The sequence below is a fragment of the Chromatiaceae bacterium genome (assembly GCA_024235395.1).
In the GTDB taxonomy this organism is placed as follows: Bacteria; Pseudomonadota; Gammaproteobacteria; order Chromatiales; family Chromatiaceae; genus Thiosocius.
In genome coordinates, this window is sequence record JACKMK010000004.1 from 691,286 (window position 1) to 748,956 (window position 57,671).

The 57,671-nt window shown below is 61.5% G+C and carries 48 protein-coding genes and 1 pseudogene (1 of these 49 cut by a window edge); 22 read left to right on the forward strand and 27 right to left on the reverse strand.

Features of this window, described 5'->3' with window-relative positions:
- Positions 1-55: 55 nt before the first annotated feature.
- Both H6955_21650 and H6955_21655 read right to left on the reverse strand, forming a co-directional pair.
- Positions 56-685 (reverse strand): DUF938 domain-containing protein, encoded by a 630-nt coding sequence (locus tag H6955_21650; GenBank protein ID MCP5316176.1) that lies wholly within the window; start codon positions 683-685, stop codon positions 56-58.
- Positions 682-1,170, reverse strand: a complete 489-nt coding sequence (locus tag H6955_21655) for a YchJ family protein (protein MCP5316177.1) — start codon at positions 1,168-1,170, stop codon at positions 682-684. The genes H6955_21650 and H6955_21655 overlap by 4 nt, the downstream gene beginning before the upstream one ends.
- Before the next feature lie 277 nt (positions 1,171-1,447).
- On the opposite strand from H6955_21655, the gene H6955_21660 reads away from it, so the two are divergent.
- Complete coding sequence (locus H6955_21660) at positions 1,448-1,597, forward strand: hypothetical protein (protein MCP5316178.1); 150 nt, start codon at positions 1,448-1,450, stop codon at positions 1,595-1,597.
- 27 nt (positions 1,598-1,624) lie between these two features.
- Here the strand turns inward: H6955_21660 and hrpA are convergent, their stop codons facing one another.
- Both hrpA and H6955_21670 read right to left on the reverse strand, forming a co-directional pair.
- The gene (hrpA, locus tag H6955_21665) at positions 1,625-5,518 is read right to left on the reverse strand and encodes an ATP-dependent RNA helicase HrpA (GenBank protein ID MCP5316179.1); all 3,894 of its coding nucleotides are present in this window, start codon (positions 5,516-5,518) and stop codon (positions 1,625-1,627) included.
- 64 nt (positions 5,519-5,582) lie between these two features.
- A complete protein-coding gene (locus H6955_21670) occupies positions 5,583-5,987 on the reverse strand; it encodes a sel1 repeat family protein (protein ID MCP5316180.1) in 405 nt (134 codons plus the stop codon).
- A 143-nt stretch (positions 5,988-6,130) separates the two neighbouring features.
- Here H6955_21670 and H6955_21675 point away from each other — a divergent pair, with 143 nt between their 5' ends.
- On the forward strand, positions 6,131-8,170 hold the full coding sequence (locus H6955_21675) for an EAL domain-containing protein (GenBank protein ID MCP5316181.1): 2,040 nt from the start codon (positions 6,131-6,133) through the stop codon (positions 8,168-8,170).
- A 33-nt stretch (positions 8,171-8,203) separates the two neighbouring features.
- Here H6955_21675 and H6955_21680 read toward each other — a convergent pair whose 3' ends face one another.
- From H6955_21680 to H6955_21700, 5 genes are all read right to left on the reverse strand, one after another.
- The gene (locus tag H6955_21680; protein ID MCP5316182.1) at positions 8,204-9,604 is read right to left on the reverse strand and encodes an NAD(P)(+) transhydrogenase (Re/Si-specific) subunit beta; all 1,401 of its coding nucleotides are present in this window, start codon (positions 9,602-9,604) and stop codon (positions 8,204-8,206) included.
- An 11-nt stretch (positions 9,605-9,615) separates the two neighbouring features.
- Entirely contained in the window at positions 9,616-9,903 is a 288-nt protein-coding gene (locus H6955_21685) for an NAD(P) transhydrogenase subunit alpha (protein ID MCP5316183.1), read from the reverse strand.
- Positions 9,904-9,954: 51 nt separating this feature from the next.
- Positions 9,955-11,052, reverse strand: a complete 1,098-nt coding sequence (locus H6955_21690; protein ID MCP5316184.1) for a Re/Si-specific NAD(P)(+) transhydrogenase subunit alpha — start codon at positions 11,050-11,052, stop codon at positions 9,955-9,957.
- A 406-nt stretch (positions 11,053-11,458) separates the two neighbouring features.
- Positions 11,459-12,262 (reverse strand): HAD-IIA family hydrolase, encoded by an 804-nt coding sequence (locus H6955_21695; GenBank protein ID MCP5316185.1) that lies wholly within the window; start codon positions 12,260-12,262, stop codon positions 11,459-11,461.
- A 10-nt stretch (positions 12,263-12,272) separates the two neighbouring features.
- The gene (locus H6955_21700; protein ID MCP5316186.1) at positions 12,273-13,226 is read right to left on the reverse strand and encodes a DUF808 domain-containing protein; all 954 of its coding nucleotides are present in this window, start codon (positions 13,224-13,226) and stop codon (positions 12,273-12,275) included.
- Between the two features lie 341 nt (positions 13,227-13,567).
- On the opposite strand from H6955_21700, the gene H6955_21705 reads away from it, so the two are divergent.
- The 4 genes from H6955_21705 (at position 13,568) to oadA (ending at position 18,487) form a co-directional block, all read left to right on the forward strand.
- Positions 13,568-13,750, forward strand: coding sequence for a hypothetical protein (locus H6955_21705; GenBank protein ID MCP5316187.1), 183 nt, complete (start codon positions 13,568-13,570; stop codon positions 13,748-13,750).
- Positions 13,751-14,129: 379 nt separating this feature from the next.
- Positions 14,130-15,107, forward strand: a complete 978-nt coding sequence (locus tag H6955_21710) for a calcium/sodium antiporter (protein ID MCP5316188.1) — start codon at positions 14,130-14,132, stop codon at positions 15,105-15,107.
- Positions 15,108-15,229: 122 nt separating this feature from the next.
- On the forward strand, positions 15,230-16,648 hold the full coding sequence (locus H6955_21715) for an acetyl-CoA carboxylase biotin carboxylase subunit (GenBank protein ID MCP5316189.1): 1,419 nt from the start codon (positions 15,230-15,232) through the stop codon (positions 16,646-16,648).
- A 15-nt stretch (positions 16,649-16,663) separates the two neighbouring features.
- A complete protein-coding gene (gene oadA, locus H6955_21720; protein MCP5316190.1) occupies positions 16,664-18,487 on the forward strand; it encodes a sodium-extruding oxaloacetate decarboxylase subunit alpha in 1,824 nt (607 codons plus the stop codon).
- Positions 18,488-18,589: 102 nt separating this feature from the next.
- Here the strand turns inward: oadA and phoU are convergent, their stop codons facing one another.
- From phoU to H6955_21745, 5 genes are all read right to left on the reverse strand, one after another.
- Positions 18,590-19,249, reverse strand: coding sequence for a phosphate signaling complex protein PhoU (phoU, locus tag H6955_21725; GenBank protein ID MCP5316191.1), 660 nt, complete (start codon positions 19,247-19,249; stop codon positions 18,590-18,592).
- A 131-nt stretch (positions 19,250-19,380) separates the two neighbouring features.
- The gene (locus tag H6955_21730) at positions 19,381-21,696 is read right to left on the reverse strand and encodes a hypothetical protein (protein ID MCP5316192.1); all 2,316 of its coding nucleotides are present in this window, start codon (positions 21,694-21,696) and stop codon (positions 19,381-19,383) included.
- A 96-nt stretch (positions 21,697-21,792) separates the two neighbouring features.
- Positions 21,793-22,518, reverse strand: a complete 726-nt coding sequence (locus tag H6955_21735) for a hypothetical protein (protein MCP5316193.1) — start codon at positions 22,516-22,518, stop codon at positions 21,793-21,795.
- Positions 22,519-22,637: 119 nt separating this feature from the next.
- Entirely contained in the window at positions 22,638-23,612 is a 975-nt protein-coding gene (locus H6955_21740) for a haloacid dehalogenase-like hydrolase (GenBank protein ID MCP5316194.1), read from the reverse strand.
- A 92-nt stretch (positions 23,613-23,704) separates the two neighbouring features.
- Positions 23,705-25,315: an arylsulfatase gene (locus tag H6955_21745; protein MCP5316195.1), complete on the reverse strand. Its 1,611-nt coding sequence runs from the start codon at positions 25,313-25,315 to the stop codon at positions 23,705-23,707.
- 515 nt (positions 25,316-25,830) lie between these two features.
- Here H6955_21745 and H6955_21750 point away from each other — a divergent pair.
- The 4 genes from H6955_21750 to H6955_21765 all read left to right on the forward strand — a co-directional run bounded on the left by H6955_21750 (position 25,831) and on the right by H6955_21765 (position 28,420).
- On the forward strand, positions 25,831-26,109 hold the full coding sequence (locus H6955_21750; protein MCP5316196.1) for a hypothetical protein: 279 nt from the start codon (positions 25,831-25,833) through the stop codon (positions 26,107-26,109).
- A gap of 922 nt (positions 26,110-27,031) precedes the next feature.
- Complete coding sequence (locus H6955_21755; GenBank protein ID MCP5316197.1) at positions 27,032-27,625, forward strand: winged helix-turn-helix transcriptional regulator; 594 nt, start codon at positions 27,032-27,034, stop codon at positions 27,623-27,625.
- 68 nt (positions 27,626-27,693) lie between these two features.
- Entirely contained in the window at positions 27,694-27,930 is a 237-nt protein-coding gene (locus H6955_21760; GenBank protein ID MCP5316198.1) for a thioredoxin, read from the forward strand.
- Between the two features lie 13 nt (positions 27,931-27,943).
- Complete coding sequence (locus H6955_21765; protein ID MCP5316199.1) at positions 27,944-28,420, forward strand: cytochrome P460 family protein; 477 nt, start codon at positions 27,944-27,946, stop codon at positions 28,418-28,420.
- Positions 28,421-28,927: 507 nt separating this feature from the next.
- Here the strand turns inward: H6955_21765 and H6955_21770 are convergent.
- Positions 28,928-29,554, reverse strand: coding sequence for a CBS domain-containing protein (locus tag H6955_21770; GenBank protein ID MCP5316200.1), 627 nt, complete (start codon positions 29,552-29,554; stop codon positions 28,928-28,930).
- Positions 29,544-30,158, reverse strand: coding sequence for an HPP family protein (locus H6955_21775; protein MCP5316201.1), 615 nt, complete (start codon positions 30,156-30,158; stop codon positions 29,544-29,546). The genes H6955_21770 and H6955_21775 overlap by 11 nt, the downstream gene beginning before the upstream one ends.
- A gap of 381 nt (positions 30,159-30,539) precedes the next feature.
- On the opposite strand from H6955_21775, the pseudogene H6955_21780 reads away from it, so the two are divergent.
- Positions 30,540-30,704: pseudogene (locus H6955_21780) on the forward strand (LysR family transcriptional regulator).
- A 195-nt stretch (positions 30,705-30,899) separates the two neighbouring features.
- Here H6955_21780 and H6955_21785 read toward each other — a convergent pair.
- On the reverse strand, positions 30,900-32,606 hold the full coding sequence (locus H6955_21785; GenBank protein MCP5316202.1) for a cation:proton antiporter: 1,707 nt from the start codon (positions 32,604-32,606) through the stop codon (positions 30,900-30,902).
- 578 nt (positions 32,607-33,184) lie between these two features.
- Here H6955_21785 and H6955_21790 point away from each other — a divergent pair.
- The 3 genes from H6955_21790 (at position 33,185) to H6955_21800 (ending at position 34,636) form a co-directional block, all read left to right on the forward strand.
- Entirely contained in the window at positions 33,185-33,709 is a 525-nt protein-coding gene (locus H6955_21790; protein ID MCP5316203.1) for a sigma-70 family RNA polymerase sigma factor, read from the forward strand.
- Positions 33,706-34,083: a response regulator gene (locus tag H6955_21795; protein ID MCP5316204.1), complete on the forward strand. Its 378-nt coding sequence runs from the start codon at positions 33,706-33,708 to the stop codon at positions 34,081-34,083. Before H6955_21790 ends, H6955_21795 begins: the two co-directional genes overlap by 4 nt.
- A 91-nt stretch (positions 34,084-34,174) precedes the next feature.
- Complete coding sequence (locus H6955_21800; GenBank protein MCP5316205.1) at positions 34,175-34,636, forward strand: N-acetyltransferase; 462 nt, start codon at positions 34,175-34,177, stop codon at positions 34,634-34,636.
- Positions 34,637-34,698: 62 nt separating this feature from the next.
- Here the strand turns inward: H6955_21800 and H6955_21805 are convergent, their stop codons facing one another.
- The 3 genes from H6955_21805 to H6955_21815 form a co-directional block, all read right to left on the reverse strand.
- Positions 34,699-35,991, reverse strand: coding sequence for a GAF domain-containing protein (locus tag H6955_21805; protein ID MCP5316206.1), 1,293 nt, complete (start codon positions 35,989-35,991; stop codon positions 34,699-34,701).
- A 192-nt stretch (positions 35,992-36,183) separates the two neighbouring features.
- Entirely contained in the window at positions 36,184-36,822 is a 639-nt protein-coding gene (locus tag H6955_21810; protein MCP5316207.1) for a cytochrome P460 family protein, read from the reverse strand.
- Between the two features lie 73 nt (positions 36,823-36,895).
- The gene (locus H6955_21815) at positions 36,896-37,441 is read right to left on the reverse strand and encodes a carboxymuconolactone decarboxylase family protein (protein MCP5316208.1); all 546 of its coding nucleotides are present in this window, start codon (positions 37,439-37,441) and stop codon (positions 36,896-36,898) included.
- 124 nt (positions 37,442-37,565) lie between these two features.
- Here H6955_21815 and H6955_21820 point away from each other — a divergent pair, with 124 nt between their 5' ends.
- Complete coding sequence (locus H6955_21820) at positions 37,566-38,387, forward strand: AraC family transcriptional regulator (protein ID MCP5316209.1); 822 nt, start codon at positions 37,566-37,568, stop codon at positions 38,385-38,387.
- A complete protein-coding gene (locus H6955_21825; protein ID MCP5316210.1) occupies positions 38,387-38,752 on the forward strand; it encodes a DUF488 family protein in 366 nt (121 codons plus the stop codon). Before H6955_21820 ends, H6955_21825 begins: the two co-directional genes overlap by 1 nt.
- 181 nt (positions 38,753-38,933) lie before the next feature.
- On the opposite strand, the gene H6955_21830 is transcribed toward H6955_21825, so the two are convergent.
- Positions 38,934-39,356 carry a hypothetical protein gene (locus H6955_21830; GenBank protein MCP5316211.1) on the reverse strand — a complete coding sequence of 141 codons (423 nt, stop codon included), beginning with the start codon at positions 39,354-39,356 and terminating at the stop codon, positions 38,934-38,936.
- A 625-nt stretch (positions 39,357-39,981) separates the two neighbouring features.
- Between H6955_21830 and H6955_21835 the strand changes: the two genes are divergently transcribed.
- The gene (locus H6955_21835; protein ID MCP5316212.1) at positions 39,982-45,558 is read left to right on the forward strand and encodes an AAA family ATPase; all 5,577 of its coding nucleotides are present in this window, start codon (positions 39,982-39,984) and stop codon (positions 45,556-45,558) included.
- Positions 45,559-45,591: 33 nt separating this feature from the next.
- Here H6955_21835 and H6955_21840 read toward each other — a convergent pair whose 3' ends face one another.
- Positions 45,592-45,885: a hypothetical protein gene (locus H6955_21840; protein MCP5316213.1), complete on the reverse strand. Its 294-nt coding sequence runs from the start codon at positions 45,883-45,885 to the stop codon at positions 45,592-45,594.
- A 452-nt stretch (positions 45,886-46,337) separates the two neighbouring features.
- Here H6955_21840 and H6955_21845 point away from each other — a divergent pair, with 452 nt between their 5' ends.
- Complete coding sequence (locus H6955_21845; protein MCP5316214.1) at positions 46,338-46,571, forward strand: hypothetical protein; 234 nt, start codon at positions 46,338-46,340, stop codon at positions 46,569-46,571.
- Between the two features lie 35 nt (positions 46,572-46,606).
- Here the strand turns inward: H6955_21845 and H6955_21850 are convergent, their stop codons facing one another.
- The 4 genes from H6955_21850 to H6955_21865 form a co-directional block, all read right to left on the reverse strand.
- Positions 46,607-48,121 carry an FMN-binding glutamate synthase family protein gene (locus H6955_21850; GenBank protein ID MCP5316215.1) on the reverse strand — a complete coding sequence of 505 codons (1,515 nt, stop codon included), beginning with the start codon at positions 48,119-48,121 and terminating at the stop codon, positions 46,607-46,609.
- A gap of 3 nt (positions 48,122-48,124) precedes the next feature.
- Entirely contained in the window at positions 48,125-49,588 is a 1,464-nt protein-coding gene (locus H6955_21855) for an aldehyde dehydrogenase family protein (protein MCP5316216.1), read from the reverse strand.
- Entirely contained in the window at positions 49,576-51,210 is a 1,635-nt protein-coding gene (locus H6955_21860; protein MCP5316217.1) for an acetolactate synthase large subunit, read from the reverse strand. The genes H6955_21855 and H6955_21860 overlap by 13 nt, the downstream gene beginning before the upstream one ends.
- A gap of 199 nt (positions 51,211-51,409) precedes the next feature.
- Complete coding sequence (locus H6955_21865) at positions 51,410-52,069, reverse strand: hypothetical protein (GenBank protein MCP5316218.1); 660 nt, start codon at positions 52,067-52,069, stop codon at positions 51,410-51,412.
- Between H6955_21865 and H6955_21870 the strand changes: the two genes are divergently transcribed.
- The 4 genes from H6955_21870 (at position 52,038) to H6955_21885 (ending at position 56,928) form a co-directional block, all read left to right on the forward strand.
- Positions 52,038-52,961 carry a helix-turn-helix transcriptional regulator gene (locus tag H6955_21870; protein MCP5316219.1) on the forward strand — a complete coding sequence of 308 codons (924 nt, stop codon included), beginning with the start codon at positions 52,038-52,040 and terminating at the stop codon, positions 52,959-52,961. The two genes, H6955_21865 and H6955_21870, sit on opposite strands and share 32 nt — an antisense overlap.
- A 1,025-nt stretch (positions 52,962-53,986) precedes the next feature.
- Positions 53,987-55,267 (forward strand): site-specific integrase, encoded by a 1,281-nt coding sequence (locus H6955_21875; protein MCP5316220.1) that lies wholly within the window; start codon positions 53,987-53,989, stop codon positions 55,265-55,267.
- Between the two features lie 114 nt (positions 55,268-55,381).
- Entirely contained in the window at positions 55,382-55,558 is a 177-nt protein-coding gene (locus H6955_21880) for a transcriptional regulator (protein ID MCP5316221.1), read from the forward strand.
- Between the two features lie 125 nt (positions 55,559-55,683).
- Entirely contained in the window at positions 55,684-56,928 is a 1,245-nt protein-coding gene (locus H6955_21885) for a Fic family protein (protein ID MCP5316222.1), read from the forward strand.
- A 140-nt stretch (positions 56,929-57,068) separates the two neighbouring features.
- Here the strand turns inward: H6955_21885 and H6955_21890 are convergent, their stop codons facing one another.
- On the reverse strand, positions 57,069-57,671 hold the 3' portion of the coding sequence (locus tag H6955_21890) for a hypothetical protein (GenBank protein MCP5316223.1). 324 nt of this gene lie beyond the right edge of the window; only the last 603 of its 927 coding nucleotides appear in the window; its start codon lies beyond the right edge, outside the window; the stop codon is at positions 57,069-57,071.

The following is a 57,671-nucleotide window of genomic DNA, read 5'->3' on the forward strand; positions in this document are numbered from 1 at the left end:
GACGCCGCCGTGATGATGTCCGTGTGGAGGTTAACGGCGATTCCGGCGGTCGACTTTAACCGGGCGCTGCAAACTGCGAACCCTTTCGCCAAACCAGGATCCGGTTGTTGACCGGCATCTCGACGTCTTCTTCGAGCACCAGGCCCTGCGCGGTCGCGAGCTCCGTCAGCCAGGTCAGATCGCGCACGCCCATCGCAGGGTCGCGATCCTTCAGCCATGCATCGAAACGCGCGTTGCTGGGCGCATTGTGCCGTCCATCGTACGAGAACGGGCCGTAGAGCAGGAACAGGCCTGCGTCCGCCAGTACCCGCCCCACCCCGCGAAACATCGCCTCGACCGCCCCGGTCGGCATGATATGCGCGGTATTGGCGCTGAACACCGCGTCGAAGGGTCCGCCGGGCCACCGGTCCTCGAGTACGTCCAGACGGATCGGGCGACGGATGTTGTCAGACGGCTCGGCGTCCAGCCAGGCGTTGATACCGTCGAGGTTTTCCGCCCGGTCGCTGGTGTGCCACGTGAGGTGGGGCAGCTCGGGCGCGAAGTACACCGCGTGCTGCCCGGTACCGCTGCCGATCTCGAGCAGTGTCGAACAGCGCGTCAGGCGCCCGCGCAGCACGGCCGCAATCGGTTCCCGGTTTTCTACGCAGGACTCGGCGAACGGCCGGTTCACGGCGTCGCGGGTCATGCCCCGCAGCACTTCTTGTATTTCTTGCCACTGCCGCAAGGACAGGGATCGTTGCGTCCGACCCTGGGCGCCTCGTGGCGCAGTGTCTGCGGCTTCGGCAGCTGCCCGTCGACGTAGTACCAGCGCCCACGGTGACGTGCGAAACGGCTGCGCTCGTGATGCTTCTGCACCTTGCCACCCTCGTCGAAGGTGGCGATAAACTCGACCCAGGCCTCGTCCTCATCCGGCTGCACCGGCGGTGCATCGACGATCTCGAGCGCGAGCCATTGCGCACCCTCGGACCAGCGCCGTGTCGCATCCCGATCCCAGTCGTGACGGTGGTCCGGGTGCAGTGTCTCGCCCAGGTAGTCGATCGCGTTCTCCACATAGGCGCTGTAGCGCGAACGCATCAGGGCTTCGGCCGTCGGCGGAATCGCCTCGCCGGAGATGTACGGCGCACAACACGCCTCGTAGGGGCGGCCCGAGCCGCAGTGACAGCCAGACATGGATACTCTTGCTTCGTCGAACCGTGGGAACGCGGCGGATTCTACCGCGAATCGGCTGCGCTCACGCAGATTGTCGCGTTCAGAACCACCACGCGAGCAGGAGCGTCACCGCGAGCACGGTACCGGTCTCGAGGGCCAGTGCGAGCAGCGGGACCCTGTGCGGTGGTGACTGTAGTTCGGACCTTGCCGTCTGATACTCCATCTGAGGCTGCCTTCTGCTAAAATGCGTTGCACACTTTGTATATACAAATAATACACACCGGACAGGCCCTGTTCAATGCCGAAAGAAAAGGTGATCAATTTCCGCATCGATAGCCAGCTGAAGAAAGAGGCCAAGAAACTGGCCGAGTCTGACGGCCGCAGCCTTTCGAACTGGATCACCCTGCTGATCGAACGTGAGATCAAGCGCGCCCGCCGGGCGCCATAGCGGACAGGTCCTGGGACACCGCTCCGCTCAAAGGCCCAATGCCTGCCAGCGTCGGATGATCCGCTTGACCGAAACCGGGTAAGGCGTCTTCAACGCCTGGGCAAACAGGGACACCCGCAACTCCTCCAGCATCCAGCGGATCTCCTCGAGCCGTGGATCGACCTGCCGTTGCCGTTCGGCGGCGTGCTGGCGGGCCAGCCAGTCGGCCTGCAGCGCGGCCATTTCCTGCATGCGCTCGGCATCGCGGGCCGCAGCGACGGCAAGCTTGTCGAGGCGAAGTTCCAAGGCGTTGAGGTAACGCGGCAGATCGACCAGCCGGTTCGCGTCGGTCCCGTGCAGGAACCCGCGGAACACCAGTCGGTCCAGTTGCGCCTGCATGTCGGTGACCGCGTCGCGCCAGTGGGTCTGGGTGGTCGCCGCAAGCCGGGCGCGCAGTCGGTGCGCAGCCTCCAGGATCTGCGCCGCCAGATCGCCAGTCTGACGCACCAGTCCCACCAGCTGCGGCCTGACCGCGTCGCGCAGCCGAGCGAATCCGTCCGGATCCCGCACCGACCACACGTCGTCAGGCATGCCCCGGTCGAATGCCAGCTCCAGGATCTCGTCGAGCACGTCGATCGCGTCGGCCGGCTCGCCGGTCGGCGCCGGCGCCGGCGCCACGTTCGCGTACTGCAGGCGCATCGCCTGCAGACCACGCACGTCTTTCTTCAGACCGCGCACGATCTTCGCTTCGCGCAGCATCAGCAACCGGCGGACGCCGGCACGGTGCGCTCGCTGGGCGGCTGGCAGGCTGTCGAGGATCTCGACCGTGACGTGGTCGCGACGGTCGATGACTGCCGGGAACCCGCGAATCCGCATGCCGCCGGCACGCTGGGTAACCTCCGCGGGCAGCACGTCGCAGGTCCAGTCGACCAGTCGCTGCTCGGCAAGTGTCGCCGGACCGGGCCCGCTGGGTGGCAGCGCACGCGCCTGACCGGCGAACTCGAGCTGCAACTCCGCCAGGTACCGCGAGACCGCGACCTCGCTCCTGCCCTCCGCGTCCATGACCCGGATGCGCAGTTTGAGGTAGTCGGGCAGCTGTTCGGGTTGCCACGCGTCTTCGGGGATATGGATACCGGTCAGCTGCTTCAGTGTCGCGCCCAGGGTCTGGATCAGCGGCGCGTCCGACGCCGGCAACACCGCCAGGCATCGTTCGGCGAAATCCGGAATCGGTACCAGTTGCCGGCGCAGCGCCTTGGGCAGCGACTTCAGCAGCGCGGTGACCTTCTCGCGCAAGAGGCCCGGCACTATCCGGTCGACCATCCCCGGCGTCAGCTGGCCGAGCACCGTGACCGGCACCTTGAGGGTCACGCCGTCGCCGGCCTCCCCGGGCTCAAAATGGTAGTGCAGCGGCAGACGCGTGCCCTGGAGGTCGACATGGTCCGGGTACTGCGCGACCCAGTCGAGCTCCATGTCCGCACGCTGCAGGTCCTGCCTGCGCATATGCAGCACCTTCGCCCGGTCGGACGGCAGGCCGCGCAGCCACGTCTCGAGTTGAGCGACGCTGTAGATGCCATCGGGTACGCGATTCGCGTAGAAACCGTAGATCACCTCCTCGTCGACCAGGATGTCGCGCCGCCGCGATTTCGCCTCGATATCGTGCAGTTCGGCGATCATCTCGCGGTTGTGACGCCAGAACGGGGCGCGCGTGTTCATGTCGCCTTCGGTAAGACCATGCCGCAGAAACAGGTCGCGCGACTGCTGTGGATCGATCGGGCCGTAGTTGACCTTGCGCCGCGGAACGATCGGCAGACCGTACAAGGTCACCTTCTCGTCAGCCGCGACCTGTCCGGCACGGCCCTGCCAGCGCGGCGACGAATAGCTGTGGTTGACCAAGTGCTTCGCCAGCGGCTCGACCCATCCCGGTTCGATCGCCGCGACGATGCGCGCGTACAACCGCGTCGTCTCCACGAGTTCGGAGCCCATCACCCACTTCGGTTGCCTGGCGAACAGTCCGGACCCGGGAAAGACATGGAAGTGACGGTTGCGCGCACCCAGGTAATCGCGCGCATCGCCCTGGGTACGCATGCCGATGTTGCTCAGCAATCCACTCAACAGGGCGCGGTGCAGGGTCGCGTAGTCGGCGTCCTGTTCATTGTCGCGATAACCGAGTTCGTGGAGCTGGACGCGCAGCTGTACCTGCACGTCGTGCCACTCGCGTACCCGCGTCGGGGAGAGAAAATGCAAGCGGCACAGGCGTTCGAACTTGCGTCGAGTCAGATGCCGACGGTTTTCTTCGAGGAATGCCCACAGCTTCAGGTAGGCGATGAAGTCCGAGCGCTCGTCGTTGAACTGCGCATGCGCCTCGTCCGCCTCCTGGCGTTTTTCGGCGGGCCGTTCACGCGGATCCATCACCGACAGCGCAGCGGCGATGATCACGACCTCGCGCAGACAACCTGTCTCCGCGGCAGCGATCAGCATGCGGCCTATCCGCGGATCCACCGGCAGGCGCGCCAGTTTCTGGCCCAGCCGGGTGACGCGCTGCCGGGTATCGACCGCGGCCAGCTCCTCGAGCAGCTTGTAGCCGTCACGGACCAGTCGGTTGTCCGGAGGATCGACGAACGGAAAGGAACCGACGTCACCGAAACCCAGGGTAGCCATCTGCAGGATGACGGCCGCGAGGTTGGTGCGCTGGATCTCGGGCTCTGTGAATGCGGTGCGCGCCTCGAAGTCGTCTTCGTCGTACAGACGGATGCAGATGCCTTCGGCAACCCGGCCGCAACGCCCCTTGCGCTGCTCGGCACTGGCCTGCGAGATGCGTTCCACCGGCAGGCGCTGGATCTTGCTGCGCGCGCTGTAGCGGCTGATACGCGCGAAACCCGCATCGATGACGTATCGGATACCAGGCACCGTCAAGGAGGTCTCGGCGACATTGGTCGCGAGCACGATGTGCCGCCGCCCGCTCGGTGCAAACACACGCGCCTGTTCCGCCGGGCTCAGGCGCGCGTACAGCGGGATCACCTCGCTGTGCAGCATCTTGTGTTTGCGCAGCGACTCGCTGGTCTCGCGGATCTCACGCTCTCCCGAAAGGAACACCAGGATGTCGCCACGACCCTCGAGACTCAGTTCGTCGATCGCGTCGACGATTGCCTGCTGCATCGCCTCGTCACGTTCGCCGGCCCCTGGCTCCACGGGTGGCCGGTAGCGCACCTCGACCGGAAAGGCCCGTCCGGACACCTCGATGACCGGTGCGTCACCGAAGTGGCGGGAGAAGCGGCCGGGGTCGATGGTTGCCGACGTGATGATCAGCTTGAGATCGCTGCGCCGATGCAGCAGCTTGTACAGATAACCGAGCAGGAAATCGATGTTGAGACTGCGCTCGTGGGCTTCGTCGATGATCAGGGTGTCGTATTCGAGCAGATCCCGGTCGTGGCGTATCTCCGCCAGCAGGATGCCATCGGTCATCAGCTTGATCTGCGTCTCGTCGGCGACATGGTCCCGAAAGCGCACCTTGTAACCGACGCTCTGTCCGATCTCCTGCCCCAGCTCGTCGGCGATCCGGCTCGCCAGGCTGCGCGCCGCAATGCGTCGCGGCTGCGTGTGCCCAATGCGGCCAAAAACGCCTCGCCCCAGGTCCAGGCAGATCTTCGGCAGTTGCGTGGACTTGCCCGAACCGGTCGCACCGCACAGAACGACGACCGGATGATCGCGGATCAAGGCGCGAATCTCGTCCAGCCGCGCGGTGATCGGCAGTGCCTCCGGGAAACCCACGGTCGGTCGTTGTTCCGTACGCCGCCCCGCAATCGCCACCGAGCGTTGCACTGCCTCGTCGAATGCCAGCTGGTCCGCGGCGGCGGCATCCTCCCCCAATCGGCCACGCAGACGCCGCAACCGAGGACGGTCGCGCAGCAGGCACTTATCGAAGTTGTCGTTCGACTCGGGCAAGGCAGGACACCGAAGCAAAGGCCGCGATTATAGCGTCGCGTCGCCGCGGCATGCCGCGACCGTTTCAGTGCAACAGCCGCTCGACCACGCCCAGTTCGCCCGGACAGTGTTGCGCCGCAGACATGGCGTACCAGCGCCCCGCCTCGCCGGGATCGGCCGTTACACCGATCCCGAGCTCGTACATCAATCCCAGTTCGTACTGCGCCTCGGCATCACCGAGTTCAGCGGCCCGTCGATAACGCGCGGCAGCCCGCGGCGCGTCGCGGTCAACACCCAGACCACGGCGGTAGACATGGCCCAGAACCAGGTTGGCCTGAGCGTCGCCCCGGTCGGCCAGGTCGACCCACAAGGCGATGGCTTCGGCACGATCGCCACGCTGCCAGGCCGACAGTGCACCGGCCGACCGATCGGCACTCGTCGCGGGCGGCACGAGCACGCAGATGACACACAGTAAGCAATAAAATCTCATCTTAGGACGTTACTTCCGAACACCCTTACAAGACGCTGTCGTCTCTAAAGAATTGTATGCGACAGCCACTATAAAAGCAGCGAAGGGACTCTCGCGACGTCACCGATCACGACGAGCATCACCCTACGAGGCACCCGTCCAACGTGCGCGAACCGACCCTTCATTCGACCGCCAACCCACTGGTCAGACGCTACGACGTCCGCGCGATCACGACGCTCGGTTTCGCTTTGATCATCGGTATCCTGCTGATCTCGATCATCGGCGGCTACCACACCACCAGCCATCACAACGACGAGATCTCGAGACTGGTCCGCGATGCGGGGATGAAGACGGTCCTCGCCTACACCATGCGCGAGGCGATTCGCGAACGTATCGATAGCCTGCGCGCCATGGCGACGCTCGCAGACCCGTTCGATCGCGACGACGAGAAGATGCGCTTCTTCGCGCATGCCGGCAAGTACATACGCGCACGCCAGTCCCTGATCAATACGCTGACGACAGACGGGGAACGACGCATATTCCAGATGCTGGATGCCACCGCCGGTCGCGTCGGTCCACCGAACACGCGCGCACTGCGATCACTGTTTGACGACTCGGTCGGCAAGACGGAACGCAACGCTGCGGTACAGGCATCGATAGATGGACACCTGGCCCTTCTCGGGCGCCTGGACGAGATGGTCAGGACCATCCACCAGACCGCCCAGGTCCGGATCCAGGAGGCCGGCAGCGACCTGCACGAGGCACTGCTGATGACCATGATGGCCGGCATGGCCGCGTTCGCCGTTGCCGTAGGGATCGCCACCTTCGTGATCGTCAACGCGGGGCAGCGCAACCGCCAATTGTCGCACCACGCGGCACACGACGTATTGACCGGCTTGCTCAACCGCCAGGCGTTCGAGGCGTCGCTCGGGCTGACGCTGGAGCAGACCAAATACTCGCCGGCCAAGCATGCACTGATGTTCATGGATCTCGATCGCTTCAAGGTGGTCAACGACACCTGCGGCCATCGCGCCGGCGACGCCTTGTTGAAGGACCTGTCGTCGACCCTGGAGGGTTCGTTGCGCCATTCCGACGTGCTGGCACGCATCGGTGGCGACGAGTTCGGCGTGCTGCTGCGCTACACCGCGGCAGACGATGCGGCGGCGGTTGCCGAGAAACTGCGCCACACGGTCGAGGATTTCAGGTTCGAATGGGAGCACCAGACGTTCGAGGTCGGCGCATCGATTGGCCTGGTACCCTTCGGGACCGATTCGATCTCGCTCGAGGAACTCCTCAGCACCGCGGACGCCTGCTGCTATTCCGCCAAAGAGGAAGGACGCAACCGGGTACACCAGGCGAATGCCAACGCCGAGAGCGTGCAGCGCCGCTCTGGCGAGATGCGCTGGATCAGCCGGATTTCGGATGCGATCCGCAATGACCTGTTCGTCCTGTATGGACAAATGATCCTGCCGATCAACAATGCGCTTGACGACGGTCGCCTCACCCTGGAGGTGCTGCTGCGAATGAAGGACGACGATGGCCTCGGGCTGATTCCACCGGGCCAGTTCCTACCCGCCGCAGAACGTTACGGCATCGTGCCGGACATCGATCGCTGGGTGGTCCGCAACAGCCTGCTGTGGTTGGCCAGCTTCGGCAAGACCGCAGAAAACATTCGCCTGAACATCAACATCTGCGGCCCAGCCGCGTCGGATCCGCAATTCCATCGCTTCGTCCGCTCGCTGATCACCGAGACGGGTGTGCCGCCGCAGTCGCTGTGCTTCGAGATCACCGAGTCGACCGCGATCCGCAGCCTGGCCAATGCGGCGGCATTGGTCGATGCGCTCGGCGATCTGGGCTGCCGTTTCGCGCTCGATGATTTCGGCAGCGGACTGTCGTCATTCAACCAGCTCCGCCACCTCAAGGTCGACTACCTGAAGATCGACGGCAGCTTCATTCACAACATCGATCGCGATCCGATCAACCGCGCCATGGTCGAATCGATCAACAGCATCGGCAAGAAACTCGGCAAACGTACGGTCGCCGAGTTCGTCGAGAATCACCGCATCCGGCGCATCCTCGAAGAGATCGACGTCGATTTCGCACAGGGATTCGGTCTGCACCGCCCGGAACCGCTGAGCGACATCCAGACGCAAATTCAGAAGGCGCGCGACCCACACGAGATCTCGCACTCGATCGTCGCCTGAGCCTCGGCTCGCGCTTCTCTGCGCGAGCGTCGATCAGTGCGCGCTGCCCTTCAACACGGCGACCATTCCCTCGATAGTGTCTTTCGCATCGCCGAAGATCAGCGCCGTGTTGTCCTGGTAGAACAGCAGATTGTCGACCCCCGAATAGCCGGGGTTCATCGAGCGTTTGAGGAAATACACCTGCTTCGACTTGCCCGCCTCGAGAATCGGCATACCGTAGATCGGGCTCGAAGGGTCCTCTTTGGCTGCCGGATTGACCACGTCGTTCGCGCCCACCACCAGGGTGACATCGGTGGACGGAAAGTCCGGGTTGATCTCGTCCATCTCGAGCACGTGGTCGTAGGGAATGTCGGCTTCCGCGAGCAACACGTTCATGTGACCCGGCATACGTCCTGCAACCGGATGGACTCCGAAGCGCACCTCCACACCACGCGCTTCGAGCAATCCCATCAGTTCCTTCAGCGAGTGTTGCGCCTGGGCCACCGCCATGCCGTACCCCGGCACCACGATCACCCGGTTCGCATCCTCCATCCAGTACACCGCGTCTTCCACCGACGCCGAACGTACGCCCTTTTCCATCGCGGCGGCACCGGCACTCGGGGCACCTGCGCTTTCGCTTCCGAAACCGCCGAACACGACATTGATGATCGAACGGTTCATCGCCTTGCACATGATGTAGGAGAGGATCGCCCCGGAGAACCCTACCAATGCGCCGACGATGATCAGCAGATTGTTGTGCAACGTGAAACCGGTGGCCGCCGCCGCCCACCCCGAGTAGCTGTTCAGCATCGAGATGATCACCGGCATGTCGGCGCCACCGATCGGGATGATCAGCGTCACACCCAGCACCAGGGCCAGCAGCGTCATGATGGCCAGCGACGACACGTCACCCGACGACGCGAAATGCACACCGAACGCGATCGCGGCCAGGGCGATTGCCGCGTTGAGCTGATGCTGCAGCGTGAACTTGACCGGTTTGCCGGAGATCAGTCCCTGCAGTTTTCCGAATGCGATGACCGAACCGGTGAACGTGATCGCACCGATGATCACGCCGGCTGACAACTCGCCCATCAACAACGCATTCAGTTGCCCGAGATCGCGCTTGTTGAAATAGGTGCCGATCGCGACCAACACTGCGGCGAGGCCCACGAAACTGTGCAACGCCGCAACCAGTTGCGGCATCGCCGTCATCTGTATGCGCATCGCCAGCACGGTACCGATCGGCGCGCCGACCAGCACCCCGGCGATGATGAACCCGTACGACTGCACGTCGCTGCCGAGCAGCGTCGCAACGATCGCAAGCGCCATGCCGGCCATGCCGTAGAAATTGCCACGACGCGCGGTCGCGGGATGGGTCAGTCCCTTGAGCGCCAGGATGAACAGAATGGCCGAGACGAGATAGGCGATGGCCTGGGCATTTGCGGAGATCTGCATACCTCAGGACCTCATTTGTTCTTTTTGCGAAACATGGCAAGCATCCGGTTGGTGACCAGGAAACCGCCAAACACATTGATCGAGGCGAGCAGCACCGCGAAGAAGCCGGTGATCTCGGCCAGGGTACCGGCCGATTCAAGACCGGTCACCAGCAAGGCTCCGACGATCACGATCCCTGAGATTGCATTGGTCAGCGCGACCAGGGGGGTGTGCAACGACGGCGTGACACCCCAGATCACCCAATAGCCGATGAAGCACGCCAGAACGAATACATAGAGTGCCACCAGTGTGTCTGGCATCGTATTTTCCTCAAATCAAAAATCGAATACCCGTGGCCCCGGCCGGCCGCCTCAGGTCGACGGGCGCAGTTGGGATGCGCGTGTTATCTCGTCGGCGTCCAGGTCCTTCAACACGACCCCGTCCGCCGAGCGCTCGAGCATGATGTCGAGCAGGTTCGCAATATTGCGTGCGTAGAACGCGCTCGCATCGGACGGCATCATCGCCGGATAGTTGGTGTGGCCGACCAATACCACGCGATGCTTGACCACGACCTTGTCGGCTTCGGTCAGCGGGCAGTTGCCTCCGGTCGATGCGGCCAGATCCACGATCACCGAACCCGGGCGCATGCGCTTGACGACGTCCTCCGTGACCAGCACCGGCGCCGGTCGGCACGGGATCAACGCGGTCGTGATGATGACATGCGCCTTCGCCAGTTCATCGGCGAGCAGTGCCTGCTGGCGGGCCTTGGCCTCATCGGAGAGTTCCTTGGCATAGCCCCCCTCGCCCGAGCCCTCCTCACCGATATCCAGGTCGATCGGTTTGGCTCCGAGCGACTGGATCTGCTCGCGCGTCTCCGGACGCACGTCATAGGCGTGTACGTCGGCCCCCAGGCGCCGTGCGGTCGCGATCGCCTGCAGGCCGGCCACCCCGGCGCCGAGCACCACGACACGGGCGGGCTTCGCGGAGCCGGCCGACGTCATCATCAGCGGCATGAAGCGACCGAAATGGCTGGCCGCTTCGATCACCGCCCGATAACCGGCGATATTGCTCTGCGACGACAGGGCGTCCATGGACTGCGCGCGCGATATCCGCGGAATCCGCTCCATCGCCAGCATCGTCACCCCACGGGTCTGTAGCGCGGCGATCACCGGGTCGTCGCCACAGGATTCGGCCAGGCCGATCAACACCGCACCTTCGCGCAGTTGCTCCACCTCGGCCGGCGTGGGCTTGCGCACCTTGGCGACAATGTCACATCCGAGCGCGCCGGCCGCGTCGGTGAACTGTCCGCCGACCGCCTCGTAAGCCGCATCCTCGAAGTCCGCCGCCTCACCGGCTCCGTGCTCCAGCCACACAGCCAGGCCGTTCTTGGTGAGCTTGGCAACCACGTCCGGCGTGGCCGCAACGCGCCGCTCACCATCGACTATTTCTTTCGGAATACCGATTTTCATAGTTATTTTGAAAAACTCGACTGTAGGGGCATGAATCAGCGGGCGATTATCGGCCGAACCGGACGGGACGGTCAAAATCAATGGTCATCATCCGGCAACGGCCGCCCAGGACGACACCCGCCGACGTCCAAGACCCGTTCGACACGGGCACCGAACGTCAGATCCTTTTACATTCCTGATATAAGACTACCTGAACTTTCAGTTACAACATATTGTAAATATTTGCTTATTTTTTATTGGCCCGCAATGTGCTTGATCAGAAAGCAAAAAAGCCGAGCGCAAGGGAACGCGACAGACAACAACAAAAACGACGCTGGCGCCTTTGAGGACGCCCATTCGAAGCCGGTTTTCACCGGCTTTGGTTTTTTTTACCGTCTTCTGGGCGCTGCACGACACCCGGCGCCTGTCAGAACCCCAGGCTGCGCCATTCTTCCGCCAGCTCCGTCAGCGAGTCTGTATCCCAATCCGGCCGGATCCCGGCGGGCAGGCCGGCGCCAGGCCCGAACCGCCCGCTGCGCACCAGCGCCGTTGCCATGCCCAGCGCCTGCGCACCGGCGATATCGGTATCGGGCCGGTCCCCGACCATCACGCAGTCGCCCGCCGCAAGCGCGAGTCGGTCGACCGCCATGCGGTACAACAGCGGATGCGGCTTGCCGACAACCACCGGCTCTACGCCGGTCGCCACCGCGAACGGCGCGACCAGGGCCCCACCGCCCGGTAGTACCTGGTGCCTGCCGTCGCGGTCGGCGTCGACGTTGTGATCGGGATTGGTGCTCACCAGGCGGGCACCGCGTTTGAGAATCAGGTTGATGCCGGTGGTCAGCGTGTGAAAGTCCAGGCCGGGGCCCTCGCCGACGACGACGAAATCCGCCGCTTCGGCGTCGTACGAACCGACGGCCCGCAGCGCCTCATCCAGGCCGGGGGCACCGACCGGGTAATAGCGAAAGCCCGGCTTCTCCAACGACAACCACGCGGCAGTCGCCAGGGCGCTGGTCAGGATCCGTTCCGGGCGCGGTCGCGGCAGCCCCAGCGCGGCGAAATGGTCGCTGATCTGCTGCGGCGTCCGAATCGGGTTGTTGGTGACGAAACAATGCGGCAACGCGGCGATGGCGTGCAGGAAACGCGCAGCCCCCGGCAACACGCGGTCACCGTGAAACAGCACGCCGTCCATATCGAGCAACACCGCCTTGAAACGCCTCGCCGTTGCCATCGGCCTGGGTTCAACCTGCGCCGAACGACCGCCAGACCCAGCGACCGGCGGAGACGGTCGCCAACACCAACCCGCCCGCGACGATCCCGATCACGGCATTCAGCAACATTGGCGTGACACCGGCAAGGACGGCGCCGAGCGCCGGGATCGCCTGCACACCATCGGTGGCGCCGTGGATCAGTTCATGCAGCCATGGCAGGCCGTGTACCAGTATCCCACCGCCGACCAGGAACATCGCCGCGGTGCCGGCAACCGACAGCAGCTTCATCAACCGGGGCGCCGCCGCGAGAATGCGCCGCCCGGACCAGCGCGCGAGGCGCGCGCCGCCCCCCTCCCCCGCAAAGCGACTCAACCACAAGCCGGCATCATCGAGCTTGACGATGCCGGCCACCAGGCCGTAGACGCCAGCCGTCATCAACAACGCAATGCCGATCAACACCGCAACCTGCGTCGCAAAACCGGCATCGGCGACAGTCCCCAGCGTGATCACGATGATCTCCGCCGAAAGGATGAAATCGGTGCGGATCGCACCGCGGATCTTGTCGCGCTCGATGTCCCGCATGTCGACCCTGGGATCGCCGAGGGCCTCCGTCAGCTGCGATTCGGTCTGCGCATCTTCTGCCCGTGAATGCAGGAGCCGATGCGCCAGCTTCTCGAACCCCTCGAAACACAAGAAGGCCCCGCCGAGCATCAACAAGGGAGTGATCGCCCAGGGAATCACCGCGCTGATCGCCAACGCCGCTGGCACCAGGATCGCTTTGTTGCGCAGCGAACCGGCGGCGACCGCCCAGACCACCGGCAGCTCACGATCCGCTCGGACGCCCGCCACCTGCTGTGCATTCAATGCCAGGTCATCGCCCAGTACGCCGGCGGTCTTTTTCGCCGCGACCTTGGTCATCAACGAGATATCGTCGAGCACCGTCGCGATGTCGTCGATCAATGCCAACAGGCTGGATGCCGCCATGCTCAGTTCCTGTGTCGTTTGTCTGCGGCAGATGATAACGCGCGACGTCGCCCGGGACGGGCTATACCGGCCGTCCACTCCAGAGGCGTCGTTCACTCGACAGCCCGCTATCGGTCTCTTGCACCCGGCGGCCGCGGGCCGGCCTGGATCGCGCACGAACACGCAGCGCTTCTGCGGTCAGGCGAATGCATTGCCTAACCTCGCTAAGCCCCGGCCGGTACCCGCCGATAACCATAGTGAGAGACGAGAAAGCCCACGCTTGCAAGAAGCGCAACGGCGATCGGGATGCTCCGTCGTGGCGACCAGCAGACAGCGACGCCGCGCTTCGTGGAGGGCAAACCATGAAGGCGTTGATCGAAAAAGTGATCGAACTTCTCGAAAGGACGCAGTTGGTCGAGTTCGACTATCGCGACAGCGGCGGCCTGCACCACGGTCATTGCTACGTCCGCTATCTGATCGGAGGCAAACCGCAGATCAAGCGCATGATGCGCAGCTTCGGCTATACCAACGTCCGTATCGCGTGAGCGAGTGCCGAGCATTCGGTGGTGGCCTGCCGTTTGCCACCACCATGCGCGCGCCCTATCATGCCGCTCTCTTTCCGGAGGCATAGTCGCTCAGCCCGACTGGGGGATCGACAACGGACTTCCGGCAGATTCCCGCGGCGACCCCGTCCCGATCTCGGGTTTGACAAGACCCGGGATGGACCGCGCCGGTCCGGGGGCGGAATCACGCGGCCGTGGTTTTGCCAGAACCATCCCGGAGATACCGCATGTTGTGTGTCGAATTACCAAGGCATCTGCGCGCTGGTACGCCTGGCGCGAGAGGTCACCGCGCCCGGCGCCGCGCGATTCCGACGGTTGGCCATGTCCATTGCCTGCCACAGGCAGATGGCGGACCTTGCCGATGATCTGGGCCTCAGTCGCGATCCTGGGCGGCTTCGCCCTGCTGGTCTGGAGCGCAGACCGCTTTGTCGAGGGTGCCGCCGCGACCGCACGCCACGCCGGGATGTCCCCGCTGTTGGTCGGTATGCTGATCGTCGGATTCGGCACCTCTGCGCCGGAGATGGTCGTGTCTGCAGTGGCGTCTCTCGATGGCAATCCGGAACTGGCGCTGGGCAACGCGCTCGGATCCAACATCGTCAACATCGGCCTGATACTCGGTGTCACTGCGTTGGTGGCACCGATCGCCGTGCATTCCAATATCGTCCGTCGCGAGTTGCCGCTGCTGCTGATGATCAGCGCACTGACTGGCAGCCTGCTTTGGGATCACGAGCTGAGCCGCATCGAGTCCGCACTGCTGTTGGCCGGTCTCGTCGGGCTGATCGGCTGGACCCTGGTCGAGGGCCTGAGGCATCGCACCGACGTGCTCGCCAAGGAGATGGACCAGGAGCTTCCGGAGCACCCGATGCCCCTGGGGCGCGCACTGATGTGGCTCGCAGTCGGACTGGTATTGCTGATCGTCAGTTCGCGTCTCCTGGTTTGGGGCGCGGTGGAGATCGCCCATGCGCTGGGTGTCAGCGACCTCGTGATCGGGCTGACGATCGTCGCACTCGGGACCTCGCTGCCGGAACTCGCGGCGTCGGTGATTGCCGCGCGTAAGGGTGAGCACGACATCGCGCTCGGCAACGTGATCGGCTCCAACATGTTCAATCTGCTGGCGGTGATCGGCATCGCCGGGGTGATAGCCCCGCTGCACGACATCACGCCGGACGCCGTGTCTCGCGACTGGCTGACCATGCTGGCGTTCACCGTCGCATTGTTCGTGATGGCCTACGGTTTTCGTGGGAATGGTCGGATCAACCGCCTCGAGGGACTGGTTCTGCTGATCGCGTTCGCGGCGTACAACAGTTACCTGGTGATCACCGCCAGCGCCGGCGGGTGACCGGAGCTCCCCCACCGGGGGCGCACTTGCCGGACCGGGATGCGATGTTGCTTTGCAGCAAACTGTACTCGGGGTAAATTTACCGGGTTCGGCCTGAGTGGCCGGTCGCCGGAGAAGGCCCCGTGTTTCGAAAGTTACTGATCGCCAACCGCGGCGAGATCGCTGTGCGCATCATCCGCGCATGCGCCGAGATGGGGATTCGCTCGGCAGCGATCTATTCCGATGCCGACCGCTACTCGCTGCACGTCAAGAAGGCCGACGAGGCCTACAGCCTTGGCGGTGACCCGCTGGCCGGCTACCTCAACGTGCACCGCATCGCGAACCTCGCAGTCGCTACCGGCTGTGATGCGATCCATCCGGGCTACGGTTTCCTATCCGAGAACCCGGAGTTGGCAGAGGCCTGCGCACGGCGCGGCATCACCTTCGTCGGACCGAGCGCCGAGGTGATCCAACGCATGGGCGACAAGACCGAGGCACGCCGCGCGATGCAGGCTGCCGGCCTACCGGTCACCCCCGGTTCGGCGGGTAATCTGGCCAGCCTGGACGAGGCGATCGAACTGGCGCAGCAGATCGGCTACCCGATCATGCTGAAAGCGACATCTGGCGGCGGCGGCCGCGGGATTCGACGCTGCGACACGCCGGACGAGCTGCGGAAGAACTGGGAACGTGTCATCTCGGAGGCGACCAAGGCGTTCGGTCGGGCCGACGTCTTCCTCGAGCGATGCATCGTCAACCCGCGCCATATCGAGGTACAGGTACTGGCCGACAGTCATGGCCACGCGATCCACCTGTACGAACGCGACTGCTCCATCCAGCGGCGCAATCAGAAACTCGTCGAGATCGCGCCATCGCCGCAGCTCGATGAGGCCGAACGCCAGTATATCGGTGGCCTGGCGGTGATCGCGGCCAAGGCGGTCGGTTACACGAACGCCGGCACGGTCGAATTCCTGCAAGATGCCGACGGGCGCTTCTACTTCATGGAGATGAACACACGCGTCCAGGTCGAGCATACGATTACCGAGACCATCACCGGGGTGGATATCGTCGAAGAACAGATCCGCATCGCGGCGGGGCTGCCGTTACGCTTCAAACAACACGAGATCGCGCGGCGTGGCTTCGCGATGCAGTTCCGCATCAACGCCGAGGACCCGAAGAACAACTTCCTGCCCAGCTTTGGCCGCATCAGCCGCTACTATGCACCGGGTGGTCCGGGCGTGCGCACCGACACCGCGATCTATACCGGCTACACGGTGCCGCCGTATTACGACTCGATGCTCGCCAAGGTGATCGTCTGGGCATTGAGTTGGGACGATGTGATCGCGCGCGGCGAGCGCGCGCTACGCGACATGGGTGTCGACGGCATTCGCACCACGATTCCGTACTATCTGGAGATCCTCGGCAATGCCGACTTCCGCAGCGGATCCTTCAACACCGGTTTTGTCGACGCCCACCCACAGTTGACCAGCTATTCCTGCAAACGCCGCAAGGGTGAACTCGCAGGTGCCATCGCCGCAGCCATCGCGGCCCACGCCGGCCTTTGATCACGAGGTATTTTCATGTCGAAAGTCCATGTCACCGACGTCATCCTGCGTGATGCCCATCAGTCGTTGCTCGCAACGCGCATGCGGCTGGACGACATGTTGCCGATCTGTCCGAAGCTCGATGCGATCGGCTACTGGTCGTTGGAATGCTGGGGCGGCGCCACCTTCGACGCCTGCGTGCGTTTCCTCAAAGAGGACCCCTGGGAACGCCTGCGCAAGCTGCGCGAGGCACTGCCGAATACCCGACTGCAGATGTTGCTGCGCGGCCAGAACCTGCTCGGCTACCGTCATTACTCCGACGACGTCGTGCGTGCCTTCGTGGAGAGGGCGGCGTCCAATGGCATGGACGTGTTTCGCATCTTCGATGCGATGAACGATGTGCGCAATCTCAAGGTCTCGATCGAGGCCACCAAGGCGGCCGACAGGCACGCCCAGGGGACGATCTGCTACACCGTGAGTCCGGTACACGACACGCGCGGTTTCGTGGCCATGGCCAAGGAACTCGCCGCGATGGGCTGTGACTCGCTGGCGATCAAGGACATGGCGGGCCTGCTCACGCCGATGGCCACCAGCGATCTCGTCAAGGCACTCAGCGACGCGGTCGATCTGCCCCTGCACCTGCACAGTCACGCCACATCGGGGCAGGCGGAGATGTGTCATCTGAAAGCTATCGAGGCGGGTTGCACGCACATCGATACCGCGATCTCGTCGATGGCGGGCGGCACCAGCCATGCGCCGACCGAGAGCATGGTCGCGGCACTGCGCGGCACCGAATACGACACCGGTCTGGACCTGGAGAAAATCCAGGAGGTCGGCATGTATTTCTATGCGGTGCGCAAGAAATACCACCAGTTCGAGAGCGACTACACCGGCGTCGATACCCGGGTGCAGGTGAACCAGGTACCCGGCGGCATGATCTCCAACCTCGCCAACCAGCTGAAGGAACAGAACGCGCTGGACCGCATGAACGAGGTTTTGGTCGAGATACCGGCGGTGCGCAAGGACCTCGGTTACCCGCCGCTGGTCACCCCGACCTCGCAGATCGTCGGCACCCAGGCGGTACTGAACGTGCTCACCGGCAAGCGCTACCAGAGCATCACCAACGAAGTGAAGCGCTACCTGCAGGGTGGCTACGGGCGCGCACCGGCGACCGTCAACCCGACCCTGCAGCAACAGGCGGTGGGCAACGAGGAGATCATCGAGGTGCGTCCCGCCGACCTGCTCAGCCCCGAGTTGGACAAGCTGCGCAACGAGATCGGCCAGCTCGCCGGCAGCGAGGAAGACGTGCTGACCTACGCGATGTTTCCCGAGGTCGGCAGGCTGTATCTCGAACAGCGCGCCGCCGGAACCCTGGTACCGGAACAGCTGGAACCGGCACAAGGCAACGCGACGCCGAGCACGGCACCCACCGAGTTCAATATCGCACTGCACGGCGAGACCTATCACATCAAGGTGACCGGGGCGGGACACAAGGAACAGTCTGAGCGACATTTCTATTTCACCGTCGACGGCGTGCCCGAAGAGGTCGTGGTCGAGACGCTCGACCAGGTGGTGCTGGAAGGTGGCGCGAAAGGCGCCGTCAAACAGGGGATTGCCGGCAAGCGGCCGCGGGCCACCGAGGAGGGTCACGTGACCACGTCGATGCCGGGCAATATCGTGGACGTGCTGGTCAAGGAGGGAGACAGCGTGACCGCCGGCCAGCCGGTGCTGATCACCGAGGCGATGAAGATGGAGACCGAGGTGCAGGCGCCGATCGCCGGCACCGTCACCGGCGTGTACGTGCAGAAAGGCGACTCGGTCAATCCGAACGAGGCGCTGATCGAGATCAGCGCCGCATGACGCTTCGTGCCCGGCACACGGCCGGGTTCACGGGCGCGTCATGCGCCCCGCCGGGCTGCCGGGTGATGCCGATCTCGCCTGCACGGCGCGGCCGATCCAGGGCTACCCGAGTTCCGGTGTCTCGGCGGTCACCATGAACACCACCCGCTCGGCGATATTGGTGACCCGATCGCCGATGCGCTCCAGATGGTAGGCGATCCACAACAGGTGCGTCGCACGCATCGTCGGGTCGGCAGAGGTCATCAGCTGCATCAGCAGGTTTGACGCCGCCTGCTCGTCCAGGTCGTCCACCTCGCGATCGTCGTCCGCGGCGGCCCGCGCCAGCTCGGCATCCCGGTTCTCGTAGGCCTCCATCACGCGTGTCAGCATGTTTCCGCAGATATCATGCATCGCCTCCAGACGATCGATGGGTCCGGAAAAATCGCCCGGATCCATCCCCAGCACGATCTTCGCGATGTCTTTGGCATGGTCCGCGATACGTTCGAGTTCCGTCGAGATCTGCAGACTGGCGACGATGTCGCGCAGATCGGCGGCGACCGGCTGGTGCAATGCCAGGGCCTGCAGGCATTCGCCCTCGATGACCTGCAGCATCTGGTTGATCTGGGTGTCCTGCTCCACGACCGTCTGCGCAAGACCGGCTTCCTGGCTCATCAGGCTGTCCATCGCCGACGCCTGCGCCTGCTCGGCGAGTCGAAACATGTGCAGCACATTGTTGTGGATCTGCACTTCCTGCCGGTCGAGTATTCTGAGTACTTTGTTCATCGTGGCCTGGGGTCCTTCGTTAGATCGCCGTTGGTTCGTTCTCGGTTGTTTGGCCGATTTTCGCCGATTTGGGGCCCGCTTGGCGACAGGTCGCGGACACGCCCCGTCGCGGCGCAGCCCCACCGGATCGATCAACGCTGCGTCTGATCCGCGCGGATGGTTTCGATCAACTCCACGACGCTGCGATTGCCGGGCAGCAACTGGCGCAGCCGTTCTGCATAGCCGAGCGCCTGCTCGTTCAGGCCCTGCCGATGGAGACCCACGGCGAGGGCCTGCAGGCTGTCCCGATCGTTCGGGTGCCGCCGTGCGACCGCTTCCCACACCTTCAGCGCCTGCGGAGCCGCCCCGGTCGAATCCAGCGCGACACCGTAGACGTACCCGAAACGGGGGGCCTCCGGCGCGAATTCGTAAGCCGTTTTCAGGCTTTCCATCGCGGCCTCGGTCCGCCCGGTACGGATCATCAACAGTCCCAGCGCGTGGTGCAGGCTCGCCGCATTCGGGCGTGCCGCGATACCCGCACGCAGGACACGTTCGGCATCCGCTTCACGATCCAGCGTGCGCAGCAGATCCGCCTGGTTCACGTAGGCAGGCAGATACCCGGGATCCCGCCTCAAGGCCTCTCCGAACGCCCGCTCGGACTCGTCGATCATCCCCTGACGCGCATGGAAACCGGCCAGGTTCACCCAGTGTTCGGCGCGGTCGGCATTGAGACGTTCCGCTGCGAGGTATTCATCGAACACCCGCTGCAGACGCGGTCGGTCGGCGGCCTCGAGTTCCGCCACCCGAACGTCCGACAATGCGACCGCGACAGCGATGCGCACGCCGCGCACCGGGTCCGCGAGCAGCGGGACCAGCAGCTTCCAGCGCGTGTCCCGATCAAGCCGCGCCAAGGCTTCCACCGCCGCACGCCGTTCGAGTGCGTCCTCGGCGTAGAGCCCATTGACGACCGCCTGGATGGATCCGGGACCCAGGTGAGCCCCCAATGCACCCAAAGCCGTGGCCCGCGCAATCGCCGGTGCTGCCGGGTCCACCGCCAACGCGGCGAGCCGTTCGGGCGCATCGGCCTGATCCGCGCGCGCGGCCGCGAATGCCGCGGCATAGGTCTGAAAGCCCTCGCGACGGTCAGCACCGTACCATTGCCGGATCTGTTGCGCCGCCCAGGCGGCACTGCGTCCCTTGTGGCAGCCACTGCAGACATCCGGCACGCCGAGGGAGGCTGCCAGGTCGGGACGCGGAATACGGAAGCTGTGATCACGACGGGGATCGACCACCATGTAGGTGCGTGCCGGCATGTGGCAGTCGACGCAGGCACTGCCGTCACCACCTGCAGGGTGGAAGTGATGCCGGCTCGAGTCGTAGGCCTCGGCCTTGTGGCATGCCGTGCACAGCGCATTGCCAGCACGGCGGATCTTCAGGCTGTGAGGTTCGTGACAGTCGCTGCAGGTCACGCCTGCCGCATGCATCCGGCTCTGTCGGAAAGAACCGTAGACATAGACCTCGTCGAGCATCTGCCCGTCGGGAAAATACAAGCCGTCCTCCAGCAGCGCCACGCGATGGCTGTCGGATAACGGCGCACCGTGTCGATAGTCCTCGGACAGCTGCGATCGGCGTGCATGACAGCGGCCACACAGCTCGAGCTGGGACGCGCCTTTCGCCGCCGAGGTGCGCACCGCGGTATCGCTGCCCTCCGCTGCGCTCCATGTCGCGCCCGGTGCGAGCTGTACCACCAGCCCGTGATCGGCCGGATACGCCGCTGACTCTCCCCTGCCGGCCGCCTCCGCCAACTCCACGTGGCGGGAAGCCGGGCCGTGACAGGCCTCGCACCCGACGTCGATCTCGCTCCAGGTCGTCGCGTAACGGTCTTGCGCGGAGTCATAACCCTTGCGCAGGTTCGTCGAATGACACTCGGCGCATGCAAAATTCCAGTTGTGTGCGGACGACAGCCAGTGAAGTTCGTCGCCTGGCGGGACATCTTCGTCGGGATACAGGCTGAACCAGCGCTGTCCGCCGGCCTCCGCGGGGCGGCTGTCCCAGGCGACCGTGAGCGCCTGGTAACGTCCGTCGGGAAAGCCGACCAGGTATTGCTGCAAAGGCGCTACGCCGAACGTGAAGCCGACCTCGTAGACGTGCTGGGCGCCGTCCGCGCCCTGGGTCTCGACCATGAATCGCGGGCCGTCGCGGAAGAAACGACTGCGCACACCGCGGTGCTCGAAGACGCGACCGCCGAAGTCCCCGAGCACGGTTGCATCCGTGGCCGCTTGCATGGCCAGGTCGTGATGGGAGCCGAGCCAGGACCGGTACTGTTCCGCGTGGCAGGTCTTACAGGCGGACGAGCCGACGTAGCCCGGTCCTGAATCCGGCGTCGGCTCGGCCAACGCGGCGGCCGGCGCCACGATCATCGAGACGGTGAGAAGCGGACCGACGATCCAGCCGAAGAGAGAGCTCATGCACCAATCCCCCGAGCAGCGATCGCCTCCCGGTCACGGAGATACATCTGGCCGCCTATGCTGCGAACTGCGACGACCGCGCACATGGCGGGCCGTTCAGAAATGCCACCGGGCACTCAACAGCGGGCCACTGAAATGGACGTTGTCGATCGCACTGCCGGACTTGAAGTCCCACTCGAGGTGCCGGTAGCTCAGCGCGACGTCGCCCCAGTCGAATGCGCGTCCGACACCGAGCTGCGCCTGCCAGGTCAGCCTCGACTCGCCGCTGCCGACATCGACATGATAGAGGCCGTACCAGCGCTCGCCGAGGCGCACCTCTCCTCCCAGCCCCAGGATGCCGTCCCAGACACTGAGCGAATCGTGGATGCTGCGCTCTATCGCCAGTGCCTCGAGGGGGCCCGGCTGCAGCTGTGCCGCGAAATCGAGCGCGAGGTTGAAATAGCGGACCCCGGCGCGCAGATCGACCCGGGCCGTCTCGCTGCTCATCAGATCGTATCCGGCCCAGAGCGTGAGCACCGTCCCCTTGGTTGCGACGTCCGCGTCGACCCTGGCGGGAATACCCGGCCCGACCGGGAGTTTCACGCTGCCGCTGTCGCTCGCGCTCACGTCCATGTAGACGACATCCGCGAATAGTGACCACCTCGATCGCCTGGCCTCCAGCGACCCCATGAAGGCCATGTCGAGGTTGCTGATCAGCGTGTCGAAACCGACATCGACGTGATTGTCGGCCGCGGTGTCGCCCTCGATCCCTGCGCCCCAGAGATAGACCGTGGCGGTATACCCCCAGTCGTCGTCTGCGGCCGCCGCAGCGAACCCGGCCATAAGCAGGCCAATACCGATCCACCATCGGCAGGACCGGACAGCGATAGAGGCAGGCGGCGCCGATGTCGGGAAATGTCGCCCTGTGCCGCTTGTGCTGCAGCGGCACCCTGACCTGCTGCTCACTGCGCGAACACCTTGTTCCAGTCGTTCTTCATGTCGATGACCGTCCAGCCCTTCTGCGACGCCTCGTCCAGTGCCTTGTCCAGCTTGCCGACATGCGACTTCCGGTCGTACGCCCATTCGCGCTCGCCGTCGGTGTGATGCAACAGCAGGCCGAAGCGCGCGCCCTCGCCGGCCGTGGTCCACTGCAGCATCTGCAGGTCACCGTCGGAATTGCCGGACGCAAACAGCGGAACACGGCCGATGAACTTGTGGATTCCCACGGGCTTGCCGGCCTTGTCATCGATGAAATCGATCTCGGGCAGGCGGCGCAGCACGGGCCCGGACTCGGTCATCTCGAATTCCACCTTGATGCTGCTGCCGATCACCTGTTCCGGTGGCACGCCGTAGACGCGCTCCGCCCAGGGCCGCATGAACTCGATGCCACCCCCCGAAACGATGAATGTCTTGAAGCCGTTTGCCCGCAAGTACCCGAGTAGCTCGAGCATCGGCTGGTAGACCATCTCGGTGTACAGCTTGCCGGTCTTGGGATGTCGTGCCGTCGTAATCCAATCCTCGACGATGCGCGCGAACTCGGCCGTGGTCATGCCACCATGCGAGGCCATCACCAGCTGCAGCAGACCCTTTTCGCCGGAAGCCGCCAAGGCCTCCATATCGTCTTCCAGCACCGCTTTGAACGGCTGCTCGGTCTTCCACTCAGGGTGCTCGGGCGCCAACGCCTTGACCCGGTCGATCGCAAACAGCAGTTGGAAATACGCCGGCTTTTCCGCCCACAGATTGCCGTCGTTGTCGAATACCGCAATCCGCTCCGCCACCGGCACGTACTGTGCGCCACCGTCGGTCGTTACCGCCTGCACGAAGTCGACGATGGCCTGCTTGGTCTTGCCGTCGTTCCACGAGGCCAGCGGATCGGCGAACACCGGTTGCGCGACCAGCATGGCCGCACACAGCAACTTCCAGAACCAAGTCTTCATGGTTGTCCCTCTTCAGAAAAAGGCCGCTCTTTACAGAGCGGCCATCTGCTTTCTCGATTGGCGGAGCGAACTCCGCCCCAGGCTTGTCGAGGTTATCTGCCGGAGCCCATGTCCTTCAGTTTCTCCTCGATCTTGGTGAGGTTGAAGGATCCGGGCGACTGGCTCGGCGGAAATTCCTTCATCGTCATCAGGAACTTCGCGGCCAGACCCTGTATCGGCACGATCACGAACGGCCGGTCGAGGAACCAGTCATTGTAGGTGTTGGAGTTGTGCTGCGCCTTTTCGAACGGATCGCGACGCAGGTTGAACAACAGCGGAACGCGCAGCTCGGTGAACGGCTCGCGCCATACGCCGAACGCCTGGCCGCGGTTCTCCAGGAACACGACCTTCCAGTCGTCGTAGCGGGCGGCGACCACCTGGCCGTCGTCGTTCACGTACCAGAATTCGTGACGCGGTGACTGATCGGTCTTGCCGCTCAGGTAATCGAGCTGGTCGTAGCCGTCGATATGATTGCGGTAGTGCCGGCCGTTGATATCAACGCCTTTCAGCAGCTTCTGTTTGACATCGGGCGCACCGGCGGCCGCTGCAAAAGTCGGCAGCCAGTCTTCGTGGGCGACGATCCCATTTAGCGTCTTGCCAGCCGGAAAGTGCCCCGGCCAACGGATAAACGCGGGAACGCGGTAGGCGCCTTCCCAGTTCGAGTTCTTTTCACTGCGGAACGGCGTCGTGCCGGCATCAGGCCAGGTGTTGTAGTGCGGACCGTTGTCGGTCGAATAGAACACGATGGTGTTGTCCGCCACGCCCAGATCTTCCAGCGTCTTGAGCAGCTTGCCGACATGCATGTCGTGTTCGACCATGCCGTCGGAGTACTGGTCCTGCCCGGAAAGGCCACGGTGCTCTTCTTTCACGTGGGTACGGAAGTGCATGCGCGTACCGTTCCACCACACGAACCACGGTTTGCCCGCCTGGTGCTGCTCCTTGATGAACTCGACCGCGCGGTCGGAGGTCTCGTCGTCGACCGTCTCCATGCGCTTCTTGGTCAGCGGACCGGTGTCCTCACACCGCTGTTTGCCCACCTTGCCGAAACGCGGATCCTCGGTCGAGTCGTCCTTGTCGGTCGCGTAGCAATGCAGCACACCACGTGGCCCGAAGGTCTCGAGGAAGGTCTTGCCGTTGGCCAGCTTCTGGTCACGCGGATAGTCCACGTTTTCGGGTTCTTCCTCGGCATTGAGGTGATAGAGGTTGCCGAAGAACTCGTCGAAGCCGTGGATCGTCGGCAGATGCTCGTTGCGGTCACCCTGGTGGTTCTTGCCGAACTGGCCGGTCGCATAGCCCTGGCCCTTGAGCACCGTCGCCATGGTCACATCGGTCTTCTGCCAGCCCTCGGCGGCACCCGGCAGACCGACCTTGGTCATGCCCGAACGGACCGGTACGGAGCCGCTGATGAAGGCCGCGCGCCCGGCGGTGCAGCTCTGCTGCGCGTAGTAGTCGGTGAAGGCCACACCCTCGCTGGCGATGCGATCGATGTTGGGCGTCTGGTAGCCCATCATGCCGCGGTTGTTGTGGCTGATGTTCCAGGTTCCGATATCGTCTCCCCAGATCACCAAAATATTGGGTTTGTCCGCAGCGCTGACGCCCGCCGCGGTCAGCCATGCGGCCGCTGCGAACAACGCACGAATCGTGTTAGTCCCTTTCCGTTTCATCAGTTGTCTTCTCCTCCCGATGGTCGCCCGCGCGCGCCAGGCTGATAGTAAGGATTGTTAGCAAACCGGTGCTTTAGACCACATCCAGCACGCTGAGTCCAGAACAGGGGACATTCAGAGGATGAGGATCGCCCCGGCTTTCTGCGTCTCAACAATATAGACGTATTTCCCTGCGTCGAAACTGCCGGGTACGGCGATGGTTCGGAGCATTGCGTGGTCACATTTCCCAACCGCGGACTGGCCACTTTCTTTTTTCCGGATTTGGACTGAGTCCGGTTCGAGCAGGCCTGGGGTGCGGATCCTGGCCCGCGCCAGACTCCGGTGCTTGTCTCACCCCCCTCGCCAGCGCGCATTCTACACAACACGATCGGGAAATCGACCGGTCCACGCGCGGATGGTCGGGCAAGGATGCGTGCAGACAGGGCACCCACGATGCCCGACCACGCTGGCCTGCAGTCCCTCAGGGCGCTAGCATCGTTTCATGCGGCAACCCGTGTCGCATAAGGGAGCAAGCAATGACCGAACATTCAAAAGACGACGGCGTCGTTTTCGCATTGCTCGAGCGGTTCGAAAAATTTCGCCTGCCCCGCGCACTCGACATCAAGAAGCGGGTCGACAGCGGCGACAGGCTGAACGATGCCGACATTGCGTTCCTGCAACGCGTGATGCACGACGCGGACGAGGTGAAACGCTACGCCGAAAAACGCCCCGACCTGCAGGCACTGTATGCCCGTGCGGTGAACCTGTATCAGGAGATCACCAAGAAGGCGCTGGAAAACGAGCAGCGATCCTGACGCTGCGCCGGCCGGTCGCGGTGCCGAAGACCATCGCGCTTGAACGGACATCAGTGATGTGACGGCAACTGCAGATATGCGGACTGCCGGAGTCATCAAGACGGTCAGTCGACGTCGGCGACGTTCCCCGGCGAATGACGATGACAGGGCCGATCATCCGCGGTCCGCGCTATTTCGCGACAAAATGCGACGAAGCCCACCCAGCGCATCGATGCGCGTGACGGACGTCGCAATGTGCCGGTCGCTGCATTGGTGCACGAACGCGCCGTCCCTCGTATGCGCAGATTTTGGCGCTATTCGCCTGCTCACGCAGCGAGCGTTTTCGTTGTCCCACTTCAAACAAATCTGGTAGCACATCAGCCCGGATCGATCCCAGCCGATACGGTCACTGAGACTCCCCTCGCTGTGGTATTTCGCCCGCCTGCCCGGCGGGCGTTTCTTTGCCTGGATTGCAGACCACAGATCGCCAAAGGTGCCGTCGCCTTGTCTTGCGCGCCAACGCGATCCAGCCGCCGCACGCAGGGAACCGACCTTGTCGAGAAACCCCGTCCGCCGCATACCCGATACCCGAAATCCGCATCGCAAACCGTCAGGCGTAGCAGTCCTGCGCAAGGACATCCGAATCCGGCACAGACCCAAGATTGAACAGCGCCCTGAACCGGTGCAGAGACACCCTTGGGTTTGCGACGGTGCATCTCCATGCCGCGGCAAGGAGGCGCTGGCGAGGGTGACGGTCCAACCGGTAGTTCCAGCGCCCACCTCCGCAATCCCCGATGCGGCTATCCGACGTGTCACGCAACGTTTGCGGTCACCGGCGGTATCCGGTTGAGCCCAATGATTGAACCCACAGGTTTGGACGCCCGGCCGCACCACCTGTACGGGATTCTTGACAAACCGGGATCATTAGTTAGGATTCCTACCTATGAAGTTCGACAGTATCACGGAACCGCTCGAACGACGGCTCGCAGATGGCCTCGCCCGGCTCGCTGCGGTCGCCCGGCAGCTCGACTGGCAAGCTGCAGCGGCGGCTGGACTGTCACCGACCCAGGCCGACATCCTTCGATTCGTCGCCAACCGTCCTGAAGGTGCGCGCCTGACCGCAGCAGCCGCGCATGCCGGGGTGCGCAAGGCCACGGCAAGCGACGCGGTGGCCACTCTGGAAGCCAAGTCGTTGTTGCGCAAGGAAGCAGACGCCCTGGATGGTCGTGCAGTTGCGCTGCGGGTGACCGCCAAAGGTGCCCGAATCGCGCGAGACTGGCCTCCCAGCTTCGCACCTGTGGTCATGGGTCTTTCGGAGAGTGAGCAGGAGACGCTGTTGGCATTGGTGATCAAGATGATCCGCCAGCTGCAACTCCGCGAACTGATAGCACCTCAGCGTACCTGCGTGACGTGTCGCCATTTCCGCGAAAACATCGCGCCGGGTACGGACACGCCACATTACTGTGCCTTCGTTGGGGCGCCGATGGCCGAACGCCATTTGCGCGTCGACTGTCCGGAGCACGAATCCGCCGCCTGACAGCGGCCTAACCTCCCCGTGCACGGTGCTCGGGGAAATCCACGGCATATTTAGTTAGGAGTCCTTACATGAAAACACGAGCCACTTTCTATCACGCCGGTTGCCCCGTATGTGTCGCCGCCGAACGGCAGATCGCCGACGCGATCGATCCGACCCGCTTCGATATCGAGGTCGTCCACCTGGGCGAAACGCAGTCGCGCATCGGCGAAGCGGAATCCGCGGGTGTCAAGTCGGTACCCGCATTGGTGATCAGTGGACAACCTTTCCACATCAACTTCGGCGCGTCGATCGCCGAACTCAAATAAGGAGAGAGTCCCAATGAGAGCAACCATTCTGGCCGCGTTGTGCGTGACCGCCACCACGACGGCTTTCGCGGCCGAGCCACAAGTCCCTTACCCGGACGGATACCGCGACTGGCACCACGTCAAGAGCATGGTGATTGAAGAGGGCCATCCGCTTCATTCAGCATTTGGTGGCATTCACCATATCTATGCCAACGACAAGGCACTCAAGGGATACCGTAGCGCAAACTTCCCCGATGGAGCCGTGATCGTCTTCGATCTGCTGGATGCCTCAACCGCCGACAATGCGATCAGCGAGGGGCAACGCAAGGTGCTTGGTGTCATGCACAAGGACGCAAAAAGGTTTGCGTCGACCGGTGGCTGGGGCTTCGAAGGCTTCGGCGCAGGTGATCCGACCGATCGGGTCGTGGGCAAAGACGCGGCTTCTGCGTGTTTCGCCTGCCACCAGCCGCAGCAAGGGCGGGACTACACGTTCAGCCAGCTTCGGGATTGACGCAGGCCACGCAGCAGTACGGATGGGCGCCGGCGTCGCGTAACTCGCAGTGACTGGCAGAACCACTGCAACCAAACGCCACGGCGCCCATCCGTCTGGAGGCGCAGCGCCAGCGAGCCGGAGTCGCCTGCGCTTTCCAGGCGCCTGGCCCGGGATCTGTATTGCGTGCCGTCCCTCGACTGAAACGCAGTCCATGAACGCTTCACACCTTCAGGCGCTCCCGCGCTGGGCCTGCACGCGGTTATCGCACAATTCAGGACCACGACGACATCGGCGGCACATTGGTGCGAGAGCACCTGATTGGTTTTACCGTGGGGGTCGACGTCGGGCCGGAAGACGGTGGCGCCACGCCTATGACCATGCGGGCATATCAAAGGCGCGCCGACACAGCTCGTGACCGGCCACCAAGAGCGACGACGCAGGCCAATCTCTGTCTACCTCCCAGGCCCTCGAACGGGCACCGAGATAGCGCGCATCGTCGGCGAACAAAGGCAGATCAAGCCAGATCTATTCGGTTCTTTCGGACTGCAGATACCTGTCGAAAAAGATTCGAACCAGGTCTGACCGGGTGACCATGCCCGCGGCACGTCGCTCGGCATTGCAGATGACGACGCGTTTGACGCGATGCTGCTTCATCAACTGGATGACATCGTCGACATAGTGATCCGCGGACGCACAGACGACGTCACGCACCATGTGGTTCGCCACGGGGTCTTCCGGGCCTTCCAGTTCGCCATGGTGGGCAAGATGGCCGAACATCGCCTCCAGTGTCTGCCAGAGACTGTGCGTCGGGTGATGGGCCGGCACGCCAAGTCCGCGCAAGAAATCGGCCTCTGTGACAATCCCAACCAGTCGTTCGTCATCGTCCACGACCGGCAGGCCGCTGATGCGTTGGGTGACCATCAAATGAGCCGCGTCGGACATCGTGGTCTGCTCGTGGACGACCTGTACCGGGTGGCTCATGATGCGCGATACCTTCAACGATTCAGTCATCCGCTGGCCGGCGAAATACTGCGCCCTTTCCGCCAGCGTCATCAGATCGTTGACCCCGATGTCCATGAACGTATTCATGCTTTGCAGGGCCCGTTCGTAGTCCTCTCGGACGGCCTTGTGCGCCGTGGTCTTATCGGCCATCGGTGCTCTCCATCAACGTCGCACCCTCGGCGGCAGTCCGAGTGGTTGCGTTCACATGTTCCCCCGCTGACCAGGCGGCCGGATAGCGCCGCCAGGCAAACGGGGCATTGAACAACAGCGCCACGAGCAGGATCGTTGTCGCATTCAACATCACCGGGGTGAACACGAACTGATAACCCAGCTGGTGCACCACATCGCCACCGAGCACTGCGCCGAGGGCGGTCGCCCCACCGGGCGGGTGGATGCAACGAAGGTAGTGCATCGCACCAATCGCCAACGCGACAGCGACCGCCGCCGCCAGCACGGGGAACGGGATCAGCTTGACGCAGGTGACACCCACGATCGCGGACACCAAGTGTCCACCAAATACCGACCACGGCTGAGAAAGTGGGCCATGCGGCACGGCGAACAGCAGGACGGCCGACGACCCCATCGACGCGATGATACTCACACTCCCCACCAGCCCGAGTTGCGACTGGCTGATCAGGGCAACGCCGAGGATGCCTGCAAGCCCCCCGGCAGTAGACAGCCACTTTTCTGTATGCGTGGCACGCTCATGTCCGATTCCTGCCCAACGACGCAGGGCCAGTAAACTCGACTTCATCGACTTGCCTCTCTGTTGTTCACCCCAAGCCCGGACTCATCGGCACGCAGATCCGCCCACCCTGCCTGTCCGGTCCGCCATGCGTTTCTGGCGGCGCCGCTCATCGAATTCCCGCGACAGGTCGGATACGGAAACCCCGCTCTGCCGGGCGTGTGGAACTCAACCCAGCCACCCGCCCCAGGGAACGCAATCGCCAACCGCGTTGCCACTCGCGGGCGCTTGACCCATTCGGTGAGGTAGTGATGGATCCATCGCTTGCCCCAAGCCATCGCACCGTATGCATCGTATTGGTGCAACATAGTTATTGACAAACGATATTTATCGCATCTTTATATCGTGAATTGCGATAATTAGACCGAAGGCGCACCAATATGGACATCCTTGGACATCGGTCAGGCCCGCACCTTTCTTGCGATCGCGCCGCACGGTAGCCTCCTCGAGGCAGCGCAGTGGCTGCATCTCACCGAGTCCACCGTCAGCAGGCGCATCAAGAACCTCGATTCGGAGTTGGGCGCCCCGCTGTTCATTCGCAACCGCGCCGCGCTTGCGAACAGCGGCAGAAAACGCGTCGTCGCCCGGTTCTCGGTAACAAGAACGCGATGGGTCAGGACCTCGCCAAACGAGGTGTTTGCTGCCTTCCGAATGGAAGAAGCGTCAACAGACCCACCGGTGAAGGCTCGTACACGACATGGTGATGGCGTTGCCGGCGATCCAGCAACGATGGGCACGGCCCGGCCGAACCTAGCCCCGGCGTATGTCCATCAGTTCATAGTTGCGGACACGCGCGGTATCCAGCAACGCATCGATCTCCTGCCGGGGCACCGCCATACCGGACAGGGTCAGGCGCGCCAGCGCGAGGCTGACCTCCAGGGTCTCCGGCAGGGCCTGCGTGGCACCTGCCTCGATCAGCCGGGCGCAATCCGCCAGGTCGTGGCCTCGAGCAATAATGGTCAGATTTGGATAGGCGGTGCGCATGTGCGTGACGGCGCGCAGCGCCGAGGCTGTGTGGTCCACCGTCAGTACCACGATCGACGCATTCTCCAGATGGGCGGTCTGCTGCAGCTGCGGATCGCCGATGTCACCGTAGTAGACGTGAAATCCCTGTCTGCGCCCGTCGTTCACCCGTGCCGGGACCTTGTCGAAGGCGGCAAAGGGGATCTTGTAGTGATCCAGCAGCACGGCGATGCTATGCCCGACACGCCCGTAGCCGCCGATCACCACCTGAGGATTCGTTACGGCATCCAGCGCCCGAAACGGAGTCGCACCGTCCGCATCACCACGCCCCAGCCGACGACCGATCGCGTCGCCGACCTGCACCAGGACCGGCGTCAGGAGCATGGTCAGCGATATGACACCCACAGCGAGAACGAAGGTCGCATCATCGATCACCTCCAGCGCCTTGGCGGAACCGAACAGCACGAAGCCGAATTCGCCGCCCTGGGCGAGCAGGAACGACAGGCGAGCAGCCATGCGCCGGCCGAACCCGAACAGCTGCAACAGAAAAACCAACACGACAAGTTTCAGGACCACGATCGCCAGCGTGTGACTGCCGAAGCGGAGCAGGTCTGCGCCCAGGGCGTGAAAATCGATCGACATCCCCACGGCGACGAAAAACAGGCTCATCATCACGCCTTTATAGGGCTCCACCACCGCCTGCACTTGTAAACGGTAGCGGGAACCGGACAACATCATGCCCATCAGGAAGGCACCCAACGCCATGGATACGCCGGCCTGATGCATCGCCCAGGCGGCCGCGAACACGGTCAGCAACACCACCAGCAGAAAGCCCTCCCTGTTCCCCTGCCGGGCAAGCACGTGGAACACCCGCGGCACGACGAGGCGACCGAAACCCAGTACGGCCGCGAAGCTCATGGCGACGATCGCCACCTGCTGCCAGAACGGCACCTCGGCCGACAGCCTGCCGGTGTCCGATAGGATGGGTACCGCCGCCAGCAGCGGGACGATGGCGATGTCCTGCATCAGCAGGATGGAAAAGGCCGCCTCCCCATAGGGGGTACCCAGTTCGCCTTTTTCCTGAAGAAGCTGCAGCACGAAGGCCGTGGAGGACAAGGCGAAGGTGAGGCCGATCAACAGCGCAATTCCCCACGCGTAACCGTCCCAGAAGAACCAGAGGCCGATCGCAGCACCGCTCAACAGGATCTGCAGGGAACCCAGCCCGAACACCTGCCGGCGCATCGCCCAAAGACGGCTTGGCTGCATCTCCAGTCCAATGACGAACAACAGCAACACGACGCCCAGCTCGGCGAAGTGGCGTACGTCGTCCACGTGGGTGGTCACGTAGGGTCCGGGCGAGTGGGGTCCGACGGCGATGCCGGCCACGAGCAGACCCAGCACCGAACCTAGGCCTAGGTGTTTGAACAGAGAGACTGCGATGGAGGTGGCCAGCAGCACAAGCAGCGCAGAGACAATGAAATCATCGATGTGCATGGTGGCGGAAAGGGCGATGCGCGACGGTCATGGAGATCCATGGTACGGGAGGCGACGGACCGGTTCCCCGGGCTATATCAAGAATATGGCGCGGGCTCCGGCCTCTGAGTTTACTCGGGCACCGCGTGTCGGCAATGCACACTGTGTTCGCTTCATCGGCACTTTGCGTTCGCTGACAACTGCGGGCACCTCTAGAACTTGCAACCACAGCGTCTTTCTGTGCTGCGGCCGAGAGGACGGGCATACCGAGGAGTTCTATTGCCCAGGCGATCTGGCTGGAACAACGCGGCTTCGCGTTGCCACCTGCCTCGACCCCATTTCTTTCGAAAAAAGAGGCTTAGTAAGTGTTTCTGAATCTTTTTTTCAATTGATCGCAGCACTGAGAATCGACCCCGCGGCCCCCAAAACCCCATGTGCTCGTCACGTATCGTGTGTTGCAACGAAACGTTAAAACGAAGCGTTACCTGGATCAGGCGATGTCAGTCGATCATTCCTTTTTTCAATGAGTTATGAAATGGCACGGGCACTGCAAGACAAGCTGCACACGAAAGACGCGGCAACCCTCGTTGGAGATCGCAGTGACCGCAACATCCCTCTCTCAGACAGCGCCCGCCTCCACCGTCAGGGCGATCGCACCCGGCCACGACGATCGGTTCAACGTTCTGATCGCCATACACCGATACGATCTGTACCGATTCACCTATTGGTCCACCGGCAGCCGTTCGGTGGCTGAGGAACTCGCGCAAGATGCACCGATCCGCGCCTGGAAGTCGATCGATCGGATGAAACGCGCGAGGGCGGCAACGGGTTGGCTGCCGGCCATCGTGCGTCGCGAGAATGCGCGGCGCTTCGAACGTCAGCGACTGGACGAGGCCGACACCGAGGGCCCGGGCGACGAGCCCGCCGACAATCTCACCTCGACCGAGGCATGCGTGCTGCGCGGTGCCCTCGACCGGCTTCCGCCCGAATGTCGCGAGCCACTGCCGGTGCAGCTCGTCTACGGCTATTCGCCGAAGGAGATCGCGGCGCATCTGGGCATCACCAACGCCGGCGCCGGCACGCGTCTCTTTAGCGCGCGGGAGAAACGGAGGTCGCTACTGTGAGCATCGAGATTCGCAACAGGAAGAGCCTCCTGATCGTTGACGACGACACCTCACTGCGCCAGATGCTGTGCTGGACCTTCGACGACATGGGTTACTTCACCTGGGGTGTGGGCGACTCGGCGTCTGCAATCGATGCCGTCAAAGGACTATCTTTCGCCTTCGCGCTCGTCGATTATCACTTGCCAGACGGTGACGGGCTGACCCTGATGCAAATGCTCGAGCGCCACTCCCCACGCTTGCACGCGGCCCTCATGAGCGCCGATCCGGCGGCGATCGACATGACCCGTCCAGGTCGCGTTCCCGTGGCCTTCTTTGAAAAACCAGTACCCATACTCGAGATCGACCGGATGTTCATGCAGGCTATACCGGTTTGACACCATCAGCCCTCCGGTGAGCGTCCTTGCATCGAGCTTCAGGCAACTCGGTCGGTCCGCCCGGTGAACTGCTTCTGCTTCAGGTGACCGTATGAGACACATCGAATACCTGCGCTTGGATGAAGTGGATCCAGCAGAATTTGCGACGCTTTTGAACAAGAAGAAGATAAGAAAGCACCTTGTCGAGCACCAGCTGTTCACCGTCCACACGGCGGAGCGCTGGGCGAAGACAAAAATCGGCGAAAGTTCCCGCCCTGGCTGTAGGATCAGAGCGGTCGTTGTTGACGGCCAACTTGCCGGCTGGTGTGGTATCCAGTCTGATGGCATCATGCACGAGATCGCCATTGTCATCGATGAAAGCCATTGGGGGATTGGACCAAGGGTGTTTCGTGATGTCATGGGCTGGGCAAGCGAACTCGGTCATGAAGTGATATCGATACATCTCCTTCATACGCGGCCTGAGTACAGGTTCCTGCAAAAGATCGCGAAGCGTGTGTATACAACCGACCTTCTGGGCGAGAGATTCACGACCTACGAGCTGGCCGTGAGCTAGCGGCTGAGTCGGGATCGAGTCTTCGCGAGAGAGCTGTCGTTGGGCCTACGCCACCCACACTGCTAGCGACCGATTTCGGCGGCAACCGGCCACTCACCTGCTTCTTCCGCCAAGGTCGGAAGAGTCACCTTCGCGGTCACCCCACCGATCTCGTCCTGCTCGATCGAGAAATTGCCCTGGAGGGCCTCGACGATCCCTTTCACGATAGCCAAACCGAGTCCGGTGCCTCGCGGCTTGGTCGAATTGAACGGTTCGAGCACGCGGCCGGCGTCCAATCGGCCCTGTGTCGTCCGGTTGTACACGCAGATCTCCACCGAGCCCTTGTCGGCCACCCTGTGTGTCGCGACCAGCACCTCGGCACCCGCAGGAGAGGCATCGTGGGCATTGGCCAACAGATTGATCAGCACCTGTCGCAGCTTGTCCGGATTGGCGAGCACGCCGGGCCGACCACCGCCGCACCGGCAACGCACCGGCCGCACATCGTCCGCTGCACGTGATGCATCGTTGAACTCATCGACAGTTCGCTCGACCAGCGTATCCACATCAACCCACTGCCGGGACCCGGCGCTGGGTGTCCCATAGCTAAGGACCTCACCGAGCAGACGGTTCAGCCTGCCCGCGGCCTCCTGCGCCAGCGCCAGCCGCCGGCTCGATGTCTCGGGAAGATCCAGCTCGCTTAGGTGGTCCAGCGCCATCGTCATGGTCGTCAGAGGCGATCGCACCTCGTGCACGATTTTGGCCGACAGTTCGCCGATGGCGGCCAGCCGCTCGCGACGGACCAGCTGCTGGAGTGCGGCACGCAACTCCGACGTGCGATGCTCCACCGCCCGTTCAAGTTGCTCGTTGTGCGTAGCGAGCGCCAGTGTCATCCGGTATTGCTCGATGGCTGCCGCGGCGCGCGCTGCAAAGACGCGCGCGACTGCAACGTCATCGTTGTCGAAATCACGTGCCGTCCGATCGAAAGAGCAGACAGTACCGATAACCTTCCCGCTGGCAGTTTTCAACGGGACACCGAGATAGGCCACATACCCCTCGGGCATCTCGACCTCGTCCACTTCCTGGCGCGCGTCGGAGACGCAGTACGGTGCACCGTCGTCAATTACGCGCACCGTGAGGCTGCGGTGCAATGCGAACGCGATATCGCCTGTGTCCCGTGATGAGGATGAATTGCCGGCGACCCGGTAGGTCCGTGTGTCTTCGATCAAGGTGACAACAGTCCAGTCGACCCCGAGCACGCGACTGAACCCGCGCGAAACCCTGTCGAGAAATTCATGCAGTTCCCCCTCCCGGTATTCCAGGCACGCAAGGACCTCGATGGCCTCGGTAAGGTCGAGGGGTTGGTCGGTCGGTTTCATCGCTGCGCGCCCCTATCTCGCCGATCCTTCAATACATGCCCAAAAGGTCCCGGCTCCGGCAGTTCTGAAGCTGCATCCGGCGAAGAGGCAATCCTGTCACGCATTGCGTTCGTCCTGATTTCGCTCACAATCCACAGGCCGGCGACGTTCGGGGACGGGCGCAACGGTGCGCCCGGCCTCGCGTACCGGTGGCTACTTCGCGTCCAGGATCGGCGAATAGAACTTCGTGAACACCATGTCCTCGGCGTTGGCGATATGGCAGCCGGCACATGCCTCTTTCGACGCAGCGACCGCGGTCTTCGCGTACGGCGGCGCATGGTGGCCGAAGTTGAAGAAGCCCCATCCGTTGGTGTCCTTGAAGCGCTTGCTGTCTTTCACCGAGATATCGATACCGTTGCGCGCCGCCGGGAAGAAGCCCCGGCCCGAGGCCTCAACGCGCGAGCCGTCGTCATTCGTTCCAGGCATCGTCAGCTGCAGCTCCTTGAGCAACACGGTGCCCTCCGGGAACACGCCGGTCTTGCGGTAGGCCTTGAACGCCTCCGGGTGGATGTAGACATTGTGGTACTCGGGGAACCCTGCCTTGCCATCATTCAACGCATGGGGCGTCAGCGGTGAGCCCAGAAAGACCCAGCTGTGGTAGTCGTTGGGCAGATGCAGCTCGCCGTTCCTGGTCCACTTCGGACCCCAGGACGACATCGACCCGGCGAATGTATCGCCAACGACGGCGCCGCCGAATCCGATTGCCGCGACCAGCGTTGCCACGAGACCGCGCCGCGTGCGGAAGGTTGACTTCGAATTGTTACCAAGTTTGATCTGCTTGTTGAGTTTCATCGTAGTTCTCCAGGTTTTGTTTCAGGCTTGAACGGAGCGAGTCCGGCGTAGAGGACGGACCATGCAGACAGCGTCACGCGGCCGTCTGCAGCTCGATCACCGGGAAGTCGATCTCGGTGCCGGCAACCTTGTTCAGGTAGTTGGTCATCACGTTGAGCGCGACGTTGGCGATGATCTCGACGATCAGACCGTCATCGAGGCCGCCCTGGCGCGCAGCGGCGAGTTCGGCATCACTGATCTCCCCCCGCGAGCGCGTCACCTTCAGCGCGAACTGTGTGATCAGGTTGTCCGCTGCGTTGATCGCGCCACCCGTGCGCGCACGCTCGATGTCGTCCTCGCTGAGCCCGGCTCCCTGCCCGATCGCGGCATGCGCACTCAGGCAGTACTGGCAGGCGTTTTCCTGCGCGACCACCAATGCGACCTGTTCACGCTGGCGGGCGGTGAGGCGGCCATGGGCCAGGCAATCGCCGAGTTGCACATAGCCGTAGAGTGCGGCCGGCGACTGCGCGAACGTGGTGAAAATGTTCGGCAGCACACCGAGCTTCCTGTGCACCGCGTTGAGTGTCGCGGTCGTCTTTACGTCGGCCGCATTGGGGTCGATCGGGTTAATCCTGGGCATGATCTTTCCTCTCTTCGATGGATCCGTTGGTTGGTTGACGTCTCAAGGACGTGGAGGAAGTGTGGCGGACATGGTGAAACTTTTGGTATCTTTGCGTATCTCTTAGTTGACTTATCGTATCGTTATGCAAGACAGGCTGGTATCGCTGCTCAACTGGTTCGAACTGCGCGCGCGCGTGTTTCAGGCCGGCCCACTGTGCCGTTCGGCCACCTTCGATGCCCGCGGCGGGCTCGGTTACATCCATGTGCTGCGCGGCGGCCGTATGCGCATCGAAACGGCCGGGCGCCCAGCCATGCTGCTCGACGAACCGAGCCTGGTGTTCTACATGTCGCCGACCAGCCATCGGCTGAATCCTAAGGGTGACGGCGCCGAACTCGTCTGTGCGTCATTCGAGTTCGGCTCCGGCCTACGCAACCCCTTGGTCGTGGCGCTGCCGGAGACAGTGACGATTGCATTGGCCGACCTGCCGAATCTCTCCGCAACCACCGAGGTACTGTTCAGGGAGGCCTCGGAACAACACTGCGGTCGCCAGGCGATCCTCGACCGCATGTCGGAAGTGTTGATCATCCAGCTGCTGCGCGAGCTGATGGACCAGGGCCGGATCCAGTCGGGCCTGCTCGCCGGGCTGTCGAACCCGCGCCTCGTCAAGGCGATCAACGCCATCCATGCCAACCCGCGCAGGACCTGGACGCTCGAGGAGTTGGCTGCGCTCGCCAACATGTCGCGCGCACGCTTCGCGGTCCACTTCCGCGAGACCGTCGGCAGCACGCCAATGGCCTACCTCGGCGAATGGCGGCTCAGCGTCGCGCGCTCACTGCTGCGCGGGGGCAAGAGCGTACAGTCTGTCGCCGACGAGGTCGGCTATGGCAGTGCCAGCGCGCTGTCGCGTGCTTTCGCGGCACAGACCGGGATGTCGCCGACCGAATGGCGGCAGGGGCAGAGTTGATGGCCGGAGCAATCCGCTGCAGACGGATCTACGAAGCACCCAAGCCGGACGACGGGCTGCGAGTCCTGGTCGAACGGCTGTGGCCACGTGGCGTCCGCAAAGCCGATGCGGCGATCCACCTTTGGATGAAGGACGTCGCGCCGTCGCCCGCACTGCGCCAGTGGTTCGGCCATCGGCCAGCCCGATGGGGAGAATTCCAACAATGCTACCGGAACGAGTTGGCCGCCAACACCGGACCGATCGACGAATTGCTGCAGCTCGCCGCCGAACGCGATCTGACGCTGGTCTATGCCGCGCGCGATGAACCGGGCAACAGCGCCCAGGTGCTGCGCGACTACCTGCAGCTGCGTCTTGGCAACCGCTGATCGGCCGGGGCTCACATCCACCGTGGAAGGAAAAAAAGGCGCCGGGGGGAACGGCGCCCAAGTAGGGGAAGCTGTCGGTGCGAGTCACATCACGGTCGCCCCTCACTTCCTGGGAGGATCTTTTCGCTCGATGGCGATGCGCCCGGGCTCACCCGGTCACATCGGGTGCAACAAAGCCCAATCAGGATTCATGTCCCGGCATGCTGGTGCCTGATGCCAGCGCGCCATCCCTCGATTGCTCCCGGTAGGCACGCGCCACCGCCACCCAGTCAGTTTCCGCAGGATACTGAGCATAGTAGTCGCGGTAGGCCGTTGCCTCCGGGCTGCCGCGCTGGACCTCGTACAGGCTGATGCGGGTCGGTCCGGTCTTGACGATGGCACCCTCGAAATGATTCGGCGCAATACCGTCCACATTCGAAGCCAGCATCAGCGCCGTCAGCGAAGACACCTTGCCGGACGAGACGACCGGAGCAAAGGTGAGATGTGCGGTGTCGGCGCCATAGACATACTCGGTCGAACCGAACTGGCGCTGGAATTCGAACGGCTGGGCAAAGGCCGCACTGGTGGCGATGGCAAGCACGCCGGCGATGAAAAGCTGTTTCATGATCTAGATCTCCTGATTCGATTGGGTTCGCGGATTTGATCCACTTCAACCCAAAAGACCCGCGACGCGCCCGTTATTTTTCATTCAGCGCGAGTAAATCGCAGGCGTTCGGAAGAAGCCTTCCGACGAGCCGGCCGACGCTGCCAGACCAGCCGGCAGCGATCACGGCCCGGTATTAGACGCCGGATTTCACCTGACGATTTCGCAACCTACACAGTCCCTATGCGGCCGATCGGTCTTGCTTGGCCAGGTGCAGTCACGACTCCGTGAAACCAGCGGGCAACGAGTTAGGTTCTCAACTGGGACCAGGCGCGGCTTTTGGCTTGGTGAACGTTATGCCCAGCACCAATTAGTAGCTCGCGTCGAATGAAGCGGCGGCCTCGTCGTGAAAACGCGACTCCGTTGCGTGCGTCGAAGTTGCGGTGCATCTCCGCCCGTGGCCTATCCGGGTCCTCGCTTGGCCGTGTAAGCTTGTACTCACCCATCACTCAATCCTTAGCTACGGCCACGAATGTTGCTCCGGGGCGGCGTCCAAACGCACTTTGCGTGCGTGACCCGCCCGGATACCGGAGCAACTTGCGGGTCAAGCTGCGATGCCCGGCAACAATCAAAAGAGAGGCACGTCATGAACCACGCCAAGGATGAATGCTCCGCATTTTCGAGTGAGAAGGAGTCGTTTCGATGTGGAGACCGCATCGTCTATCGCGCGGTTCGTCTGGATGATGGTGCGCCGGTCGTTCTTCAATTGTACGAAGGCCAAGAGCCAATACAGGCCGTGCAGGAAGAGGTCGAACTGTTGAGCGGGATCCATCCCGCATCGATCCTTCCGCCGTTGGCAATCACCAAATTCAAGGGCACGAACTCTCTCGTTCTGCAGGATCCGGGCGGTGAATTCCTGAGCATGCAATTGCCGAACGGGCCGATGAAGATCGACGCCTTCTTGGATCTGGCGATTGCGACAGCGCAAAGCCTGAGCAAGGTACATGAGGCTGGAATCGTGCATCGTGCAATTCGACCGGACACGCTGTTTGTCGAGTCCAGCGGCGACCGAGTGCGTTTGACCAGCTTTCGCAATGCCACGGTGCTGCCTCGGTCTTCTCAACGTCTCCTACCACAACAATTCGGTGATGGTTCATTGCCATATCTGGCACCAGAACAGACTGGTCGCGTCAATCGGCAGGTCGACCGGCGGGCCGACATTTACGCCGTAGGGGTAGTGCTATATCGCTTGCTCACTGGGACACTCCCCTTCGGCAGCGACCACCCGCTGGATGTGATCCACGGTCACATGGCGCGGGAGCCGCTCGCGCCGACTGAACTCAACGCGTCAGTTCCACAACCCATCTCCGCAATAGTGATGAAGCTTCTTCAGAAGAACGCGGAGGACCGCTATCGCAGCGCCCACGGGATGCTCGCCGACCTGGTACGTTGCAGGGAGCACTTCAAAAACACCGGCCGCATCGAACCCTTCCGATTGGCCGAGCACGACTTGGTCGAGCATCTCGAAATCCCTGAAAAGTTGTATGGAAGAGGACAGGCGATCGAGCAACTCGTCGCAGCGTTCGAGCGCGTCCGTCGAGGCAGCGTCGAACTTCTGACCGTTACCGGTTATGCCGGCATAGGGAAAACATCGCTTGTACTGGCGTTGCAAGAACCTGTCCTTGCAGCCAAAGGATACTTCGCGTCGGGGAAGTTCGATCAGCTGGCGCGCGACGAACCCTATTCCGCGCTGATCCAGGCACTGACTGATCTGGTCAGGCAACTGCTGACGGAAGACGATGCCACCATTGGCGTCTGGCGCGAAAGCATCCTAAAGGCGCTTGGCGAGAATGCCCAGGTGGTGCTCGACGTGATCCCAGACCTGATCTATGTCGTGGGACCACAACCACCGGCACCAAAACTCGGGCCCACGGAAAACCGGAACCGTCTCGAACTACAGTTTCAACGGCTGTTCACTGTGCTCGGTGCACACGTTCATCCGCTCGTGCTGTTTCTGGACGACCTGCAATGGGCAGACAGTGCAAGTCTTTCACTCATTGTTTCGCTACTGGTACATGCTGAACCTGAATGCTTCCTGCTGGTGGGCGCTTACCGGGACAACGAGGTACCGCCCCATCATCCACTGCAATTGACATTTAGGGCTTTGCAGGATGCTGGTGCACCTATGTCTCAGTGCGTACTCGGCCCATTGGAACTCGGTGAAATCAGCAAGATGCTGGTCGATACATTGCATCATCCTACCAATAGGGTTCATTCTCTTGCTTTGCTCGTGCACGAAAAAACGCTCGGCAATCCATTCTTTGCCCGGACTTTTGTCGAGAGCGCCTTCACTGACGGTCTGCTTCAATTCGATAAACAGAAAGGTTGGCGCTGGGACGCTGACAAGATCCGCCATGCCCAACCGACGGACAACGTGATCGACCTACTCGCCTCGACAATCGGCAGATTGCCCACGAAGTCTCGCGAAGTCATGGAGCTAGCCGCCTGCATGGGAAACCGCTTCAATGTCCAAACGCTATCCACCATTGCCGAGGCCGATCCCAAACTGATTCGCCGATGGTTGGTTTCTCCGTTGAACAAAGGCCTGATCGAGGCCGCACTAAGTAGCGACTTCGCGTTTTGCCATGACCGCATCCAGGAAGCGGCCTACCGCCTGATTGCAGCTGATCAACGCGATCAACTCCATCTCCATATCGGCACTTTGTTGTTGCAACAGGTGGAAGGAGACCCGTCGGGCGAACTTCTCTTCGACATCACAGACCACCTGAACCATGCGCTGAACCTTGTTGAAGACCGCAAGCAACGCCACCTTATCGCCCGGCTCAATCTCAATGCGGCGAACTGCGCTCGCAGATCCGCCGCCTTTGAAGCCGCACTACGCTACTACGACCATGGCATTCAGTGGCTTTCCGATGACGACTGGACCACGGACTACCACCTCAGTTTCACTTTGTTTCTCGGCAGAGCTGAGGCCGCTTTTCTCTGCGGACAAGCGGGAGTCGCTGAATCTGATACCAGAGCGTTGTTGGAAAGGGCAACGACCAGCCTGGAACGCGGCGAGGTCTATGCGCTGAAAATGATCCAGTATGAAAACAGCGGACGATTCGTTGAATCTGTCGCGGCAGGCAAGTCTGCTCTCTCCCTCTTCGGCATCGAATTTCCCTCCGACCAGGCTCTGGCAATGCAGACAATCGACGCAGCCCTCGCTGATATCCAGCAGGCGCTTGCGGATCGCGCGACTTCGGAACTGATCGAACTTCCGTCAATGGAAGATCCAGAATCACGCATGAGCATGCGCCTGCTGATGACGCTATGGCCATCTGCCTACATCGCCGGCGACAAGGCTCTGACGGTCCTCATCGCCGCTCGAATGGTGTCGCTATCCCTGAAGTACGGCAACTCGCCGGAATCGGCATACGGATATGTCACCCACGCAATAACGCTCGGCGCAGTGAAACGAAACTACAGTGCAGCCTATGCATACGGCCGACTCGCCCTCGAAATCAACCGGAAATTCGATGATCTCCGCTCACGAGCAAAGATCAATCATATGTTTAGTTGCTACATCGGGTTCTGGTGTCGTCCTATTGACGAGAGCTTCGCCTACTCGCGAGAAGCATATAACACAGGCGTCGAATCAGGCGATTTCGTTTACGCGGCGTATGGCTGTTTTCACGAAAGCTGGCATGCGCTCTTCGCCGGAATGAACCTGTGCGAATATGAAAAAGACTACGGCGACAAGCTCGGGTTCCTCGAACGCGCGGGAAACCGAAGCTTTCGCGATGCGCATCAGTTGATGCTGCAATGGGGAAAAAGCATCCAGGGGAAGACCCACTCACCAGGCGAACTGGTCAGTGTGCAGTTCGACGAATCTTTGTACCTTAGCCTGTATCGCGAGTCCGAGTTCTTCGTTGCTTTCCACCACATCGCAAAGCTTCACCTGCTTTACCTGTTCGGCGACTACAGCGGCGCACGCGACATGGCCGACCAAGCGCAGTCGGTCGCGCTTGGTATCCGCGGGATGATTTGGGACGCGTGGTTATGCCTGTATCGCGGACTGACTATCACCGCGTGGCACGCTGAGAACGGCACAGTAAACGAGCTTGAAAGAGAGCAACTCCGCCAATCCATCGAACTGATGGAGCTCTGGGCAAAAAACAGCCCGCGGAATTTCGCTCATCATCACCGCCTACTCCTAGCTGAACAAGCGCGCCTCACGGGTGACGTTTCCGGAGCGATCGACTGCTACGAGGCGGCGATCTCTGCCGCTACCGAGGCTACTTTCGTCCACGACCAAGCGCTGGCGAAAGAGCGCTACGCGTTGTTCTGGTTGGCAAGGGGCAACACTCGTCTTGCGCGATTTTACCTGACCGACGCCATCGCCGATTACGCGCAATGGGGCGCAGATGCGAAGGTGCACCAGCTCACCAGGCGCTACGCCACGACAATCGGACGCCAGGCGCCGATCAGGTCGCGTAACGATTCCCCCCACGAGACAGATTCAATCGACAGCATGGCAATCGTCGGTGCAACGCTTGCCTTGTCCGATGAACTTGACTCCGAGCGGGTCGCTGAGGTTCTGTTGGATCTCCTGGTACGGACCGTGGGGGCTCAGCGTGCCGTATTGTTTCGCGTCGAAGAACAGCGGATTGTGCCAGCGCTGGAGGCCACAACGGAATTCGGACGCACCGTTATCGATTCTGAAGAGCTTGGTAGCTGGCGCGGCCAAGTCGCGGAGAAGGCGGTAAATTACGTAAACCATACGCGTCGCAGTCTGCTTACCGGTGATGCAATCCACGATGAGCGCCTGACAGCAGACCCGTACGTGATGGAGCGTCAGGTACGATCGATCATCTGTACGCCGATGCTCAATCAATCCGAGCTACAGGGGCTGCTTTACATTGAGAACAGACTTACACTCGACTCCTTTACAGACGGCGACCTTCGCATTTCAGAGATTCTCGCCAACCAAGCGGCGGTATCGCTGAAAAACAGCCGCCTGTTTGATCACCTGCAGCGCGAGGCCCGTCGGCGAGAAAACGCCGAAGCACGGCTACGCGAAGTAGCGAAAGGTACAGCAGGTGCCGTCGGTGAACGCTTGTTCAAGGAACTGGTTCGGCACCTCAGCCAAGCGATGCAGGTTCGTATCGCTTTCGTCACGGAGTGCCTGCCTGATGACCGCGAACGGGTGCGTGCACTCGCGTTCATCGACAACGGGGAGTTAATCGATGACGTCGAGTACGATCTCGACGGGACGCCGTGTCGCGAGGTGATCGACGGCAACGTCTGCTTCTACCCCTCGCACCTGGACAAGGAGTACCCCAAGGAGAAGGGCCTGGATTCATACCTTGGCGTACCCATGCGCGCATCCGACGGGACTATCATTGGGCACCTTGCCGTCGTTGACGACAAACCACTGTCGCGAAGCCCCGATGATGTATCACTACTGCAGATCTTTGCGACCCGAGCGGGTACGGAGCTGGAAAGACAGAAGGCGCAGAGAGCTGCCGAGGAGTCGCAACGCATCCTCGCCGAGCGTGAGCGTCTCGCGTCGCTCGGGGAGTTCGCCTCAATGATCACCCACGAGATCCGTTCACCTCTTTCCACGATCGAAATGGCGTTTGACTATCTGCGCGGCATATCTCTTCCTGAAAAAGCAATACGTCGACTCGATCTGGCATCGATGGAAAGCCAACGTCTACAAACTTTGCTCAACGAAATACTGTTGTTTGCCAAGCCCCAGGTGCTTGTACGGAAGCACGTCGATATGGATGTGTTGATTCGCGAATGCCTCGCCACTGTCGAACCGTCGTTGGACCGACAGTCCACGGAGACCAAATACCGATGCCTTGCAGATGATCCCGAATTCGACGGTGACGTCGACAAGCTGAAACAGATGCTGATCAACCTGGTCACGAATGCCCGCCAAGCCGCGGAGGATGATCAACTGGTTACCGTAGAGCTGACCGATGACAATCCTGAGATGCTGCAGATATCGGTGCGCAATCCAGGCCGTATCGCGGATGATGCGTTATCCAAGTTGGCCGAACCTTTCTTCACGACGAAGGCGCAGGGAACGGGGCTCGGCCTGGCCATCGTCAAGCGAATTGTGGATGCGCACGACGGCGTACTCGAAATCGCGAATGAACACCAACCTGAGAATGTTCGCGTCACTGTTACTCTGCCGCGTAGTGGGGGATGAGACGTCCGATGTCGCGCGGTCTCCCTCTCGGCCTCAGACTACCAGCACGCGCGCCGCTTCGTCGCGCGAATAGAAACGGCCGAAGCGAATAAACCCGGCCACGACACCTTGGCAAGCTCTTGTCGCAAGCCCTTCGGTGTTGCGCTCAGCGATCCATTCTTCGGGCAGCCCCTCCAGGGCGTGGAATGGGGCCGGCAAGCCGTTCGCGAACCGGGAACGTACAGCGACACCCGAACGCGTATCGAGAAATCCCGGCACGAAACCGGCCCCACAGTTGTTGGCACTGACGCCACCAGTACCCGCGTACGCCCGATTCTGTTGCCGCAGCTCCTTTTGGTCGAGCGAGCAGTCAGCAGCTTGCTTGTGGGTGCCGTAAACGTGACAGGTGGCACTGTCGAGATCCTTGATTGTCGATGCGTTCATGATGCGTGCTCCCTTTTGCGTCTTACCCGGTTCGAGAACCTTGACCGAGGAGAAGCACACAGCATGCCAGCGCGGCCCATCACCTGACGATGCAGGCAGAACCCTGTGAATCCATTGCCGTAGTGCATCTACAAGGGTGCTGGCAGTCAAAGGCGCGGCCCGGTGCAACGGTGAAAAGATCGAAATCGATAACGATTCGTTAAATCGATGTATCGGATCGTTAGATGTCTTATCGGTGATACATCCGGCGAAGCCTGCCAACCCGAGCTCTGCCTAGCGCGCGGCCGATGGCATGTTTTTTGAAGGCATGTAGGGTGGGAACCCTCTTTCACATACCAAAAACGGAGTCTCGGGCCATGCATCCGACTATGTTCAGACCGCTCACCCGGCTGTTTTCAGACCGTCCGCTGCGGAAACTCCGCAGCGCCCTGTCGGCACTCCCGAACAATCTGCTGGAACCATTGCGACTTCAGGTCGTAGATGGATACAGCATGAGAGAGATCGCTGACCATCTGGGGATCAGTATCGAACAAGCAACGTACCGTGTACGTCGCGCACGGTGCACAGTGTACGGCGTAGTTGCCAACTGAGGAGTTCGTTGGGCGAGCTCTGCCCGACAACCCCGTCAGTTCGAGTGTGCCTGAACCGGCGGAAACAATTCGTCGAGCGATCGCGTCATTCCATCCGACTGTACGACGCGGGCGTGAAAACGCCGCAGCTCGCGTGGATGGCGAACGCCACATGAGTGCGCGATGACACCCACCTCGTAGTTCATATTCTTTACATAGTCTGCGACACGCTGAGCTTTCGTCGGCGGATGAAGACCTTTCTGCAACTTGGGATCGTGGGTCGTGATGCCAGTTGGGCAGGTGTTCTTATTGCACTGCAAGGCTTGAATACAACCCAGGGCAAACATGAACCCACGGGCTGAGCAGACGAAATCGGCACCCATGCACAATGCCCATGCAACATCCGCCGGGGTAACCAGCTTGCCCGACGCAATCACTTTCACGCGTTCACGCAGGCCGTACTGTCCAAGCTTGTCGATCAGCACTGGCAGACTTTCTCGCAGCGGCAAGCCCATATCATCGATCAGCGGCATGGGCGCAGCGCCCGTTCCACCGTCCGCGCTGTCGACGGTGATGAAGTCCGGTGCGCTCTCAGACCCCCGTTTTTGTATTTCCAAGAAAAGTTCGTCGAGCCATCCATATGAACCGATGACGGTCTTGAATCCAACAGGCTTACCACTCGCTTCACGGACATGATTGATCACGTCCAGCAAATCCATATTGTTGGTTATATCGTGATGGCGATTTGGGCTGATCGCGTCTTCCCCTTCCCGAATGCCCCGAATCCCGGCGATCTCTGCTGTCACCTTGGCGCCGGGCAGAATCCCACCTTTGCCCGGCTTGGCTCCCTGGCTCAGCTTCAGCTCGAACATGCGAACCTGTGGATGCGCTGCTACTTCACGCAGTCTGTCATCATTCAAGTTACCGTCAAGGTCGCGGACACCGTTCTTGGCAGTACCGATCTGGAACACGACGTCGGCACCGGATTCCAGGTGATATGGCGACAGCCCCCCTTCCCCGGTATTCATCCAGCAGCCTGCCTTGGACGCCCCCTGCCCCAACGCCTGAACAGCTGGCTTTGAGATGGCCCCGTAGCTCATACCCGATACGTTGAACAAGGAAGCAGTGGTATAGGGGTGCCTCGTATTCGCACCGATCGTCACCGGCTGAGCCGGTACGGCATCCTCTCCCAATGTCGGAAACGGGCAGTTCGCAAACATCACCTGGCCCACCGCAGCGATATTCCGCGTCGACCCAAACGCGACGGTATTGTCAATGTTCTTTGCCGCACGGTAGATCCAAGAGCGCTGCGCTCGATTGAACGGCAGCTCCTCTCTGTCCATCGCAAAGAAGTACTGGCGAAAGAATTCGCCGAGTTTCTCAAACAAGTATCGAAAACGGCCAATGACGGGATAATTGCGGCGGATGGCCTGTTTCGTCTGCGAAACATCGACGACATACGCTATCACTGCCCACAAGGCGACAGCACCGACAGCCAGGATGAAGGCCGCGGCCATCACCTCCAATGCCGTCAACAGAAAATCTTGGGTCTCTTGCGACATCAGTTCCATATCTCAACCCCCGCGATGTTGACCAGCCGCAAGCGCTGGCGAGTTGAACACCAGCATCTTTTCGACACGCATATCGTTGAAGCTGTGTGGGATACCCCCAATACCCAGGCCCGACTGCCTTAAACCGGCGAACGGCATCCAGTCTGTCCGAAACGCTGTATGGTCGTTCACCATTACCGCCGAAGCATCGAGGTGGGAGGCGACACGTAGCGCGGTGTCAAGATCACGGCTGAACACGGCACCTTGAAATGCGAACGGCAGGGCATTGGCACGGGCGATAGCGTCGTCCAGTTCGTCGTAGGCATATACACAGACAACAGGCCCGAATATCTCTTGCCTGCTGACCTTGGCATGATCGGGCGGATCCAGGAGTACGGTGGGCTGATAGCAGGACGTCGAAACGGGCTCCCCTCCAGTCAACAGCCGAGCGCCGGCATCACACGCTTCTCGAACCCATGCATGTACCCGCTCCACTTCACCTGGCCGAATCAAGGGACCGATGTCGACATGTTCATCCATTGGATCCCCGACTCGCTGCGTTTGTGCTGCAGCCACAAGCCTGTCGGCCAGTTCCCCGACCAGCGCTCGATCGACAAACACCCGCTGAACGGACACGCACACTTGGCCGGCATGATAGAAGCCACCCTTGGCGAGCATTGGGACGATCCGTTCCAGGTCCGCCGTCTTGTCGACGAGAACGGGGGCGGCGCCACCGTGCTCTAGCGCACATCGCGTCCCGGGTGCGAGCTTCGAGTGCAGATGCCAGCCGACCCGCGAACTCCCGATGAAGGAAAAAAGCGCCACACGCGGATCCGTGACCAGCCGTTCCGACGTGGCGACCAGATCGGTCATTACCGCCTGCGCCCAGCCCGCTGGCAGTCCGGCTTCGTGCAACAGCGCGATAAAACGGAAGCACGACAATGGCGTATCCTCGGCCGGCTTCACGATCACAGGACAGCCTGCCGCCACGGCTGGGGCGACTTGGTGAACGATCAGGTTCAACGGATGATTGAAAGCACTGATCGCGACGACGGGCCCACGCGGCTCGTACGTCGTGAAGGCCAAACGACCTTCGGACGCCGCCGTGACACCCATTGGAATCTCACAGCCGGCGTGATTCCTGACTAGTTCCGCGCAGTTTCGTACGGCGTCAATTGCGCGCATTACCTCCGCGCAAGAATCCTGCAGCGGCTTGCCCCCTTCTGCGGCAGCCGTCCTCGCCAGCTCTTCGAATCGTGCACTCATGAGCTCAGCCGCTCGCCGCAGCACGGCTATTCGCGCGTGCGCCGGAAGCCACTTTCTACGATCACGATGTAGGCTGTCGGCGGTTCTCAAGGCCGACTCCACACCCTGCGAATCAGCACGCTCGACGCGCGCTAATTCTCTGCCGTTATACGGGTTGGTAACAGGTAGGAGATCGACAGCAGGAACTGGTTCAGCAAGTGCGTTGCAGATCAGATTGGGCATACCAGCGCTCCGAGCTTTTCCGTTAGCTTCATGTTTTCCGCGTAGTCGACGGGGCAATCCACGACCGCGACCGTGCCACACGACAGCGCTTCCTGAAGCACCGGAACCAATGCCTCGGACGATTCCACCCGGAATCCGCGTGCGCCGAAACTCTCCGCATACTTGACGAAATCGGGATTGGTAAAATCGATATGGCTATCTCGACCGAATCGCCTGTCCTGATGCCATTTGATCAGGCCATAGCGACTGTCGCTCCAAACCAGGATGACCAACGCGAGTCCCAGCCTGAGTGCTGTTTCGATTTCCTGAGAGTTCATCAGAAACCCAGCATCGCCGGTGATCGCGACGATACGCCGCTCGGGATAAACGAGCTTCGCCGCAATGGCTCCAGGCACACCGATCCCCATGGCCGCGAAGCCATTGGAGATTATGCAGGTGTTGGCGACCTGGGCCTGCCAAAGCCTCGCGATCCACATCTTGTGGGCACCGACATCGGAGACCAGAATGTCGTCTGCAGCCAGTACCTGGCGCAAGTCCCATAGAATCTTTTGCGGCTTGACCGGAAATCCCAAATCTTCAGCATGCTCGTGGTAGTCGGCGTCGATTGCGCGGCGCAGGCTTGCAGCCCAGTTGCCGGCACGCGGCGGAACTTGAAGAGCAATACCGCGAAGTCCGGCAGCAATGTCACCCATCACACCTACTTCCAGGATGTAGTGTTCATCCACCTCCGCCGGCATGCTGTCAATATGGACAATCTTCTGACCGATATTGCGATGCCAGAGATGGGGATGATACTCAACGATGTCGTAGCCGACGCAGATCACGACATCTGCACGATCGAATCCGCAAGAAATGTAGTCATTGGCCGCAAGCCCGGTGGTCCCCAGCGACATCGGGTGGCCGGATGGAACGCATCCCTTGGCCATGAACGTCGTTGCGACAGGTATATTCAGCTTGGTCGCGAATTCACGCAACGCGTCAACGGCGCGCGAGCGAATCACGCCATTGCCTGCCAGTATCAAAGGACGTTGTGCCGTCCGAATCAGCTCCGCCGCCTGTGCGATCTTTTCTTCCGGCGGCCGCGGGATACGCGCCTCCTGCACTTTTAGTGGCGCCTTGCCTTCGATGGTCTCTGCGGCAATGTTTTCCGGGAAATCGATGAAGGTGCACCCGGGCTTTTCGCCCTTGGCAACCTTGAACGCCTTCCGTACGACCTCGGGAATTATCGCCGGTTCACGCAGTTGCGCGGCGTACTTCGATATCGGTTCGAACAGGTTGACGAGATCGAGTATCTGGTGGCTTTCTTTGTGCAGACGATGCGTGGAACCCTGCCCAGCGATCGCAACCACCGGTGCACGGTCCATGTTCGCATCGGCTGTACCTGTGATCAGATTGGTGGCACCCGGCCCAAGGGTTGCCAGGCATACCCCGGGCCTTCCGGTCAGCCTGCCGTAGACGTCTGCCATAAAAGCAGCACCCTGCTCGTGGCGGACGGTTACAAAGCGGATGGAACTGTCCAGGAGGGCATCCATCACATCCAGGTTCTCCTCTCCGGGGATACCAAAGATGTACTCGACATTTTCGTTCTCCAGACAGCGCACAAAAAGTTCGGCCGCTCGCATGGTTCGATCCATCCAATTTGATTTGTCGTCGAATCCGGCATCCTCGGTGGACCACTGCGTTTGTCGAGTTGTGACCGGGATAACCAACGAGACCGCGTCATCTGGTGTCATTTTTCACGGCACGTCGAATATTTCTGAGAATCATCGCTATGCAACGAAGGCCGCGCACTTTAGGCGCGCGGCTTCGTCGGACAACAGGTCAACCAATACCTTGTGTCAGCGAAAGGTAGTGCTGGTATACGGCTTCAGCATCGATGGACCCCTTGCCTTCTGACATTTCCTCGAATTCCCTGGCTGCCTGGGCACCCGCCCACGAGACGTACTCGTCACGGTTGATTTTGCCGTCGGCATTTCTATCCATCATCTGACGAATGCGTGCCGACCCGCACTTTCCGGACCCACACTTTCCCTCGAGCACGCTGATGCTCTTAGCCGTGCCCTGCTCTGCGACTACGATCGTCGCGGAGTCATCGGAGGAGAACTGGAAAGGGTTGCTTGCTGCGTGTCCGGTGGCCGCCAGGGTGACTGCCGAGGCACCAGCGATGAAGGCAAGGGAGTTCTTGAGATTGACGTGTTTCATGATGTTGCGTCCTCTTTGGCTTATTTCATGAGAGGTGTGTTTCGGCCGCTTCTGGCCGGCACACTTAGCTTTGGGCATAGCCATTGCCCACACCATGCCCATGTGTATCGTTTGCATGTCTGATCGGTTCAAAATGGCGCCCGTGAATTCGACAAGGATGAAAAGTTGTCTGGCGATAGGCGGTCTTGACAGGCAGACCCCAAGCCAGGAGCGCACGATGTTTTCGTCCGACGCCTTGTTAAGACACTTGGACATCAGCAGCGAATTGATCTGCCACATAGAGCGATCAGACTCATGGTCACGGAGTGTCGAAACCGAAGACAAGGTGCAAGTGCATCTCGTGATGCACGGCAGCTGTCAGCTTCAGGCATTGGGCCTGAACCGGTCGGTTAAGCTTGAGGGAGGAGATGTGGCGATTCTGCCGCAGGGTGGAACAGCTACACTGCGCGCAGGCGGGGAAACGCCAGGCGAATGGGCAAGCAGTCTTCAGCAGGGTCAGGCGGAGAGCCGCGAAACACCGCTCACCCGAGTGATCAGCGCTGCACTCACCTTCAATTTTGCTCCACTGCAGTCATGGATGGCTGTGAGCGCCTCGCCTTTGTTGATTCGACATCAGCGTTGGATCAATGCAGGGATGGACAGACACGCGGGGTACTCGATTGCACAGACAATCGCCTCCAAGCGTTCCGGCTGCGACCTGGAAGTGGATCGGCAGTTTGAGATCCTGTTAATTCAGCTGTTCAGTGTCATTGAGCTGCACCCGCTGGCAGATACAGGCATTCGCTGCGCACAGCAGGACAAGCGAGTCGCCCGGGCGGTCGCCGCGATTCACGAGATGCCCGGCTTCAACTGGTCGTTGGAGCGGCTGGCCGAAGTCGCAGGACTGTCTCGTTCGGCGTTTTCGCGCCGCTTTGCCCAAGCCGCTGGCATGTCGGCTATTCAGTATCTGACCGCTTGGCGAATGCATGTGGCTTTTCGTCAGTTGCAGGGACAGCCAGTGGATATCGAGGATACGGCAAGGGCAGTCGGATATCTGTCTCCTACTGCCTTCCAGAAAGCGTTCAAGCGCGTACATGGAATGACCCCGGCGCAGGCCATGGCCTACTCGTGTGCAGCTTCGGAAAGCGCGAATTCCGGCTGGAGCCGATCAACGAGACAACTACACGTCTGATTCAATAGAACACCTTAGCGGCGTCGCCGTGCCCCTCACCTCTTTGGATGCAATCACGGAGGGCCACGAGCTGGTGAACCGGACGTTGAAATGCCGGGCAGTAAACGACCCACCCATAGTGAGTCGGTCAGTTCCCAAATACCCCTGTGTGAAAGTCAACGACAGGAAGGCAAGCTGGTTGACCTCCTGTGGGCAATTTAGGCGCGCCTCGTTGTAAGAAGCTCGAATAAAGCCTGCTTCCGACCGTAGTGGCCCATGGCAGGTCGCCTCGCTTTTGGTCAATGCCGACGCTCATCAATTGTCTGGGATGGACGGCCAGCTGGTAGAAACGCGATATTCCGCAGGGAACACACCGGCGATACTCGCATCCCGACTACCACCGCCCGCTTCAAGCGATCAACCGCGATCGTGTGCCAAACGCCCGCCAATTTTCCGGCCTATGTGCCCGAACCATCGACTACGACACTGTCATGGCTCGGCCCGCCGCGAACACGGGACGGTACGGACAGCATTGACGGCAAGCTTCCGCTGTTGCTGGGAAGAAAACCTCCAGGATGCGCTGCCCGCGCTGCTGCAGTGTTCCGTACCGAAAACTTTACGAACCACGATTTGGAAGCCGGACGCTGCAGGCCTTCGTGCGTGATCTCAGTGCTATCCCACCGGTACCGATTTTGTTTCGGACAAAAAAAAGACTTAGGTCGACAACCTAAGCCTTTCTCTTTATTGGTCGGAGCGGGGAGATTCGAACTCCCGACCCCCACAACCCCATTAAGCTTTTCCTTCATATCAAGCCTTCTCTAATAGCATCAGAATGTGGTGTTTTTGTCCAATAAGTTACTGTTTTTGTTTTTCTTATTCTGCACCTGTTATTATTTGGTACCTAAAGTTCATCTCGATCTGAAACAGTCGAAGTCTGGTACCTATGGTACCTATTCTGAAATAGGTACCAAATACGCCTCTCGGAAAATAGGTACCAAAATGCGCCAATAGGTACCAAATAGGTACCACGTGAGGGACCACCACAAATGCCGAGCAAGCGAATTACCGTGCCCACCGTAGAGTACCTGAAGACCGATAAGGTACAGGAAGATTTTTGGGACACATTGACTCCTGGGTTCGGTGTTCGAGTCACCAAGGGTGGCCGCAAGACCTTCGTGGTCATGACGCGGGTGCTCGTTGCCGGTCAGTGGAAGAAACGCCGCTACACGATCGGTCGATACGCGGAAGGCGTGGACCACGAAGACCAAGGCCTCGATCTGAAAACGGCGAGGGATCGCGCGAAGGCGGTCATCGCGGCCGCCGGAGACGGCCGCGATCCACAAGAGGTGCTGCAACCTACCCCGCGCGACGAAATGGTCGAGAGATCTGCCAATTGCTTCGCGAACGTACGGGAAGACTTTCTGAAGCGTTACCGGACACGGCAAAAGACAAAACCGAGACCACGCACCATCGAGGAGATGCGACGGTGCATTTCCGGCAAACGGTTCAAGAACTGGGACGACAAACCCGTTACCGCCATCACGAAGCGGGACATTCGCAACCTCCTCGACGCCATTATGGATGAGGGGCATGACGCGCATGCCAACAAGACACTCACCGTCCTGAAGATGCTGTTCAACTGGGCCTACGATCACGAAAAGATAAACGAGATTCCGACCGAGAGGATCAAGCCACCCGGCGCAGTCACCCCTCGGGAACGCACCCTCACCTCACCAGAGGTGGTCACAATCTGGAACGCAACATACGGTGACGAAGCCACCGACTCGCATATCCATGGCGACATTGTCCGCACTCTCATGTTGACCGGACAACGGCGAAATGAAGTCGCCGGGATGCAATGGTCGGAGATCGATTTCGATCGCCGCACCTGGGAACTCCCACGCGACCGGACCAAGAACAAACAGCCGCACATCGTCCCGCTCTCGTCGGCCGTACTGTCGATCCTGCGCCGACAGCTGAAGGAGCAGAAAGAACTGGGCCTCGAATCGGCGTACGTCTTCACGACAACCGGAGAAACGCCGTTCTCCGGTTGGAGCCGGTCCAAAAAACGCCTCGATCAACGCTGCGGCGTAACCGATTGGCGGCTGCATGACCTGCGGCGCACCGTCGTCACCGGCATGAACGACGACCTCGGCATTTGGCCCCATGTCGTCGAAGCGGTCGTGAACCATGTCACCGGCGCCGCCAAACGCGGGGTCGCCGGCGTCTACAACCGGGCCGAGTACCTCAAGGAACGCCGGCGCGCCCTCGAGCGCTGGGCTCGACACCTTCTAAAGCAGGTCGCCGAGGCCCGCAGGGCGGCGTAATTCCCTGCCCTGCGAAAAACCGCGCACCGGGTTGAAAGGGTTTTCTGCCGACACCCCTCAATCGCGCGCCTAGCATGGTACCCGTCGATATCAAGTTCTAACGGGATACACACCATGCAACGACTACTCACCGACCGCCAGCTGCGCGAAAAACTTGGCGGATGTTCGAGCATGACGCTCTGGCGCATGCGCCGTGACGGGAAACTGCCCAAGCCGAGAAAGCTCGGCAAGAAGAATGTCACGCCGGAAGACGAGGCGGACGCCGCAATCGCCGCGTTGATTAGCCTGTGAAGGGTCTTGGGGCCGACCGTTCCGCCAGTACATGGGAACTGGCCAGGCAACCGGCCATAGAAGCGGCCATATTTTCGGCTAGAATTGACTTACGCTCTCCATATGTTTCTGATATTGCGATAATTATGACTGATTCTGATACGGACGATAAAGCGGCCATTGAGCCGGGCGACGGCGCCCCTCTCGACAGGGGTGAGCCCGTATCATTGATGGAACCAATGAGGATCTCGGAAAGCTCCCGCCATCGCGGGGAACTCAACGATCTGGCCGTCGAACTGGCGGCACATTCCGCAGGATTTCGCCGGAGCCTCCCGGCGGGTGTACTGACAGCCCTGGCAGATCTGGTGCGAGCGATGAACTGCTACTACAGCAACCTCATCGAAGGCCACGACACCCACCCCGTCGACATCGAGCGCGCACTGAAAAACGATTACAGCGCCAACGCGGAAAAGCGCAACCTCCAACTCGAAGCGAAAGCGCACATCGCGGTCCAGAAATGGATCGACGAGGGCGGACTAAGCGGACGCACGGTAAGCGCGGATGGTATTTGCGAGATCCATGGACGCTTTTGCGAACTCCTGCCGGATGAACTGCTATGGGTCGAAGACCCTGACAATGGCGAAAGGATGGAGGTTGTTCCCGGCGCGCTTCGTGAACGCGACGTCAAAGTCGGCCAACACATAGCGGTCAGTCCCGGCGCACTCCCGCGTTTTTTCCAGCAGTTCGAGCGAACGTATGGCAGCCTCGGCAAAGCCGAGACGATCATCGCTGCGGCGGCAGCTCATCACCGCCTGCTGTGGATACACCCGTTCCTGGACGGCAACGGCCGCGTGGCTCGGCTCATGTCGCACTCGATGCTGCTTGAGGTGCTTGATACGGGCGGTATCTGGTCCATTGCCCGAGGTCTTGCGAGAAACGTTCGGTCTTACAAAAGCCACCTGGCGCAATGTGATCTTCCGCGCCGTAACGATCTCGACGGTCGCGGCAATCTCAGCGAAGAAGGCCTCGCCTCCTTTACACGATTCTTCCTGGAAACCTGCCTCGACCAGGTGAAGTTCATGGAAGAGCTGGTGCAACCGGACCGGCTGCGTGACCGCATCCTGCTCTGGGTCGAGGAAGAAATCCGCACTGACGCCCTACCGCAGAAGGCCGGGCGCATCCTCGAAGCAATCCTGTACCGGGGGGAACTACCGCGTGGCGACGTTCCGGACCTGCTCGGGGCGAGTGACCGCCATTCCCGCCGCGTCGTTGCCGCCCTGATCGAACGCGGTGTCGTCGTCTCGGATAGCACGCGCGCACCGTTGCGCCTCGCCTTCCCGGCCATGCTGGCATCACGCTGGATGCCGGGACTGTTTCCGGAACAACGCTAGAAAGGGCTATGCGACGACACGCCATGCAAAGGCAAAGGCACCTGGTATGCCCGGCAGTAGCCGCCCTCTACAACCACGCCAACTGGGCGGGACTCAGGGGCAGCGAACGCTGGGGCTGACAGCCAAACCAACCCCTCCGACTACATATGAAATCGCCCTTCCGGTTCGTAGCCTAGCGGGACGGGATCAGCCAAACGGCGAAGCAAGTCCAGTTCACCTCGACGGGTATACATCTCGAAGAGATGATCATTCCCGTGGCCTTGCAGATATTTGCCGGCATCTCTTTCTAACCATGCACTACAGACCACGCCGACGAATTTCGGGTATTGAGCGCGCTTCGCCAGAGGAGAGGCTGTCATGAATCTTTCTCGTGCGTTGCCCGAGAGATCCGCTTGCGGATGCCTAGAATGATCGTATTTCCACCAAACGCTAATACGCACTTCACCAAAGCCAGCGTCAGACCACGACACAACGGCATTATGTCCCGCGATCTCCATTTCAATGTGCGCGGTCTCTTCCGTGGATTTGCCATCCCAGGACAATGACAACAGACGACGACGCAAGAGCTCATTCAAACCCAGGACCAACAGCTTTCGGTACGGATTCATTTTAGGCGTGGCTACGGAATAAGACGCCATAATCTCCGGCTCAGGCTCTTCCTCATCAAAAGCGTTGGGGCCCACCCTCACGCTGTTGGAAACGTCCAAACCGCTGACCTTCTGAAGGACCTCCTCGGGCCCATC

Bases quoted from the DNA above. Each gene is read 5' to 3' on its own strand.
- H6955_21650 (MCP5316176.1), bottom strand. From the start codon at position 685: ATGACCCGCGACGCCGTGAACCGGCCGTTCGCCGAGTCCTGCGTAGAA.
- H6955_21655 (MCP5316177.1), bottom strand. From the start codon at position 1,170: ATGTCTGGCTGTCACTGCGGCTCGGGCCGCCCCTACGAGGCGTGTTGT.
- H6955_21660 (MCP5316178.1), top strand. From the start codon at position 1,448: ATGCCGAAAGAAAAGGTGATCAATTTCCGCATCGATAGCCAGCTGAAG.
- H6955_21670 (MCP5316180.1), bottom strand. From the start codon at position 5,987: ATGAGATTTTATTGCTTACTGTGTGTCATCTGCGTGCTCGTGCCGCCC.
- H6955_21680 (MCP5316182.1), bottom strand. From the start codon at position 9,604: ATGCAGATCTCCGCAAATGCCCAGGCCATCGCCTATCTCGTCTCGGCC.
- H6955_21685 (MCP5316183.1), bottom strand. From the start codon at position 9,903: ATGCCAGACACACTGGTGGCACTCTATGTATTCGTTCTGGCGTGCTTC.
- H6955_21690 (MCP5316184.1), bottom strand. From the start codon at position 11,052: ATGAAAATCGGTATTCCGAAAGAAATAGTCGATGGTGAGCGGCGCGTT.
- H6955_21695 (MCP5316185.1), bottom strand. From the start codon at position 12,262: ATGGCAACGGCGAGGCGTTTCAAGGCGGTGTTGCTCGATATGGACGGC.
- H6955_21700 (MCP5316186.1), bottom strand. From the start codon at position 13,226: ATGGCGGCATCCAGCCTGTTGGCATTGATCGACGACATCGCGACGGTG.
- H6955_21705 (MCP5316187.1), top strand. From the start codon at position 13,568: ATGAAGGCGTTGATCGAAAAAGTGATCGAACTTCTCGAAAGGACGCAG.
- H6955_21710 (MCP5316188.1), top strand. From the start codon at position 14,130: ATGATCTGGGCCTCAGTCGCGATCCTGGGCGGCTTCGCCCTGCTGGTC.
- oadA (MCP5316190.1), top strand. From the start codon at position 16,664: ATGTCGAAAGTCCATGTCACCGACGTCATCCTGCGTGATGCCCATCAG.
- phoU (MCP5316191.1), bottom strand. From the start codon at position 19,249: ATGAACAAAGTACTCAGAATACTCGACCGGCAGGAAGTGCAGATCCAC.
- H6955_21730 (MCP5316192.1), bottom strand. From the start codon at position 21,696: ATGAGCTCTCTCTTCGGCTGGATCGTCGGTCCGCTTCTCACCGTCTCG.
- H6955_21735 (MCP5316193.1), bottom strand. From the start codon at position 22,518: ATGGCCGGGTTCGCTGCGGCGGCCGCAGACGACGACTGGGGGTATACC.
- H6955_21740 (MCP5316194.1), bottom strand. From the start codon at position 23,612: ATGAAGACTTGGTTCTGGAAGTTGCTGTGTGCGGCCATGCTGGTCGCG.
- H6955_21745 (MCP5316195.1), bottom strand. From the start codon at position 25,315: ATGAAACGGAAAGGGACTAACACGATTCGTGCGTTGTTCGCAGCGGCC.
- H6955_21750 (MCP5316196.1), top strand. From the start codon at position 25,831: ATGACCGAACATTCAAAAGACGACGGCGTCGTTTTCGCATTGCTCGAG.
- H6955_21755 (MCP5316197.1), top strand. From the start codon at position 27,032: ATGAAGTTCGACAGTATCACGGAACCGCTCGAACGACGGCTCGCAGAT.
- H6955_21760 (MCP5316198.1), top strand. From the start codon at position 27,694: ATGAAAACACGAGCCACTTTCTATCACGCCGGTTGCCCCGTATGTGTC.
- H6955_21765 (MCP5316199.1), top strand. From the start codon at position 27,944: ATGAGAGCAACCATTCTGGCCGCGTTGTGCGTGACCGCCACCACGACG.
- H6955_21770 (MCP5316200.1), bottom strand. From the start codon at position 29,554: ATGGCCGATAAGACCACGGCGCACAAGGCCGTCCGAGAGGACTACGAA.
- H6955_21775 (MCP5316201.1), bottom strand. From the start codon at position 30,158: ATGAAGTCGAGTTTACTGGCCCTGCGTCGTTGGGCAGGAATCGGACAT.
- H6955_21785 (MCP5316202.1), bottom strand. From the start codon at position 32,606: ATGCACATCGATGATTTCATTGTCTCTGCGCTGCTTGTGCTGCTGGCC.
- H6955_21800 (MCP5316205.1), top strand. From the start codon at position 34,175: ATGAGACACATCGAATACCTGCGCTTGGATGAAGTGGATCCAGCAGAA.
- H6955_21805 (MCP5316206.1), bottom strand. From the start codon at position 35,991: ATGAAACCGACCGACCAACCCCTCGACCTTACCGAGGCCATCGAGGTC.
- H6955_21810 (MCP5316207.1), bottom strand. From the start codon at position 36,822: ATGAAACTCAACAAGCAGATCAAACTTGGTAACAATTCGAAGTCAACC.
- H6955_21815 (MCP5316208.1), bottom strand. From the start codon at position 37,441: ATGCCCAGGATTAACCCGATCGACCCCAATGCGGCCGACGTAAAGACG.
- H6955_21820 (MCP5316209.1), top strand. From the start codon at position 37,566: ATGCAAGACAGGCTGGTATCGCTGCTCAACTGGTTCGAACTGCGCGCG.
- H6955_21825 (MCP5316210.1), top strand. From the start codon at position 38,387: ATGGCCGGAGCAATCCGCTGCAGACGGATCTACGAAGCACCCAAGCCG.
- H6955_21830 (MCP5316211.1), bottom strand. From the start codon at position 39,356: ATGAAACAGCTTTTCATCGCCGGCGTGCTTGCCATCGCCACCAGTGCG.
- H6955_21835 (MCP5316212.1), top strand. From the start codon at position 39,982: ATGAACCACGCCAAGGATGAATGCTCCGCATTTTCGAGTGAGAAGGAG.
- H6955_21845 (MCP5316214.1), top strand. From the start codon at position 46,338: ATGCATCCGACTATGTTCAGACCGCTCACCCGGCTGTTTTCAGACCGT.
- H6955_21850 (MCP5316215.1), bottom strand. From the start codon at position 48,121: ATGGAACTGATGTCGCAAGAGACCCAAGATTTTCTGTTGACGGCATTG.
- H6955_21855 (MCP5316216.1), bottom strand. From the start codon at position 49,588: ATGCCCAATCTGATCTGCAACGCACTTGCTGAACCAGTTCCTGCTGTC.
- H6955_21860 (MCP5316217.1), bottom strand. From the start codon at position 51,210: ATGCGAGCGGCCGAACTTTTTGTGCGCTGTCTGGAGAACGAAAATGTC.
- H6955_21865 (MCP5316218.1), bottom strand. From the start codon at position 52,069: ATGTGGCAGATCAATTCGCTGCTGATGTCCAAGTGTCTTAACAAGGCG.
- H6955_21875 (MCP5316220.1), top strand. From the start codon at position 53,987: ATGCCGAGCAAGCGAATTACCGTGCCCACCGTAGAGTACCTGAAGACC.
- H6955_21880 (MCP5316221.1), top strand. From the start codon at position 55,382: ATGCAACGACTACTCACCGACCGCCAGCTGCGCGAAAAACTTGGCGGA.
- H6955_21885 (MCP5316222.1), top strand. From the start codon at position 55,684: ATGACTGATTCTGATACGGACGATAAAGCGGCCATTGAGCCGGGCGAC.